At 64.1% G+C, this 54,668-nt stretch carries 57 protein-coding genes, 1 tRNA gene and 2 pseudogenes (1 of these 60 running past the window's edge); 22 read left to right on the forward strand and 38 right to left on the reverse strand.

The window, feature by feature from the left end:
- Positions 1-523 precede the first annotated feature (523 nt).
- The 3 genes from ACQR1H_RS16510 to ACQR1H_RS16520 all read right to left on the reverse strand — a co-directional run bounded on the left by ACQR1H_RS16510 (position 524) and on the right by ACQR1H_RS16520 (position 3,151).
- The gene (locus ACQR1H_RS16510; protein WP_434873953.1) at positions 524-949 is read right to left on the reverse strand and encodes a c-type cytochrome; all 426 of its coding nucleotides are present in this window, start codon (positions 947-949) and stop codon (positions 524-526) included.
- 9 nt (positions 950-958) lie between these two features.
- A complete protein-coding gene (locus ACQR1H_RS16515; protein WP_434894260.1) occupies positions 959-2,584 on the reverse strand; it encodes a S1C family serine protease in 1,626 nt (541 codons plus the stop codon).
- A 129-nt stretch (positions 2,585-2,713) separates the two neighbouring features.
- On the reverse strand, positions 2,714-3,151 hold the full coding sequence (locus ACQR1H_RS16520; RefSeq protein WP_434873955.1) for a PaaI family thioesterase: 438 nt from the start codon (positions 3,149-3,151) through the stop codon (positions 2,714-2,716).
- 255 nt (positions 3,152-3,406) lie between these two features.
- Here ACQR1H_RS16520 and ACQR1H_RS16525 point away from each other — a divergent pair, with 255 nt between their 5' ends.
- Together ACQR1H_RS16525 and ACQR1H_RS16530 are read left to right on the forward strand one after the other, a co-directional pair.
- Complete coding sequence (locus tag ACQR1H_RS16525) at positions 3,407-4,033, forward strand: LysE family translocator (RefSeq protein WP_434873956.1); 627 nt, start codon at positions 3,407-3,409, stop codon at positions 4,031-4,033.
- A gap of 133 nt (positions 4,034-4,166) precedes the next feature.
- Positions 4,167-4,931: a serine O-acetyltransferase gene (locus ACQR1H_RS16530; RefSeq protein ID WP_316238290.1), complete on the forward strand. Its 765-nt coding sequence runs from the start codon at positions 4,167-4,169 to the stop codon at positions 4,929-4,931.
- 25 nt (positions 4,932-4,956) lie between these two features.
- On the opposite strand, the gene ACQR1H_RS16535 is transcribed toward ACQR1H_RS16530, so the two are convergent.
- From ACQR1H_RS16535 to ACQR1H_RS16570, 8 genes and pseudogenes are all read right to left on the reverse strand, one after another.
- Positions 4,957-5,175, reverse strand: a complete 219-nt coding sequence (locus ACQR1H_RS16535; protein WP_316238289.1) for a hypothetical protein — start codon at positions 5,173-5,175, stop codon at positions 4,957-4,959.
- A 171-nt stretch (positions 5,176-5,346) separates the two neighbouring features.
- Positions 5,347-6,969, reverse strand: coding sequence for a methyl-accepting chemotaxis protein (locus ACQR1H_RS16540; RefSeq protein WP_434873957.1), 1,623 nt, complete (start codon positions 6,967-6,969; stop codon positions 5,347-5,349).
- A gap of 577 nt (positions 6,970-7,546) precedes the next feature.
- The gene (locus tag ACQR1H_RS16545) at positions 7,547-7,930 is read right to left on the reverse strand and encodes a DUF302 domain-containing protein (protein WP_434873958.1); all 384 of its coding nucleotides are present in this window, start codon (positions 7,928-7,930) and stop codon (positions 7,547-7,549) included.
- A gap of 182 nt (positions 7,931-8,112) precedes the next feature.
- Positions 8,113-8,247, reverse strand: a pseudogene (locus tag ACQR1H_RS16550) (EF-hand domain-containing protein); the annotation flags it as partial.
- 50 nt (positions 8,248-8,297) lie between these two features.
- Positions 8,298-9,032 (reverse strand): DUF899 domain-containing protein, encoded by a 735-nt coding sequence (locus tag ACQR1H_RS16555; protein WP_315802257.1) that lies wholly within the window; start codon positions 9,030-9,032, stop codon positions 8,298-8,300.
- A gap of 701 nt (positions 9,033-9,733) precedes the next feature.
- The gene (locus tag ACQR1H_RS16560; RefSeq protein ID WP_434907867.1) at positions 9,734-11,434 is read right to left on the reverse strand and encodes a response regulator; all 1,701 of its coding nucleotides are present in this window, start codon (positions 11,432-11,434) and stop codon (positions 9,734-9,736) included.
- Positions 11,424-12,950, reverse strand: a complete 1,527-nt coding sequence (locus ACQR1H_RS16565) for an ATPase domain-containing protein (protein ID WP_434907868.1) — start codon at positions 12,948-12,950, stop codon at positions 11,424-11,426. The genes ACQR1H_RS16560 and ACQR1H_RS16565 overlap by 11 nt, the downstream gene beginning before the upstream one ends.
- A gap of 205 nt (positions 12,951-13,155) precedes the next feature.
- Positions 13,156-14,158, reverse strand: a pseudogene (locus tag ACQR1H_RS16570) (YihY/virulence factor BrkB family protein).
- 358 nt (positions 14,159-14,516) lie between these two features.
- On the opposite strand from ACQR1H_RS16570, the gene ACQR1H_RS16575 reads away from it, so the two are divergent.
- Together ACQR1H_RS16575 and ACQR1H_RS16580 are read left to right on the forward strand one after the other, a co-directional pair.
- A complete protein-coding gene (locus tag ACQR1H_RS16575) occupies positions 14,517-14,762 on the forward strand; it encodes a DUF3551 domain-containing protein (protein ID WP_315802253.1) in 246 nt (81 codons plus the stop codon).
- Positions 14,763-15,116: 354 nt separating this feature from the next.
- The gene (locus ACQR1H_RS16580) at positions 15,117-16,007 is read left to right on the forward strand and encodes a hypothetical protein (RefSeq protein ID WP_434907869.1); all 891 of its coding nucleotides are present in this window, start codon (positions 15,117-15,119) and stop codon (positions 16,005-16,007) included.
- A gap of 83 nt (positions 16,008-16,090) precedes the next feature.
- Here the strand turns inward: ACQR1H_RS16580 and ACQR1H_RS16585 are convergent, their stop codons facing one another.
- The 6 genes from ACQR1H_RS16585 to ACQR1H_RS16610 all read right to left on the reverse strand — a co-directional run bounded on the left by ACQR1H_RS16585 (position 16,091) and on the right by ACQR1H_RS16610 (position 21,445).
- Positions 16,091-16,582 carry a GNAT family N-acetyltransferase gene (locus ACQR1H_RS16585; protein WP_316178279.1) on the reverse strand — a complete coding sequence of 164 codons (492 nt, stop codon included), beginning with the start codon at positions 16,580-16,582 and terminating at the stop codon, positions 16,091-16,093.
- A 28-nt stretch (positions 16,583-16,610) separates the two neighbouring features.
- Positions 16,611-16,883 (reverse strand): hypothetical protein, encoded by a 273-nt coding sequence (locus ACQR1H_RS16590; protein ID WP_315802537.1) that lies wholly within the window; start codon positions 16,881-16,883, stop codon positions 16,611-16,613.
- A 286-nt stretch (positions 16,884-17,169) separates the two neighbouring features.
- Positions 17,170-17,700 (reverse strand): DUF4142 domain-containing protein, encoded by a 531-nt coding sequence (locus ACQR1H_RS16595; RefSeq protein WP_434907870.1) that lies wholly within the window; start codon positions 17,698-17,700, stop codon positions 17,170-17,172.
- 199 nt (positions 17,701-17,899) lie between these two features.
- The gene (locus ACQR1H_RS16600) at positions 17,900-19,516 is read right to left on the reverse strand and encodes an FAD-dependent oxidoreductase (protein ID WP_434883997.1); all 1,617 of its coding nucleotides are present in this window, start codon (positions 19,514-19,516) and stop codon (positions 17,900-17,902) included.
- 118 nt (positions 19,517-19,634) lie between these two features.
- A complete protein-coding gene (locus ACQR1H_RS16605) occupies positions 19,635-20,123 on the reverse strand; it encodes a MarR family winged helix-turn-helix transcriptional regulator (RefSeq protein ID WP_315802249.1) in 489 nt (162 codons plus the stop codon).
- 1,076 nt (positions 20,124-21,199) lie between these two features.
- Positions 21,200-21,445, reverse strand: a complete 246-nt coding sequence (locus ACQR1H_RS16610) for a HypC/HybG/HupF family hydrogenase formation chaperone (protein ID WP_315802248.1) — start codon at positions 21,443-21,445, stop codon at positions 21,200-21,202.
- Between the two features lie 131 nt (positions 21,446-21,576).
- On the opposite strand from ACQR1H_RS16610, the gene ACQR1H_RS16615 reads away from it, so the two are divergent.
- The 6 genes from ACQR1H_RS16615 to ACQR1H_RS16640 are packed head-to-tail and all read left to right on the forward strand — an operon-like array spanning position 21,577 to position 27,193.
- Positions 21,577-22,077, forward strand: coding sequence for a HyaD/HybD family hydrogenase maturation endopeptidase (locus ACQR1H_RS16615; RefSeq protein WP_315802247.1), 501 nt, complete (start codon positions 21,577-21,579; stop codon positions 22,075-22,077).
- Positions 22,067-22,486 (forward strand): hydrogenase expression/formation C-terminal domain-containing protein, encoded by a 420-nt coding sequence (locus tag ACQR1H_RS16620; protein WP_434907871.1) that lies wholly within the window; start codon positions 22,067-22,069, stop codon positions 22,484-22,486. The genes ACQR1H_RS16615 and ACQR1H_RS16620 overlap by 11 nt, the downstream gene beginning before the upstream one ends.
- Complete coding sequence (locus ACQR1H_RS16625) at positions 22,479-23,543, forward strand: hydrogenase small subunit (protein ID WP_434864087.1); 1,065 nt, start codon at positions 22,479-22,481, stop codon at positions 23,541-23,543. The genes ACQR1H_RS16620 and ACQR1H_RS16625 overlap by 8 nt, the downstream gene beginning before the upstream one ends.
- Complete coding sequence (locus ACQR1H_RS16630; RefSeq protein ID WP_434873968.1) at positions 23,492-24,199, forward strand: hypothetical protein; 708 nt, start codon at positions 23,492-23,494, stop codon at positions 24,197-24,199. Before ACQR1H_RS16625 ends, ACQR1H_RS16630 begins: the two co-directional genes overlap by 52 nt.
- On the forward strand, positions 24,196-25,923 hold the full coding sequence (locus tag ACQR1H_RS16635) for a nickel-dependent hydrogenase large subunit (RefSeq protein ID WP_434907872.1): 1,728 nt from the start codon (positions 24,196-24,198) through the stop codon (positions 25,921-25,923). Before ACQR1H_RS16630 ends, ACQR1H_RS16635 begins: the two co-directional genes overlap by 4 nt.
- A 4-nt stretch (positions 25,924-25,927) precedes the next feature.
- Positions 25,928-27,193: a (Fe-S)-binding protein gene (locus ACQR1H_RS16640; RefSeq protein ID WP_434907873.1), complete on the forward strand. Its 1,266-nt coding sequence runs from the start codon at positions 25,928-25,930 to the stop codon at positions 27,191-27,193.
- Positions 27,194-27,344: 151 nt separating this feature from the next.
- Here ACQR1H_RS16640 and ACQR1H_RS16645 read toward each other — a convergent pair whose 3' ends face one another.
- The 13 genes from ACQR1H_RS16645 to ACQR1H_RS16705 all read right to left on the reverse strand — a co-directional run bounded on the left by ACQR1H_RS16645 (position 27,345) and on the right by ACQR1H_RS16705 (position 37,268).
- Positions 27,345-27,572, reverse strand: a complete 228-nt coding sequence (locus ACQR1H_RS16645) for a sulfurtransferase TusA family protein (RefSeq protein WP_315715462.1) — start codon at positions 27,570-27,572, stop codon at positions 27,345-27,347.
- Between the two features lie 41 nt (positions 27,573-27,613).
- On the reverse strand, positions 27,614-28,108 hold the full coding sequence (dsrE2, locus tag ACQR1H_RS16650) for a sulfur carrier protein DsrE2 (RefSeq protein WP_315802241.1): 495 nt from the start codon (positions 28,106-28,108) through the stop codon (positions 27,614-27,616).
- A gap of 42 nt (positions 28,109-28,150) precedes the next feature.
- Complete coding sequence (locus ACQR1H_RS16655; protein ID WP_434907874.1) at positions 28,151-29,158, reverse strand: YeiH family protein; 1,008 nt, start codon at positions 29,156-29,158, stop codon at positions 28,151-28,153.
- Between the two features lie 45 nt (positions 29,159-29,203).
- Entirely contained in the window at positions 29,204-29,644 is a 441-nt protein-coding gene (locus ACQR1H_RS16660) for a glycine cleavage system protein H (RefSeq protein WP_434845325.1), read from the reverse strand.
- A 15-nt stretch (positions 29,645-29,659) separates the two neighbouring features.
- On the reverse strand, positions 29,660-30,136 hold the full coding sequence (locus ACQR1H_RS16665; protein WP_316238275.1) for a hypothetical protein: 477 nt from the start codon (positions 30,134-30,136) through the stop codon (positions 29,660-29,662).
- Positions 30,133-31,056, reverse strand: a complete 924-nt coding sequence (locus ACQR1H_RS16670) for a CoB--CoM heterodisulfide reductase iron-sulfur subunit B family protein (RefSeq protein ID WP_316178266.1) — start codon at positions 31,054-31,056, stop codon at positions 30,133-30,135. Before ACQR1H_RS16670 ends, ACQR1H_RS16665 begins: the two co-directional genes overlap by 4 nt.
- Complete coding sequence (locus ACQR1H_RS16675) at positions 31,056-31,802, reverse strand: 4Fe-4S dicluster domain-containing protein (protein WP_434907875.1); 747 nt, start codon at positions 31,800-31,802, stop codon at positions 31,056-31,058. Before ACQR1H_RS16675 ends, ACQR1H_RS16670 begins: the two co-directional genes overlap by 1 nt.
- A gap of 10 nt (positions 31,803-31,812) precedes the next feature.
- Positions 31,813-32,688: a hypothetical protein gene (locus tag ACQR1H_RS16680; protein ID WP_434907876.1), complete on the reverse strand. Its 876-nt coding sequence runs from the start codon at positions 32,686-32,688 to the stop codon at positions 31,813-31,815.
- Entirely contained in the window at positions 32,685-33,737 is a 1,053-nt protein-coding gene (locus ACQR1H_RS16685; protein ID WP_315802234.1) for an FAD-dependent oxidoreductase, read from the reverse strand. The genes ACQR1H_RS16680 and ACQR1H_RS16685 overlap by 4 nt, the downstream gene beginning before the upstream one ends.
- The gene (locus ACQR1H_RS16690) at positions 33,734-35,107 is read right to left on the reverse strand and encodes a heterodisulfide reductase-related iron-sulfur binding cluster (RefSeq protein ID WP_315802233.1); all 1,374 of its coding nucleotides are present in this window, start codon (positions 35,105-35,107) and stop codon (positions 33,734-33,736) included. The genes ACQR1H_RS16685 and ACQR1H_RS16690 overlap by 4 nt, the downstream gene beginning before the upstream one ends.
- A 62-nt stretch (positions 35,108-35,169) precedes the next feature.
- Complete coding sequence (locus ACQR1H_RS16695; RefSeq protein ID WP_316171964.1) at positions 35,170-35,895, reverse strand: 4Fe-4S dicluster domain-containing protein; 726 nt, start codon at positions 35,893-35,895, stop codon at positions 35,170-35,172.
- A gap of 31 nt (positions 35,896-35,926) precedes the next feature.
- Positions 35,927-36,307, reverse strand: coding sequence for a DsrE/DsrF/DrsH-like family protein (locus tag ACQR1H_RS16700; RefSeq protein WP_315802231.1), 381 nt, complete (start codon positions 36,305-36,307; stop codon positions 35,927-35,929).
- A 259-nt stretch (positions 36,308-36,566) separates the two neighbouring features.
- On the reverse strand, positions 36,567-37,268 hold the full coding sequence (locus ACQR1H_RS16705) for a type 1 glutamine amidotransferase (RefSeq protein WP_434845329.1): 702 nt from the start codon (positions 37,266-37,268) through the stop codon (positions 36,567-36,569).
- Positions 37,269-37,367: 99 nt separating this feature from the next.
- On the opposite strand from ACQR1H_RS16705, the gene ACQR1H_RS16710 reads away from it, so the two are divergent.
- Genes ACQR1H_RS16710 through ACQR1H_RS16725 form a run of 4 tightly spaced genes read left to right on the forward strand, consistent with a single transcriptional unit; the run spans position 37,368 to position 42,642 of the window.
- Positions 37,368-38,399 (forward strand): radical SAM protein, encoded by a 1,032-nt coding sequence (locus ACQR1H_RS16710; protein WP_434907877.1) that lies wholly within the window; start codon positions 37,368-37,370, stop codon positions 38,397-38,399.
- An 8-nt stretch (positions 38,400-38,407) separates the two neighbouring features.
- Positions 38,408-39,475, forward strand: a complete 1,068-nt coding sequence (locus ACQR1H_RS16715; protein ID WP_434907878.1) for a geranylgeranyl reductase family protein — start codon at positions 38,408-38,410, stop codon at positions 39,473-39,475.
- A gap of 25 nt (positions 39,476-39,500) precedes the next feature.
- The gene (locus ACQR1H_RS16720) at positions 39,501-40,754 is read left to right on the forward strand and encodes a radical SAM protein (RefSeq protein ID WP_434907879.1); all 1,254 of its coding nucleotides are present in this window, start codon (positions 39,501-39,503) and stop codon (positions 40,752-40,754) included.
- Positions 40,755-40,770: 16 nt separating this feature from the next.
- Positions 40,771-42,642, forward strand: coding sequence for an alpha/beta fold hydrolase (locus ACQR1H_RS16725; protein ID WP_434907880.1), 1,872 nt, complete (start codon positions 40,771-40,773; stop codon positions 42,640-42,642).
- 37 nt (positions 42,643-42,679) lie between these two features.
- Here ACQR1H_RS16725 and ACQR1H_RS16730 read toward each other — a convergent pair whose 3' ends face one another.
- Positions 42,680-43,003 carry an ArsR/SmtB family transcription factor gene (locus ACQR1H_RS16730; RefSeq protein WP_315715794.1) on the reverse strand — a complete coding sequence of 108 codons (324 nt, stop codon included), beginning with the start codon at positions 43,001-43,003 and terminating at the stop codon, positions 42,680-42,682.
- A gap of 196 nt (positions 43,004-43,199) precedes the next feature.
- On the opposite strand from ACQR1H_RS16730, the gene ACQR1H_RS16735 reads away from it, so the two are divergent.
- A complete protein-coding gene (locus ACQR1H_RS16735; RefSeq protein WP_316178247.1) occupies positions 43,200-43,979 on the forward strand; it encodes a class I SAM-dependent methyltransferase in 780 nt (259 codons plus the stop codon).
- 307 nt (positions 43,980-44,286) lie between these two features.
- Here the strand turns inward: ACQR1H_RS16735 and ACQR1H_RS16740 are convergent, their stop codons facing one another.
- The 5 genes from ACQR1H_RS16740 to cydP are packed head-to-tail and all read right to left on the reverse strand — an operon-like array spanning position 44,287 to position 47,631.
- On the reverse strand, positions 44,287-44,565 hold the full coding sequence (locus ACQR1H_RS16740) for a cyd operon YbgE family protein (protein ID WP_316178244.1): 279 nt from the start codon (positions 44,563-44,565) through the stop codon (positions 44,287-44,289).
- A 2-nt stretch (positions 44,566-44,567) separates the two neighbouring features.
- Complete coding sequence (gene cydX / locus ACQR1H_RS16745) at positions 44,568-44,684, reverse strand: cytochrome bd-I oxidase subunit CydX (protein WP_315802223.1); 117 nt, start codon at positions 44,682-44,684, stop codon at positions 44,568-44,570.
- A 51-nt stretch (positions 44,685-44,735) separates the two neighbouring features.
- The gene (gene cydB / locus ACQR1H_RS16750; protein WP_316178242.1) at positions 44,736-45,878 is read right to left on the reverse strand and encodes a cytochrome d ubiquinol oxidase subunit II; all 1,143 of its coding nucleotides are present in this window, start codon (positions 45,876-45,878) and stop codon (positions 44,736-44,738) included.
- A gap of 11 nt (positions 45,879-45,889) precedes the next feature.
- Positions 45,890-47,446 (reverse strand): cytochrome ubiquinol oxidase subunit I, encoded by a 1,557-nt coding sequence (locus tag ACQR1H_RS16755; RefSeq protein WP_316178240.1) that lies wholly within the window; start codon positions 47,444-47,446, stop codon positions 45,890-45,892.
- Complete coding sequence (gene cydP, locus ACQR1H_RS16760; RefSeq protein WP_315802220.1) at positions 47,443-47,631, reverse strand: cytochrome oxidase putative small subunit CydP; 189 nt, start codon at positions 47,629-47,631, stop codon at positions 47,443-47,445. Before cydP ends, ACQR1H_RS16755 begins: the two co-directional genes overlap by 4 nt.
- A 173-nt stretch (positions 47,632-47,804) precedes the next feature.
- Between cydP and ACQR1H_RS16765 the strand changes: the two genes are divergently transcribed.
- Positions 47,805-49,187, forward strand: coding sequence for a sigma-54 interaction domain-containing protein (locus ACQR1H_RS16765; protein WP_316178238.1), 1,383 nt, complete (start codon positions 47,805-47,807; stop codon positions 49,185-49,187).
- Between the two features lie 145 nt (positions 49,188-49,332).
- A complete protein-coding gene (locus ACQR1H_RS16770; RefSeq protein ID WP_434898234.1) occupies positions 49,333-49,767 on the forward strand; it encodes a hypothetical protein in 435 nt (144 codons plus the stop codon).
- 130 nt (positions 49,768-49,897) lie between these two features.
- Here the strand turns inward: ACQR1H_RS16770 and ACQR1H_RS16775 are convergent.
- Positions 49,898-49,974 (reverse strand) — tRNA-Pro (locus ACQR1H_RS16775).
- Positions 49,975-50,203: 229 nt separating this feature from the next.
- Here ACQR1H_RS16775 and ACQR1H_RS16780 point away from each other — a divergent pair.
- Genes ACQR1H_RS16780 through ACQR1H_RS16795 form a run of 4 tightly spaced genes read left to right on the forward strand, consistent with a single transcriptional unit; the run spans position 50,204 to position 53,710 of the window.
- Positions 50,204-51,202: an L-threonylcarbamoyladenylate synthase gene (locus ACQR1H_RS16780; RefSeq protein ID WP_434883801.1), complete on the forward strand. Its 999-nt coding sequence runs from the start codon at positions 50,204-50,206 to the stop codon at positions 51,200-51,202.
- An 18-nt stretch (positions 51,203-51,220) separates the two neighbouring features.
- A complete protein-coding gene (locus tag ACQR1H_RS16785) occupies positions 51,221-52,648 on the forward strand; it encodes an FAD-binding oxidoreductase (protein WP_316217275.1) in 1,428 nt (475 codons plus the stop codon).
- 15 nt (positions 52,649-52,663) lie between these two features.
- Complete coding sequence (locus ACQR1H_RS16790) at positions 52,664-53,119, forward strand: GNAT family acetyltransferase (protein WP_434864092.1); 456 nt, start codon at positions 52,664-52,666, stop codon at positions 53,117-53,119.
- A 9-nt stretch (positions 53,120-53,128) separates the two neighbouring features.
- Positions 53,129-53,710: an NUDIX domain-containing protein gene (locus ACQR1H_RS16795; protein WP_434840360.1), complete on the forward strand. Its 582-nt coding sequence runs from the start codon at positions 53,129-53,131 to the stop codon at positions 53,708-53,710.
- An 80-nt stretch (positions 53,711-53,790) separates the two neighbouring features.
- On the opposite strand, the gene ACQR1H_RS16800 is transcribed toward ACQR1H_RS16795, so the two are convergent.
- Positions 53,791-54,558 carry an SOS response-associated peptidase gene (locus tag ACQR1H_RS16800; protein WP_434845339.1) on the reverse strand — a complete coding sequence of 256 codons (768 nt, stop codon included), beginning with the start codon at positions 54,556-54,558 and terminating at the stop codon, positions 53,791-53,793.
- Between the two features lie 62 nt (positions 54,559-54,620).
- Here ACQR1H_RS16800 and ACQR1H_RS16805 point away from each other — a divergent pair, with 62 nt between their 5' ends.
- Positions 54,621-54,668 carry the beginning of a hypothetical protein gene (locus ACQR1H_RS16805; RefSeq protein ID WP_409997911.1) on the forward strand. Its footprint extends 507 nt past the window's final position, so 48 of the gene's 555 nt are visible here — the first part of the coding sequence; it begins with the start codon at positions 54,621-54,623; the stop codon falls past the right edge of the window.

A 54,668-nucleotide genomic window follows, 5' to 3' on the forward strand; every position in this document is an offset into this window, starting at 1 on the left:
GAAGGCGGTGGCGCGCCTTCGCGCCAGCCTTGAGGCCGGCCGATCACCGGTCTACAAAAAAGACAGTTGCTCCCCGGTGTACGGCTGTTTAGCCACCGTCGCCCTCGGGATCATCGCCCGACGGCTTGGCGCCAGCGTCGCGGCGCCAGGACCACACGACTTCACGTCCGCAAGCTGCCGTTCGTCCGCGTGCAAGCACGCTGCGGCAGGCAAGCGGCCATCGCCTCCCCGCCTCACGTGTCGTGACGATCGCGATACGCCCCTCGTGGCGAAGCAGGATGGACGCAGTAGAGCACATTTTCTGGTAAAGCGAAAGCCATTTCTTCTCGGCGGTCAGAGTTTGCTCCATACCGCCAGCTGCGCCATACCGCTGCCACATCCCATCCTGCGAAGGACATAGCCACTATCTGTGAAATCGGAAGCCTGCAGCGTTTCCTGAAGTCCACTTCCCTGCCGTCACAGATCGTGGCCCGCCCCACCCCGATCGACAAAGTGAGCGGCATAGTTGCCCAGTCGGCAACTTCTACTTTTCCTGAATCCGATTGAGATAGTCTATTATGGCAAGAATTCGCGCTCTCGCAATACTATCCGGATCAAATGACGATGCATCGGCTCCAGAGCTCAACTGCGTCGCTTGACTTGGCCGATACCGATACCCCCAAATGGGCATATCTCGCGTACCATGCGCCAGGATTGCCTGCCTGCCATCGATCACTTCGTAGGTACTACTAACCGGAAACACTCCATTATTCTTCTTGGCAATCGCCGTAAGATCGGACGGAACCGATTTCAGCTGCGTGCTCACCGGTCCGCCCCCCTTACCATCGGCTCCATGGCAAGGAGCACATGACATGGCAAAATCGGACTTGCCCGCATCTTGAGCCCAACAAGCGGCAACCATCGCAACCGTTGCAACTGCCACAGCGAAACACTGTCCTGTAGATCGCATGGTGCACCCCTATTTTTCCGAACCTGAGACATCCGTTCTACCTAAACAAAACACTTGAACGCTGATCTTCTGACCAATCTCTGCGACGTCTGCCGATGACAACTCCTGAGCACTTTTCGTCGCTGCCGAGATCTCCGGAGAGACTCCCCGACGATTGAGGAAATTGACGACAATCTGCGATACAATCGCGAAGTTTATTAGTTCTGGAATGTCCCTGCCAGCCTTCATCATGGCCAATGCATTCAATTTGCTATCCACGATTCCGACAACACGCCCCGACATGTCGAGCAACGGTCCACCGCTATTGCCACTTTGCACGGGAGCGGAGGTCTGCAAAAACCTCGTATCGTTCCCTAGGCCGGTCAACGCCGTAACGTCCCCAGTCGTGAAATTGCCAACGCTCGGGAGCAAGCCTGCAAGCGGAAATCCGAATGCAGCAACCCTGTCTCCAAGACGCGCCTGGAGGCTGAACGAAGCAACAGCGGCATTGCCCATATCGGTCCTCAGCAAAGCCAGATCATTCGCATCATCCTGACCATACACCGTAGCCGCATACTCTGCTCTGTCGGCATAGCGAACCTTGATCGGGCTCGTGCAGCCGCTCACAACGTGATTGGCCGTAACGATCACCCCGCGGGCGACAAAAAATCCCGTTCCCGTTATCACGGAAACTTCGCTTGGCTTGGCTCGCGACCGATGATCTTCTACGCACTGCTTGATCGACCTCACTATACTGATGGCGTCTTGCATGTTGAGCAGAGCAAGACTTTGCCCGGCATCAGTCCGAATCCCCAGAAAGCCCGCCGTAATCACACTTGCCATGAACTCGTCCTTGAGCGGACCGACGCTCAGGACACCATCTGAGACGTCAAAAGTCGCGTCGAACTCCCTCGTCGTGACAAGTTGAAGACGAATCTGGGTCTTGTTCGCGGTCAGATCCCTCCACTTTGGATTGATCACTAACAGCCCAAATCCTCTTTCATCCTCTCGAGCAGCTTGAACGAATCCCAGGCCAACGGCCGTTCCATCCGTGAACGTCGCCTTTGCAATACAGATACCTGCTTGTTGATCGTATCCTAGCGACCACCCACTGGTCGGGGCGCTCTTTCGTGGATGATCATGCACGCACCGCCGAATCGCATTGATCGCGTTGGCAGAGTCCTGCATACTTACGATTGCGATTGACTGCTTACTTTCGTTCTTTATTGAGATTGACCGCGCATCAGCAACACTCTGGACAAATTCCTCACTGAGTTGCTTAACCATTATGACTCTCTCGGAAACCTCGAAATTTCCCTCCCATTCACTCGTAGTCGTTATGAAAAGATGGATCTTGTTTCGCTTTCCCAGCGCCCCGTCCCATTTAGGATTCGCAAACGCCAGGGACCAAGCGGATTCTTTATCACTCACAGCCAACGTTACTAATAAGGTTGTACTGTCTGCAAAGGCGATTCCTGCGTAGCAGGCGTTTATCTCTTCGGTCTCGTCGTATCTGATTGACCACCCGCCAACGCGAGCATACTCGCCCGAATCTGCCCGAGCCGCAGGCTGCTGGAGGAACTGCAGCGCGACGAAGGCCAGGGTCGCTATTGCGAGCCGGCAGTGTTTGCTAAATGACTTGAGGGAAAAGTCCATGCAGGAGCCTCCCTGACAACTCAGGTCACTATTCAATTTTAGCGTGCACTAGTATTGCTACCCTATCTTTGATCCAGCTCAATGGTTAGAACGCAAAGGCGTTCCATATGATTGCGGGACTCCGCGGTCTCAGTTGTCATCCCAACACTCCATGCACGACGGTTTGGCGCTTGATCTCGTCATACTCCTCGGGCCAGGAGATTGCCGGCACCATCGCGCGCTACTGATCTTGCGAGCACAGTTCTCGTCTCGCCCCTCAATAGCCATGAGGGTTGCCGTCAGGAGAGCAACGAGCCGCCGTTCGCCGCCGCTCTCGGCGAAAACCTCGCTCTGGGCGAGCGTCAGCGTCCGGCCTGATTTGACAACCCTGCCCTCGGCGACGATGCGCTGGCCCACGGCTGGAGCCACCAGATCGATCTTGAACTCGGTGGTTAGAACTGCGCGGTCCGCGGGCATCATGCTGAGCGCCGCATAGCCTGCAGCCGTGTCCGCGATGGCGCTGACGGTTCCGGCGTGAACGAACCCGCGCTGCTGCGATATCTCCGGCCTGGGCGTGAGTAGGACCATCGCCTCCCCGCCTCACGTGTCGTGACGATCGCGATACGCCCTTGTGGCGAAGCAGGATGGACGCAGTAGAGTAAAATTTCTTATAAAGCGAACGAATTATTGGAGCGCCGCAGCGACCGAAGGTCGTGCATGACACGTCTTGCGTTCGTGATCGTCGAGGAGAACTGTTGAAGCGGGTCTCGCAACAAAGATCATTGCGGCCCTTTCCGCCTCGATATACCAACGTCGCATGTGTCCTCGCGAGAGACAATCAGCATGACGATCGAGACCTGGCTCGCATTTGCCGGAACGTCCATCATCCTCCTGGTGATCCCGGGGCCGACGGTTCTGCTGGTGGTCTCCTATGCGCTGGGCCAGGGATGGCGAACCGCGCTGCCGACGGCCGTCGGCGTCGCGCTGGGCGACTTCACCGCCATGACCTTGTCCATGCTGGGCGTCGGCGCGCTGCTGGCGACCTCGGCGCTGCTGTTCACCGTGCTGAAATGGATCGGCGCGGCCTATCTCGTCTGGCTCGGGATCAAGCTGTGGCAGGCCGGCGGCGCGCTCAACGCCGTGCCGCGGACCGACCGAACCTCGGCGCTGAAGATGCTCGGTCACGCCTGGATCGTCACGGCGCTGAACCCGAAGAGCATCACCTTCTTCGTCGCGTTTCTGCCGCAGTTTCTCAGTCCGAACGGCAGCTTCCTCACGCAGATGGTCGTGTTCGAATCGACCTTCGTCGTGCTCGCCTTCGCCAACGCCGTCGGCTATGCGCTGATCGCCTCGCGCGCCCGCGCGCTCGTACGGAGCGAGAAGGTGATCAGCATCTTCAACAAGGCGGGCGGCACCCTTCTGATCGGTGCGGGCGTCGCCGCCGCGGCGGCGCGGACGGCGCAGAACTGAACGGGCCGCGAGCTTTCGGCGGAATGTCGCCGGCCACATCGGCTGACAACGCCCGCGAGGCATCGTCCAGGTTTCAGCAGCGCGCAGGTCAGGCTATATTGCCGCCGTCACCTGTCATCGAGCAGGCTCTGCCATGGCCGACACGCCCCCATCCAGTCCCGAGCTCTGGCCGTCGCTCCAGCACGAGGCCCGGCGCATCGCTGCGGCCGATCCCGTGTTCAGCCGCATCCTGTCGGCTGCAATCCTCGACCATTCTGATCTCGGCAGTGCCGTCGCGCAGCAGATTGGCGTCCGCATCGGCAGCGGCGATGCCGCGCGCGCCCGGTTTGCCGCGGTCGCGCGCGAGGCGTATGCCGCCGCGCCTGAGCTCGTCGAGGCGGCGGGTCACGACCTCGGTGCGATCGCGACGCAGGATCCAGCGACGACGGCGCTGCTGCCGCCCCTGCTGAACTACAAAGGCTACGTCGCACTGCAGGCGCATCGCGTCGCGCACTGGCTCTGGAGCAACGGGCAGCCCGACCTGGCGCTACTGCTGCAGGCGGACACGTCAACGTCGCTGCAGGTGAGCATCCATCCCTCGGCGCGGCTCGGCACCGGGATGTTTCTCGATCATGCCACCGGCATCGTCATCGGCGCCCACAGCAGCATCGGCGACGACGTCACCATCCTGCAGAACGTCACGATCGGACGACACGACGCGCTGCCCGGCCGCGCCCCGCGGATCGGCCGCGGCGTGCTGCTCTCCTCGGGCGCGACCGTGCTGGGCGACGTCGCGATCGGTGATTTTGCCAAGATCGGCGCCGGAGCACTCGTTACGTCCGATGTGCCGGCTGGCTGCACGGCCGTGGGCACGCCGGCCCGGCTGACGAACTGCCCGGAGCAGCCGATCCCGGCCTGACCACGACTGCTCGGCCGGCAAGGCTCTACGGCAATGTTTCGAGCTTGGCCGCGGTGACGGAGATCAGGTCGCGGATCTTGTCGCACTCGGCCGCAAGCGATGCGAGGGCCGGATCCGACCTGATGCACCGGTCCAGATTGTCGACCGCGCTTCGCCAAGCCTCCAATTCGCGCCGCAGCCGTCCGATCTCGCTGGTGACCACCGCATCGCTCAGCCGTTCTGCTTTCGCGCCGATGATCCGCAACGAGGCCCGGGCGGGAAATGCGAGGATATCAGCCACGGATCGCCCCGATGAGAAAGGTGGAATTCGGCGAAGACGACAGGCGCACGACGCGCGGGGCGGCGGCATTGCCTGCAACCGCGCGGCGGCCTGGATTGACAAGCCACCGCGCGCTCGGCGCTTTCCGGTCCGGCCTCAAGCCGCCGCGCGTTCGGCCAGGGCCTGAGCCTCGGCCGCGGCACGCGCCATGCTCGACGACATCTCGCTCGTCACCGTGCTCTGCTCCTCGACGGCGGCCGCCGTCGACGTCACATACTCGCTGACGTTCTGGATCGCCTGCTTGATCGAACTCAGGGACGTGACGACGCCCCCGGAGATGTTGTTGAGGCTGTCGATCTCGGTCGCGATCTTGTCGGTGGCGGTCTTCGCCTGGGTGGCCAGGTTCTTGACCTCGGATGCGACGACGGCGAAGCCCCTGCCCGCTTCGCCGGCCCTGGCGGACTCGATGGTGGCATTCAGCGCCAGCAGATTGATCTGGCCGGTGATGTTGTGGATCATCTCGACGATGCCGCTCATCGACTGGGCGGCATCGGAGAGCCGCTGCGCCTGCGCGTCGGCCGAGGTGACACGGTCCACCGCGCCCATGGCGGTCTCGCGCGACTTCGTCATGGCTTCGGAAATCTCGCGCACGGACGCGTTGAGCTCCTCCGCGCCCGCCGCCACCGATTCCATCATGGCGCGCACGCGCTCGTTGCCCATGCGAACGAAGACCTGCCGGGTGACGTCGGTGGCGTATTTGACCACCTTGAACGGCTTGCCGTTGAGGTCGAGGATCGGATTGTAGGAGGCCTGGATATAGACCTCCCGGCCGCCCTTGCCGATGCGCTTGTACTCGGCCGACTGATACTGGCCGCGGTTCAGGCTCGCCCAGAAATCGCGGTAGGCGCCGCTCTCCCGCTCGGACGGTTCGACGAACATGCTGTGATGCTTGCCCTGGATCTCGGCCAGGGTGTAGCCGAGCGCGCGCAGGAAGTTGTCGTTCGCGGTGATGACCGTGCCGTCCATGTTGAACTCGATCACCGCCTGCGACTTGCCGATGGCCTCGATCTGCCCGGCGAGGTCGGCGTTCTTCAGCTTCTGCGCGGTGACGTCGGTCGCGAACTTCACGACCCCGATCGGCCTGCCCGCCGCATCGAGCACCGGATTGTAGGTGGCGAGGATCCATACCTCCTTGCCGCCCTTGCCGATGCGCTTGTACTCGCCGCCCTGGTATTCGCCGCGATTGAGCGCAGCCCAGAACTCGCGATAGGCTTGGCTGTCGCGCAGCGCGGGTTCGACGAACATGCTGTGATGCTTGCCCTGGATCTCGTCGAGGCGATAGCCCAGCGCATCCAGGAAATTCTTGTTGGCACCGACGATGGTGCCGTCGAGCTTGAACTCGATCATGGCCTGCGCGCGGTCGATGGCGGCAAGCTTGGAGCCATCGGCCATGCTGCGCAGCTTCTTCTCGGTGATGTCGGTCGCGAACTTGACGACCTTCACCGGTTTGCCGGCGCTGTCGAGGACGGGATTATAGGACGCCTCGATCCAGATTTCGCGACCGCCCTTGCCGATGCGCTTGAACTCGGCGGCCTTGAGCTCGCCGCGGCTCAGCGCCGCCCAGAACTCGCGGTAGGCGGCGCTGTCGCGTTCGGAAGGCTCCACGAACATGCTGTGATGCTTGCCCTGGATTTCGTCCAGCTGATAGCCGAGTGCGTTCAGGAAATTCTTGTTCGCGGTGATGATGGTGCCGTCGAGCTGGAATTCGATCACCGCCATCGCGCGACTGATTGCTGCAAGCTGTGCTTCCGCGTCCGAGCGGCTGTTCGATCGAAACAACAAGGTAACCTCCAGATGAATAGTTCGTTTGCAGATAGCCGGCGGCGATGACGATCGTCCCGCGCGCCCGGCGACATGTCTGCGCAAAAATTGATGCAACTTGTTCCAGTCTCGTTAAAGCGCGTTGATAAACTCCGGCTTTTCCGTAATTCTACCGCTGTGACATGACGCCCGACATACAAGGACGGCGCGCGGAAGCTGCGCTGCGGCCCCCGAAGCGTCGGCAATCGGCCGTGCGGCGCGAAGATCGCGGGGCGTCAAGTCGGTCGATCGCATGTCTGCCGCAGCTGCTGCGGCAGACAGCGGCTGCGGGACCAGGCGGCCGAGCGTCGCCTGGTTGGCGCGCAGCTCCTCTCCGAGCAACCGCACCAGCTCGCAACACTTCGGCACCGGGAGTAACCGCCACTGCAAGAATGCCTGATGCGCGCGGGCGATCACCGCGCTCCATCCGCGCCGGTGTCGTCATGCACCTGGGCCGGCGAGCCTCGATCGGCGGCGGTCCCGTTGGACAGCAGCGCTAGACCGCCTCGACCACCGCCTTCAAGGCGTCAGAGACCTTTGTGGCGAGCGTCGCAAGCGCCGCGTTCTCGATGGCCTGCATCGAGGCGACGGGATTCACGGCAGCGACCTCGACCTTCCCGCCGATCTCCTGGACGATGACGTTGCAGGGAAGCATGGTGCCGATCCGGCTCTCCGCCTGCAATGCCTCATGCGCCAGCTTCGGATTGCAGGCGCCCAGAATGATGTAGGGCCGAAAGTCGGCGCCGATCTTCTCGCGCAGCGTCGCCTGCACATCGATGCGGGTCAGAACGCCAAAGCCGCGTGCCTTCAGCTCCGCGGTCACCCGCTCGATCGCTGCGTCGAACGATAGATTCACCGCTTTGGCAAAATAGTAGCTCATGTTCGCCTCTTTCCGGCTGGTCTGCCGCCGCGTCAACACGGTTCGTCGCGCGCGGCCATGGGATCTCCCGGCGGCACTGTTGCGCGTCCGTGCGGCGTGCACTTGATCGAGATCAGCGAAATGGCCGCACGTGCCGGACTCGCGGCGGCGCAGGCCAGGCCATCACGCTGTTTTGACGCCGGTCATTGCGGCCCGCGCATGAACGCCTGCATCTCTTCCGGGGTCAACTTGCCGTCCTTGTTGCTGTCCATGGCCCTGAAGATGCGCTCATGCGTCGCCTGGAATTCCCGCAGCGAGATCTTGCCGTCGCCGTCGGCGTGACGGCGGGGCGGATCACGCTGCGCCGATCCGCCCCGCCCGTTTCGATCTACCGGCCGCAATGACAGTCTCGCGCGCCGGTTTCCTCATATTCATCGTGCAGGCGCACCCAATCGGAGAGATTGCCGCGGCCGGTCTCGTTGCGGCCCTTGGGCGTGAGATCGAGATAGTGATAGGCGCCGATCAGCGGATCGCCGCCGCGGGAGCGGACCTGGAAGGTGCAGAAGATGTTGCCGGCGTCGTCCTTGGTGAACACGGTCAGGCCCGGGAGCTCGGGCGACCTGCGCGTCAAGGGTGCGAAATTGTAGACGGCCTTGCCCGTCACGATCTGCTCGTCCGAGAACGAGACCTGAAAGTCGAAGTTGAAATCACCGCCCTCGGATGACACCCAGTCGAACGTCCAGCCCATGCGCGCCTTGAACGGCGCGATCTCGGCGAGCGGCGCACGCGAGACGACGACCAGGCTGACGTCGTGATGGCGAAGGTGCTGGTTGGCGCCGTCGATGTGGTCGCACAGAAACGAGCAGCCGGGACAGCGGTGCGGATCGCCCGGCGCCATCATGAAATGATAGACGATCAGCTGGCTCCGTCCCTGAAACAGGTCAGCCAGGCTCACGGGTCCATCCGCCGCCTGGAAGACATAGTCCTTCTCGACCCGGACCCACGGCAGCGCCCGGCGGGCGGCAGCCAGCGCATCGCGCTGCCTGATGAAGGCCTTCTCCTGGGTGAGGTGGGCGCGATGAGCTTCGGTCCATTCGTCCGCGGTGACTATTCTGGGGGTCATGTCTGGAGTCCTCCGTATCCTTCGCAGAGGACGATGCAAGGCTCGGCGGCCCGACACCGACGCCATCTATTTTGTCGGCAGGTCATCGCAGCGCGGCCGGGTGCAGCGAACCGCGGATCGACTGGACAAGGCCAGCTTCGGGCGCCCCCGCTCCCGTCTCAGACCGGCGTGCGCGCTCGACCTGATCCACCGTCTGCTCCCGTCCGTTTCGGGGCGGCCATGACAGACGTGTCGGATCAGAGCAGTGACTCCCGCAGCGGCCGGACCGAGCCGGCGCGCTGCCGCAGCTGCGGCCAACCGGCGCGCGCGGTTCAGAGCATCCTGAACCCGCGAACCGGCGAAGCGGCGCGGCTGTTCAACTGTACCGCCTGCGGATCCGTCAATTGGATGGACGACCGGCGGTGAGCAACCGGTTCGGTCGCGACTGGCTGCCGGCAAAAAAAATCTGATCCGCGAGGAACAAACCCGCATTCAGCCGTTTTCGATGATCGCGGGCTTCCCCGCTTCGAGCCGGCGGCAGAGGGATGATCGTGCTCCCACTGTGCAATCGCGCGCGAGCGACTCCATCCCTCCTCGACGAACGTCTGCCTCGAGGTCAGCTCCGATGACGGCCAGATCGGGCATGTCACAGTTTCGGTGCTGATCGAGCGCGGTTGACGGCTGTGAACGGTCCAAGGCCGCAGCTCGCTATCAGCAGCTCCCTATGAGGAAATGCGGGCCTGCGTCCAAACGTGGCCCATCTTTACCGCGTCGAGCGCGGCGGCCAGCTCATCGATGCGATACGGCTTCGACAGGATGCGGACGCCGGCCTCCTTGGCGGCGTGAACGGCAGCGCCGGAATAGCCGCTGGTCAGCAGGATCGGCATGTCGCCGCGCCGCTTCTGAATCTCGCGTGCCAGCTCGACACCATTCATGCCCCCCGGCATCATCACGTCGGAGAACACGAGGTCGACCGTGCGTCCGTCTGCGAGCGCGCCGAGCGCGGCCGCGGCGCTGGAGGCGCGGGTCACCTCGTAGCCGAGCTGGCGCAGCATCTCGCCGACCAGGGCCGCGACCTCGTCGTCGTCCTCGACCAGGAGAACGCGGCCCTCATCATGCGCCCGCGCCCGCGGCCGCTGCAGGTCGAGGAGATGGTGCTGCTGCCTGGATGCCGCCTGCGCGGATCGCGGAAGGTACAGCGCAATCGTCGTGCCCTTGCCCACCTCCGAGTCGATGCGGACGGTACCGCGCGACTGGGTGACGAAGCCGTAGACCTGGGCGAGGCCAAGGCCCGAGCCCTTGCCGACATCCTTGGTGGTGAAGAACGGCTCGAACACCCGCATCCGAACGTCGTCCGTCATGCCGGTACCGGTGTCGATCACGGAGAGGCGGACATAGTCGCCGGCCAATTCGTCGTCCTGCAGATGTCGCAGGTTCTCGGCCCGAACCAGGATCGTGCCGCCGGCCGGCATCGCATCGCGGGCGTTGACGGCGAGATTGAGCACCACGAGCTCGAGCTCGCCCGGATCGACCTCGACGGGCCAGAGCGCGTCGGGAAAATCGAACTCGACGTGCACGTCGCCGCGCAGGCTGCGGTCGAGCAGCTCGCGCATGCCGCCGATCTGGCGGGCGATGTCGACCGGCTCGGGCCGCAGCTCCTGCCGGCGCGAAAACGCCAGCAACTGCCGGGTCAGGCTCGCGCCGCGCTGCGCCGCCTGGATCATGCCGTCCATCAGGCGGCGGCGCCGCGCCGGATCGCCCTGGCGGTCGAGCATGTCGAGGCCGCCGGAGATCACCATCAGCAGATTGTTGAAGTCGTGCGCCACGCCGCCGGTCAGCCGGCCGATGGCCTCGATCTTCTGCGCCTGGCGCAGCGTCTCCTCGACCCGTGCGCGCTCGGCCATCTCGATGCGAAGATGCTCGTTCGACTCCGCGAGCGCCCGGGTCCGCTCGACGACGAGCTGCTCGAGCTGCTGCGCCGCCTGCTCGCGCGCCTGGATCAGTGCGCGGATCTGGTATTGGCGGCGCCGCGCCCGCAGCGCCGATTGAACAGCGCTTGTGAGCGTGATCGGCTGGATCGGCCGTTCGAGCAGCGAGACGTTGCGCAGCGCACTCACGAGGTTTCGCCGCCAGGTGACGACGGCGCGCTGTTCGCGGTGGCTGGTGAGCACGATGAAGGGCAGGTCGGACCAGGCCGGCTGGCGTTCGACCCACTGCGTGAGGGGAGCGGTGTCCTGGGCAAACAGCCCTTCCTCGGCAACAAAGACCGCGCCGACGCCTGCGCTCATCTCACGGAGCAGATGCGCCAGGTCCGAGCAGACCGCCGCCTCGATCCTTGCGCTGCGGAGCAGCTCCGCCGATGCCGGTCCGTCCCGCCCGATCGGCGCGAAGACGAGGACACGGTGATCTTGCTCAATGCTCATCCCGCATGTCCATGTCGGGGAAATCCGTCCCGGTGAAGCGTGGATTGCCGGAGAAGATACCGCTGAAATTCTTGAGCGGCGGACCGAGGCTGATACCCGCGCTGCTCAGGCGAAATTCGCGAATGCTGTGCTCGTGGTGGCCGCTGCGCTTCTTGACCACCGACAAGGCGCGCCGAACCGCGCCGCCGACCTCGAAATAGCGCAGCATCAGGACGGCATCGCTGAGATAGCTGATGTCCAGCGGCGTATCCATCGGCCCGACCATGCCGTGCTGCGCGAGCACCAGGATCGTCAGCACGCCCTGCTGGGCCAGATAGGTCAAGAGCTCGTGCATCTGCAGGATCAGAAACCGCTCGTCCGGCATCGCGTTGAGATAGCCGTTGAGGCTGTCGATGATGATGACGCGGGCATTGTCCTGCTCGACGCTCTGCCGGACGATGGCGCCGAACTCGCCCGGCGACAACTCGGCCGGGTCGACCTGCTGAAAGCGGATGCGCCCGGAGTCGATGTGTTCATCGAGCGGCAGGCCGAGCGTCCGCGCGCGGGCTTCGACGGTGCCGCGGCCCTCGTCAAAGGCAAAGAATACCGCATGCTCGCCGCGCTGGGCCGCCGCGATCGCATAGATCAGCGCAACCGACGATTTGCCGACGCCGGCGGCACCGATGAGCAGCGCGTTGGTGCCGCGCTCCAGGCCGCCGCCGAGGAGCTGGTCGAGTTCGGCATTGCCGCTCGGCGTGACATCGCCCGCGAACGTCCGGTGATGCTCCGCGGCGACGAGGCGCGGAAAGATCTTGAGCCCGCCGGACGCAATGGTGAAGTCATGGTAGCCGCCGCGGAATGCGATGCCGCGCATCTTGATCACGCGCAGCCGGCGGCGCTCGGCGCCGTAGTCGATCGCAAGCTGCTCCAGCATCACCACGCCATGTGCGACCGAGTGCAGCTGCAGGTCGTCCTGGGCCGACGACAGATCGTCGAGCAGGACGACGGTACAGTTGCGCTTGGCGAAGAAGTGCTTCAGCGCCAGCACCTGGCGGCGGTAGCGCAGCGGGCTCTGGGCCAGCAGGCGAAGCTCCGACAGGCTGTCGATCACGACGCGGCTCGGATCAATCCGCTCGACCTCGTTGAACATCAGGCCGGTGGTCTCGCTCAGCTCGACCTCGGCCGGATGAAACACGGTGAGCTCGCGCTCGGGGTCGAGCGTCGTTTCCGGCGGCACCAGCTCGAAGATGTCGACGCCGGCCAGCGACCAGCCGTGGCGCCGCGCCACCAGCTCGAGCTCGCGCCGGGTCTCCGACAAGGTGATGTAGAGCACGCGCTCGCCGCAGCTCACGCCCTTGAGCAGGAACTGCAGCGCGATGGTGGTCTTCCCGGTGCCGGGCCGGCCTTCATACAGATACAGGCGATTGGGATCGAAGCCGCCGCCGAGAATGTCGTCGAGGCCTTCGCTTCCGGTCGAAATGCGCGGCAGATCCGTGGGCCCGCCCTCGTCGCTTCCGCGAACAGGCTGCTCCGTCATGCAAAAGCTCCATACCAATCAAGACGACGCGGCAGCGAAACCGATCACGCGGGGCTTCGCGACGACCGGATAGGAACACAGTCGATCCGCCTCGGGTTCCCCAGTTCCATAGTTCCATCGCACGTCCGCCGGCGCGCAGGACGGACGTCCGACAGGCGTTCGCACGCCGATCGCACCCCGCCTTCTCTGCTCAGCCGACGGCCGATCAGCTCGCCCGGCCCACCGTGTCAGCCATCGTGGCGCCGCGTGTCGCGCAGGGTCTGATGCTCCAATTCGGCATCGAGCTCGGCACCGATCAGGATCACGATGGCGGAGATCCAGATCCAGGTCATGAAGCCGATGGCGGCGCCGAGCGAGCCGTAGGTCGCGTTGAAGCTGCCGAAATTGGCCGCATACCAGGAAAACAGCGCCGAGCCCGCGAGCCACAGCGCCGCCGCCAGCGCGCTGCCCCAACTGATCCAGCGCCATTTGGGCTCCTCGCGGTCCGGCCCGTAGCGGTAGATCAGGGCCAGTCCGAGCGCGACGCAGATGAAGATCGCGGGCCAGCGGCCGATCCGCAGCACCAGATCGCCGGCCCCGGACATGCCGAGATAGTTCAGCAGCACCGGGAGCACGACGACGGCACCGATGGCGAGCAGCGCGAACAGGATCGCGCCGCCGGTGAACAGCAGCGAAATCGCGTTCAGCTTGATGAAGCCACGCCTCTCGGGTTCGCGATAAACGATGTTGAGCGTGTCGAAGAGCGACTTCATCGCCGCATTGGCGCTCCACAGCGAGATCGCGAGGCTGACGAGGAAGGTGATGCCGAGCGCCTGACGGCCGTTGGCAGAAACACGCGTCAACTGGTCGCGCGCGATGTCGATGGCGCCGCCGGGCATCAAGCCCTGCAACTGTTCCAGATGTCCGGTGATCTTGGCCGGATCGGAGAACAGGCCGTAGATTGCCACCAGCGCGGCCAGCGCCGGAAAGATCGCCAGCAGGGTGTAGAAGGTCATGCCTGCGGCGAGCGCAACGATCCTGTGCTCGGTGACATTCTCATAGACCCGGAGCAGGACGTCCTTCCAGCCGCGCTCGGGAATCTCCGCGGGCGAACGCGCCAGCCGGCCGTGTCCAGCGCCGGCCCGGCTCGCGCCTCGCGAGCGCTCCGCCTGTTCGGGCCGCTGATCGAAATAGTGGATCAGGAACGCGAACCCGAGCAGAGCCAGCATCCCGCCGGTGCCAGGTGTGCGCGGGCGGCTCGCGAAAACGCTCGAAGAGTCGCGATGGGCGGCGTCTGACGTCTTGGATCGGCGAAACATGGGATCGGTCCATCACCAGCGGCCAAAAAGCAACCGGTGCGGTGGACGAATGTTCCGGCATCACGTCATGACGCGCGTTGCCAGGCTCCGCAACGGTGGGGCTGCCTCAGACCTTCAAGAGGCCAACTCGGGCGCCAACATCCAGACAATTTCGCGGGCCTGTGAACGCATCGCTGCGGCGCCGACACAAAACAGTTATGTTGCGCGCGAGGAACGGGCCTGCGCACCCTCGCGTTGCAACGGGACTTTTCAACGCAAGGATAAACGCATGCGCCGCCTGTTATTTGCCTCGCTGTCCGCCACCGCCGTCCTCGCGAGCTTTGCCGCGATCTCGCCCGCATCCGCCGCCCAGGACCGCTACTGCCTGCAAGGCAGGATCTGGGGCTATCCGGGCAACTGCCAATTCTCCACCTATCGCCAGTGCCTGGCTTCCGCCTCCGGCACCGATGCCGGCTGCGGCATCAACCCCGCCTACGCCTATGCCCGGCAGCGCGGCTACGACCGACGCTATTGAGCGTGGACTGTTGCGTCAGCCTCTTGCGCGGTGCACGATCAGCGCCATCGATTGAGAGATGGCTAGCGGCGGGATGTCAGGCCCCCGTGCTCCCCCGGCCCTGTTCTATTACGTCGCGCAACGGCACGATGATCCGTTAGCTGTTGTGGCAAGCCTTACTCCGGCGCCGGCAGCCGCGCGTGCTCTCCTCCTCCGCCGCTCGGCGCACGGAACATTGCGGCTCGCCGTCGCTTATACGGCGACCAATGTCCAACCGGAGGAGGATCATCATGGACGGACTGATTTATCTCGTGGGGCTGATCGTGGTCATCATGGCCGTTCTATCGTTCTTCGGCCTGCGTTGAGACGACGATCATGGCCATGGAAACTGCGCCGGTCGTCGCCTCACCCGTTTCAAGCGCGACGGCCGATAGCTGGACCCTGCAATGGACGCCGGTCGTTGCGGGAGCTTTGACCGCGGCGGCGGTCTCTTCGATCCTGATCAGCTTTGCCATGTCGGTCGGTCTCGGTGTCAGCTCCACCGCCCCGACATGGCGCGACGCCTCGGTGGCGCTCTGGCTCCTGTCCGGACTCTATCTGGTGCTGCAGGCGCTGATCAGCTTCGGCTGCGGCGGCTACATGGCGGGCCGCTTGCGCGCACCGCACGGGTTCGCCGAAAGCGAGGAGACCGAGAAGCGGGACGGCCTGCACGGCGTCACAGCCTGGGCGCTGGCGGTCGTGCTCGGCGCCACCCTGGCCGTACTCGGCGCGTCCGCGGCGACACGGACCCATCCGCTGACTACGCCGGCGACGGCCAATGAACCGTCGATCCTGAGCTATGAGCTCGACCATCTGTTCCGCGCGCCCCGGCGGGTACCCAGCCCGGATCTCGCCCCCGCGCGCAGCGAGGCCGGCCGCATCCTGCTCACGGCGTCGAGCCACAATGGCGTCAGCCCGGACGATCGCAGCTATCTCGTGCAGCTCGTCAGCGGCACGACGGGTCTTGCTGCGCCCGATGCCGAGCGGCGGGTGGACAGCGTGATCGCAGAAGCCAAGAGCGCCATCTCGCATACCCGCGCCGGCACCGTCATCCTGGCGTTCTCGGTTGCCACCGCGCTGCTGCTCGGCGCCGTCGCCGCCTGGGCGGCTGCGGAGAGCGGTGGCCGTCACCGCGACGGCAAGCCTGTCACCGGATGGATGCTGCACGCCAACCGCTTCAGCCGGCGGCGCGACATGTGGCGGCGGCCAATGTCGATGCCGGAATAGAGCACATCAAGACCAGCGAGCGGCCCGGCCCATCGCCGGGCCGCTTCGCGTTGGACCGCCGCCGCGAACGAAGCGCGTGCAATTCAGGCGAGCCGCAGGATCATCAGGTTCGCGTCGCTGCCATAGCTGCCGGTCGGATCGGCAGCGGCTGTCTTGTCGACCGCAAATCCTTGCCTCTCCCAGAATGGCGTCGAGCCGTTGACGGCGATCAAGGACAGCGACGTCAGGCCGAGCGCACGCGCGTGTCGGATCAGCTCCTCGACGATCACGGTCGCCGAGCCGCTGCCGCGGGCCTCGGGCAGCAAGGCGAGATCGTGGATGTAGTAGGTCGACGCAGCCGGCGGAATGCTGCCGATCAGCAGGTTCAAGGCCGGGGGCCGGCCGAGATGCCAGGGATGGCTGAGCACATAGCCGGCGATGCCCGCGCCCGTCCCACGCAGCACGCGGCAGCCATCAGGATGGAGACGCAGGCGCTCCGCGAAAACACTCTTGTCCTCGGGATAGTTCGGGTGCACGCGGGCCGCGATCTCATCGACATCAGCAAGATCGCCCGGCGCCATTGCGCGCCACCTCATGGTCTGGTTCTTTCTCACTCGCCCTTTCTCACTTGGCGAGGGCCAGCCAGCGCTCGCTGGCCGACAGCGCCGTCGGCCACAGCGCCTCCGTCGGCTGCCCCCGATGCAGTGCCTTGCCGACCTCGCAGATCGACATGAAGGCCGCCGAGCGCGCCTCCTCCACCTCGAGCGGCTGCTCCGCGCTCGGGCTGCGGACGAGGCCCATCAGGCCGTTCAACGTCTGCAGTGCCGCTTCCGGCGGGCTCACTTCCGCCGCCCTCAGCGCAGCCACGATCTGCTGCGCCTTTTCCGATTCGGTCATCACGTCAGTCATCGTCTTTTCGTTTGCCCGTGCCTCACGGGAGAACGCTAGCAGCCGGACGAAGGTCGGGCAATGCTCGGGCAGACGGCACTCCAATGCCGAACGCGCGATGCCGACGTGCGATTTCCCGCCGATCCTGGCTCGGCCCTCTTGCGATGCTGCTTTGCCAGCGTCTCGGCCGGCGTGCATTGGCGTCGTGATCTGCAACGCGTTCTTCAGATAGCGCGTTCATTGGCGATCACGCCCCCTCGACAAGGCTGAGGCATTGTGATCGCTCTGGCGCATGTCATTTCGCCAAGGATTTCGCCATGTCGAGGTGTTTCTGCAGCACCGGCACGGTCTGCTGGGCGAAGTCCGACAGCGGTGAGTTTGCCGCCGCCTGCTTCTGATACTTCTTGATATCCTCCTGGTGATCGCGAACCATCGCCTGCGCAAACGCCTGGTCGAACCGACCGCCGGACATGCCTTCCAACCGGTTGTAGATGGCCTTCTGCTTCCTGCTCGGCTCGGACGGCACCTTCATCCCGTTCTGGCTCGCAAGCTGCTGCGCCTTCTGCAGATGCTCGCTATCGTCCTGCTGCAAGGCCTGCCCGAACTGCTTGACCTGATCGCTCTGCCCCTTCTGCTGCGCCAGCTTGCCCATGTTCACCTCGGACATGTCGCCCTCGATCGCCTCGGTCATGAAATGCTGATCCTTGGCGGGCGACCGGCCCTTCGGAGCGGCGACCGCGCCGCCGGCCACCAACACGGTCACGGCAGAGGCGGCCAGGGCAATTCGGATTGCTCTCGTCTGATGGTTGTGGATCATCCTGCTCATCGTTGATCTCCGAGGGGTTCGACTCCTGATCGTCGCGACGGCAAGAGCCTTACCCGACGATCGTTCCTAAGCCCCGCGCGGCAACCCTGCAGAATGCTTCCGCGCGCAACGACGCGGCGGGTTCCAAATGCTGCGGCACAACCGTCCCTGCAGCACAACGTCCGCGACTTCTCGGTTTCGGACCCGCGCCATGCAGCGCTCAGTGAGTGCGTGCATCCCCGCCGAGCGCCCGAGCCAGCACGCCTCGAAGCAGGCCGGCCTGCGCTGCGCTCCCGCGCCAGGCCACGATCTGATCGGGACGGATCAAAGCGAGGTCGGCCTCGTAGAGATCGCGCAGGGCCCGCGGCAAGGTGACGATCTCGACGTCGACACGCAGCGGCCCCATGGCCTCACGTAGTTGATCCTCATCGAGGTCGCTGCCCTCACACCGCAACAGCGTCCATTCGAAGCCGAAGCGGTCGTACAGCGAGATACCTTGCTCCAGCCAGGCGTGCGGCGCGCGGCCGCCGGGACAGGCGCTCGGCACGTAGGCGTTGGCCGCATCCGGCGGCGGCCGGGTGCCATCGGGGATGATGATCGGTGAGCCATCATAGCGGCCGCCAAAGGTGACGCCGGGGATGTTGAACTCGGCGCGCGCATGCTGATCGAGATAGGCGCTGGCGATGCGCCGTGCCTCGTCGCCGGCCGCGGTCGCGTCCTCGATCTCGGGCACCGCGGCAAACAGGCCGAGCGAATCCGCAAAGCCGCGCGCGTAGTCGGTGTTGCGCAGCGCCACCGGACGGCGCTCGGCCTCGTAGCTGTCGAGCAGCGAGACGGGGCTCGTTTCCTTGACGACGCTCGCGATCTTCCAGCCGAGATTGACCGCGTCCTCGATCGCGGTGTTGTAGCCGAGCCCGCCGGTCGGAGTGAACAGATGCGCCGCATCGCCGCCAAGGAAGACCCGGCCGCGCTGCATGCTCTCGGCGACCAGCGCATGCCCCGCGGTCCAGGTGAGATGCGAAAGCACCTCGCAGGGAATGGGCGCACCGCAGGCGCGCTGGAACGCTGCCCGCGCATCGTCGGCGGTAACAGCGCTTTCGTTCTCGCCGGGCCGAAGCTGGGTATGGAAAGCGAACTCGTCGCGTCCGTTCACCGCGGCCATGAAGGCGCGGCGGTCGCGGTTGAAGCAGACATACATCCAGGCCCGCGCATGCGGGACGCTGGCGTAGAACTCCGGCGAGCGCAGATAGACCGCGAGCATGCGGCCGCCCATGAAATCGCGCTGCACGCCCGTCGTTCCGCCATAGGTGATCCCGAGCGACTGTCGCACTTGGGAGCGCGGACCGTCGGCCCCGATCAGGAAATCAGCCGCGATCTCGAGGCGCGCGCCGTCGCTGACACGCTCGACCTCGGCGGCAATGCCGCCGTCGGTAACGGCATGGCCGATCAACCGGTGCCCGTAGTGCAACTGAATGCCCGCAAGGCGCGCGGCATGCCGGCGCAGGATTTCTTCGACGAATTTCTGCGACACCCGGTGCGGCAGCTCGGCCGCGCTCCATGAGCCGGACAGGCCCTTCACCAGTTCCGTCGCGCGCGCCGCGGACGGCAATTGAAAACGTGCCAGCTCATGCGCCGTGTAGCGCGTGAAATAAGCGACGTCGGTCGGGTAGTCCGCGGGCAGGCCGGCGCGCCGGACCTCGTCGGCGAATCCGAGCCGGCGGAAATGCTCCATCGTCCGCGCCTGCGTCGCGTTGGCCTGCGGGTTGAACGCCGTTCCCGGCTTCTCGTCGACCAGGATTGCGGACACGCCGCGGCGGCCAAGCTCGTTGGCCAGCATCAGCCCGCACGGACCGCCGCCCACGATCAGCACCGAGGCGCTCAGACGTTCGATCACGGCGCTCCTCCTCGCAATGGAGGAATGCTAGCGCGCCCCGCGAATTAGTCAAGCAGCCTGACTATCTGGTGTCGTCGAGCGTGTCGAAGCGGGCGCCATAGGCCGACAATCCCTGCAGAATCGCGTCCATCGCGGCCTTGCCGAGCTCCTTGCGCATCTCGGCTTCCGCCACATCCACGGCATCGCCAAACGCCTCCAGCCATGTCAGTCCGGCCGGCGTGAAGCGGACGAGGCGCGCGCGCCGGTCGCTCGGATCGGCCTCGCGCGACACCAGCCCCAGCTCGGCGCATTGATCGACCAGTTCGCCCATCGCCTGCTTGCTCATCGAGGCCCGCCGCGCGAGCTCGGTCAGCCGGGTGCCCTCGACGTCGAGGTTGCGGGTGAGGCTGACATGGGCAATCCGCGTCTCGCCGTGACCGCTCTCCGCCATCAATTGGAGAACCCGGGATTCGAACCGGCGCACCGCATTGTTGAGCAGCCGGCCGACATTGGCGTGACGCCATGCCGTCTGCCCGGTGGGCCGCGCCTTGCGTTGATCTCGCGCTGTCATATCGGGACTACCTCGCCATATCGAACCACGCCGGGTCAACGTCGCAGACGCAAGGTGAAATCGGGAAACGCGTGAGATGTCACGCGAAGAATGGCCGGAACGGCAGGATTCGAGCCTGCGCCCCCAGCGTCCCGAACGCAAATAGCGAACGAAAAGGCCAATAGGGAAAATGAAGTTTGCTCGTGATTGATGACCATTTTCGCCGTCTGTTCACAGGGGTTCGGTGGTCAACCGGTGGCCGGCCTGCTCACGCGCCAGGCGAGCCCGCTCTACCGTCGCCGATGCAAATCGCTTGACCGCCGCCGCGTCCCGTCGCCAGCTTCAGCAAATGTTCGCAATAGCCGCGAAGCTGGCCGTCAGCTCGTAGCAGCGCACGGCGCACGCAATGATGCCACGCTTCGCCAGATCGGTAATCGTGCGGACGGTGACGCCGAACAGGTCCCAAGCGCGGCGCCGCCGATGGTCTCAGCCATGATCCAAATTGCATTAGGCCGAAACGAGATCGCGAATGAAATAGTGAGGCCACCAACTAAAACGGTTGCCCTATAGCATGACATGGCTCGACGTTCACCAAGCAATCCGCAAAATTGATTATTAGATCTACTATCTATTATGTCTTGATGTCGCGAGGCAACAATTGCTGCAACGGCAAGCGCCATGTGTGGGGCAAAATCTGCAACCCGTGCCACAAATCGAAGTATACTCGCATCTACCAATAGGCTCCGCCTTTATCGGCTTATGTGGAGCCCCTTTGGCATGTGCCACAGATAGGCCCAGTGGTATCAACACCGCGAGGAAGACAACCAATCGCATTGACCCTCCTTCTTGCTTGTCTTGCATCACATTCAAGAATTGAACTATAAAGCAAACGCAACCCATAGAAACGGCATTTATCAGCCGCCGGTCAAATCAGGCCTCCGTTAGGGAACATCGGGTGTGCGGGTCAGATCGATCTCGGGACGTCGAAAATTTTCTTTTTTTGGTAAGCGATATGCCGGAAGGTGGCATCCCCAGCCCGAAGCGGATGCGCTGAACCGCGCCACCAGCGCCGTAGAGATATTCCACAGCCGGCGAGCTCATGTATTGCCGTGCATTGCGTCTTCCGCCGCAAGCATTTCGTCGAGGAGATCCCATGCACCCGACGCTTCGGCTTCCGACATCTTCCGGATGGCGTAACCGACATGAACCACGACGTGATCGCCGGGCTCGATAGCTTCATGCTGTAGCAAAAACAGACTCACCGTGCGCTCGATGCCTTTAGCCTCGCATCGCGCCATGACTCCGTCACTCTCCACGACCCGCATCGGGATGCCAAGGCACATCTCGGTTCCACCCGCAAATACTTGAGTCCGAAATCATAGCCCGATCGATGAACTCGATTTGACGTGGATCAAGATAAGGGAATCATATTCGCTGCATAGAATATGTGGCGTCTGATCTCGCGGGGATTTCCATGCGGACCAATGTCGCGGCGACCACCACGCTGGTGCTCGGACTCGGCAATATCCTGCTGAGCGATGACGGCATTGGTGTGCACGTCATTCGGGCCCTCGATGCGCTTGAATGTGCGGGCGAGATACCGCCTTGTGTTGCTCTGCGGGATGGCGGGACGCTCGGGCTGTCCCTGTTTTCGGAGATCGAAGATTTCGGCTCGCTGATCGCCGTCGACGCCGTGGAACTGGGCGCGAAGCCCGGCACCGTCAAGATCTTTCAAGGTCCGGAGATGGACCGGCAGCTCACGGGCAAGAAGCGGACGGCTCATGAGGTCGCGCTTGCCGACCTGATGTCGGCGGCGCGGCTGGCCGGCTGCGAGCCGGCGCGCCGGGCGCTGGTCGCAATTCAACCTGAATCCACCCAATGGGGCCTGTCGCTGACGCCCGCGGTTGGCGCGGCCATTCCCTCCGCGTGTCAGCAGATCAAAACACTGCTCAGCAGGTGGCACCATGACAGTTGAAGCGGATGCCGCGGCAGGGTTCCGCACGGGGATGATCGACAGCCTGCTCCGCGAGATCGCCCATCACCTCGGTGTGCTTGCCAAAACCGGCACATGCGCGGCGATCGATCTGTGCAGCCTGCCTCTCACGGCTGCGGACCGCAGCGAGTTGGAAGAGCGGTTGGGCCATGGTGACCTGGAGGCCGTTTTGACCGCAGCCGGCACCAGTGAAATCTGGGAGACGCGCTATGCCGGCGTGTGGTGGGTTCGCCATTTCGGCGCCGGGGACAAGCTCGCCGCCGAACGCATTGAAATCACGGCGTCCCCGGAGATCCTGACGAGCCATGCGGCCGACATCGCTGCGGCCAGCAACAGACTGGCTGAAGACCTGATCGACCGCGTCTCTTCAGAGGATACCGAAGATGCATGAAACCGAGACGATCGGCGAGCTCTTGACGCGCAGCGGCGTCTCCCGCCGCGCCCTGCTGAAATATACGAGCTATCTTGCCAGCCTTCTGGCGTTGCCCCCGATGGCCGCGAAGGGCATGGCGGAGGCGTTGGCGAATACGCGCCGCCAATCCGTGATCTGGCTCTCGTTTCAGGAATGCACGGGCTGCACGGAGTCGCTGACGCGTTCTTTCGGTCCAACCATCGAGGACATGATCTTCAATCTCATCTCGCTCGACTATCACGAAACGCTCATGGCAGTGTCGGGTACTGCCGCGGAAGCGGCCCGCCTCGCTGCCATGAAGGAGAACAAGGGCAAATATGTCGTCGTGGTCGACGGCTCCGTTTCGACGAGGGATGGCGGGGTCTACTCCACCAACGCCGGCAAGACCAACCTCGAGGTGCTGAAGGAGACGGCCGCAGATGCAGCCGCGGTGATCTCCGTCGGGACCTGCGCGGCCTTCGGTGGCATTCCCCACGCAAATCCCAACCCCACCGGCGCGGTTGCCGTCAGCGACATCATCACCGACAAACCGGTGATCAATGTCTCCGGTTGCCCGCCCATTCCGGAAGCCATCGCCGGCACGGTTGCCTATCTCGTGACGTTCAACAAGCTTCCCGATCTCGACGACAAGGGCAGACCGAAAGCGTTTTTCGGCGATACGATCCATGACCGCTGCTATCGCCGGCCGTTCTACGACAAGGGGCAGTTCGCCAAGCAGTTCGACGATGAGGGAGCGCGCAAGGGCTGGTGCCTCTATGAAGTCGGTTGCAAGGGGCCCGTGACTTACAATGCGTGCGCGACCATGAAATGGAATGGTGGCGTCTCTTTCCCGATCCAGTCGGGACACGGCTGTCTGGGCTGTTCCGAACCGAATTTCTGGGATCGTGGCAGCTTCTACCAGCCACTTTCTTCAAACACGTTGAATGATCCGGAGATCATCGGCGGCGCCGCGGCTGCGGGCGCGGCGGTCGGGATTGCCAGCGCATGGCTGGCGCGGCGACGCAAACAACGAGCAGAGAGGGAGGCCCAGCCATGAGCCTGCTGGATTTCGTGCGCGGACCCGCGATCGAGATCGCAATCGCGATATTCGTGGGCGGCGTGTTGTGGCGGCTCGCGTCGCTGCTGCTCCTGCCCTGGACCAGCGACAGATCGGCGAGGCGAGCTGATGCACCGCATGCCGTGGTTGGCGCGTTCCGTGGCTTCGTGCGTCACCTATGGCCCGCGAACACCTATCTGCGCGCCTCGTTGTTCAGCACGGTGAACGGCTATGTTTTTCACGTCGGCCTTGCCATCATCGTGTTCGGACTGGCGCAGCACATTCTCTTCCTGCGTGGATTGTTCGGCTTTTCATGGCCGAATCTGCCCACCGGCGTGATCTCGGCCGCCTCGGTGGTCACGCTGGCGTCGCTCCTGGCTGCGCTGGCGCGACGGATGACGAATCCGGTCTTAAGACTGCTTTCGACGCTTGACGACTACTTCAGCTGGCTGGTGACGTTCCTTCCGGTCGTGACGGGGCTGATCGCGGTGAGCCACCTATGGGCGCCGTACGAGACGCTCTTGTCCGTGCACATCCTGACCGTGTGCCTGTTCCTGATCTGGTTCCCGTTCGGAAAACTCATGCATGCCTTCCTCGTCTTCCTGACCAGGAGCGAGACCGGGATCTTCTACAGCCGCCGGGGAGTCGAGATATGAACCAGCGCATCGTCGTCGATCCCATCACGCGCATTGAAGGGCATCTGCGGATCGAGGCGGAAACAGATCCCCATGGCGGCATCACCGGTGCGTACAGTTCCGGCACGATGGTGCGCGGCATCGAACTGATCCTGAAAGGACGCGATCCGCGCGAGGCCTGGGCTTTCGCTCAGCGCATATGCGGCGTGTGCACGCTGGTCCACGGCATCGCCAGCGTCCGCGCCGTGGAGAATGCGCTGGGATACACCATTCCGCCGAACGCGCAACTCATCCGCAACCTGATGATTGCCGCACAATATGTGCATGACCATGTCATGCACTTCTATCATCTGCATGCGCTCGACTGGGTCGACGTGGTGTCGGCGTTGAAGGCCGATCCGGCGGCAACGTCGCAACTGGCGCAATCGATCTCGAGCTTCCCGAAGTCGAGCCCGGGCTATTTCGCGGACACGCAGAAGAGACTGAAAGCCTTCGTCGAAGGCGGCCAGCTCGGTATCTTTGCAGGTGGATTCTGGGGACATCCCGGATTCAAGCTGCCGGCCGAAGCAAACCTGATGGCGGTCGCGCACTATTTGGAAGCGCTCGCCTGGCAGCGCGAGGTGGTGCAGCTCCACACCGTCTTCGGCGGCAAGAATCCGCATCCCAATTTCCTGGTCGGCGGCGCTCCGTCAGCGATCAGCCTGAACACCGGCGGCACCGCCATCGGCATCGACGGCCTGCAGACGGTGAAGACCGTGATCGGCCGAATGAAGGATTTTGTCGAGCAGGTCTATCTGCCGGACACGCTGGCCATCGCCTCCTTCTACAAGGACTGGTTCGCGCGCGGCGAAGGCGTGGGCAACTTCCTGACCTACGGCGACTTCCCCGAAAAGGGCATGGACGACCCGGCCAGTTGGCTGATCCCGGCGGGCGCGATCCTCAATCGCGACCTGACCACGATCCATCCCGTCGACATGAACAATTCGGAGGAAATCCAGGAGTTCGTCTCCCATTCCTGGTACGACTATGCAAGCGGCAAGGACAAGGGCCTGCATCCCTACGAGGGTGAGACCAATCTGCATTACACCGGTCCCAAGCCCCCCTTCGAGCAGCTCGATGTCGGCGCGAGCTATTCCTGGCTCAAGGCGCCGCGCTGGAAGGGCCATGTCATGGAGGTCGGTCCGCTCGCGCGCGTGCTGATGCTCCATGCCAAAGGTCACGAGCCGACGCGCGAACTGGCCGGTTACGCGCTGGGCAAGCTCGACCTGCCGCTGACGGCGATGTTCTCGACCATGGGACGCACAGCGGCGCGCGCCCTGGAAAGCAAGATCGTCGTCGACCAGATGTCGACCTGGTACGACCGTCTTCTTTCCAACATCCGCGCGGGTGATCTGAACGTTCACAATTCGAACAAGTGGGATCCCTCGACCTGGCCGACCGAAGCCAAGGGCGTCGGCTTCATGGAAGCGCCGCGCGGGGCGCTGGCGCATTGGGTGGTGATCAAGAACAAGCGCATCGATAATTATCAGGCCGTGGTGCCCTCGACCTGGAACGCGGGGCCGCGCGATTCCAAGGGCCAGCCCGGACCTTACGAAGCGGCATTGATGGATCGCCACACGCTCCACGATCCTCGGCAGCCGCTCGAGATCCAGCGCACGATCCACAGCTTCGATCCGTGCATCGCCTGCGCGGTGCATGTGATCGATCCCGACGGCGAAGAGCTGATACAATTGCGGGTGAGGTAAGGCGATGGGCGGCGAAATCGACGTCGAAGCAGCCAGCAGAACGTTCCTGGCGCGGACCGAGGAACATCTGGTCAGCTATCTCGAGGCCTGCGTCCATTGCGGGAACTGCGCCGAAGCCTGCCACTTTTATCAGGCCTCCGGAGATCCACGGCATACGCCCGCCTACAAGCTGTTTCCGATGGCCAAGGCCTATCGCCGGCAGAAATTCCCGCTCTCCCTCTTCGCTCCCCGCATCACGGAAGAGGACCTCAAGGAATGGGAGGAACTGCTGTTCGATACCTGCACCATGTGCGGTCGATGCACCACGATCTGTCCGATGGGGGTCGACATCGCTTCCATCGTGGGCGGCGCGCGGCAGGCCTTCGTCAAGGCAGGACTTGGGCCGAAGGACCTTCTGCAGGCCGCCGACAATTCGCGCGACCATGGAAGCCCGCTGGGCGTGACAGCCGACAAGCTGCGCGATCGCATCGAATGGCTCGAAGATGAGCACGACGTGCCCATCGCGCTCGACAAGGACAAGGCCGACATTCTGCTGACGCTCTCGTCCGTCGAAACGATGAAATACCCCGATTCCGTGGTGGCCATGGCCAAGCTGCTCAACCACGCGGGCGTCGACTGGACGCTGAGCACCAAGGGCTATGAAGCCACGAATTTTGGCTATCTGGCCGGCAAGGCAGACGTCGCCCGGATCATGGTTCAGCGGATCACCGAAGCCGCCGAGGCGGTCGGAGCCAAGACGGTCGTGATTCCGGAGTGCGGCCACGCCTTCGGTGTGCTGCGCTGGTCGGGCGCCAATGTGCTCGGCCGCCCCCTTCCCTTCGCAGTCGTGCACATTTCGGAATTCATGGCGCAGCTCAAGCGCGACGGCAGGCTGAAGCTGAAACCGATCGAGGAGTCGATCACCTATCACGATCCTTGCCAGATCTCCCGTCGCGGCGGCGCGACCGAGGATGCGCGATTCCTCCTGCAGGATTTCGCGAAGGACTTCCGCGAGATGACCCCGACCGGAGATCTCAACTGGTGCTGCGGTGGCGGCGGCGGCGTGCAGGCGATCGCGCGCGCAGCCGATCTTCGCCACAAGGTCTTCAAGATCAAAATGGATCAGGTGGAGAAGACCGGCGCGAAGACGATGGTCTCGGCATGCTCAAACTGCCGGCTGACCATGGACGAGAGCAAGGCCCACTGGAAATGGGAAGGTGGCCTCGCGAGCTTGGTGGAGATCATTGCGGATCACCTGATCGAGGACGCCCCGGCAAAGACGCAAGGGTGACGGCTCACAGTCGTGCGCCTTGCGTCGTGGGCAAACGGCGGCGCAACGCGGGCCGCGGGGCAACGTAGACTGCGTCGGCGCCCCCGCCTTGTTGCGGCCCCGGTCTCGATCATGACGACAGGCACTTCGGCGTGGCAGAGATTGCGCAGCGTCAGGACGTTCGCCTGATCAGGAACTCGAACTGCTTGCCTTCCGACTTGGATTCCAAGAGATCATTTCCGGTCGTGCGACAAAACGCCTCGAAGTCTTTCACAGCGCCGGGATCGGTGGCGAGCACTTGGAGCGTGCCACCGATCGGCACGTCCTTGAGCGCCTTCTTCGCGCGCAAGATCGGCAGCGGGCAGTTCAATCCCTTGGCATCGAGAACCTGGTCAGCCATCCTGTCTCTCCGTCATTTCTGGTGCTGGGTCCGTGACACGTTCAAATGAACAGGTTGATGTCGCTCTTGGTCGCCGTCTCGATGTAGGTCGCAGCGCCCCCGAGCACCGGCCCCTCGATCATGTCGTCCTTGGTGTACTCGAACAGATCCATGGTCATCTGGCAGGCGATCATCTTGACGTCGGCTTCGATGGCCATCGTGCGCAACTCCTCTATCGATGCGACCCCCTTCTTCTTGATCAGGTTTTTCATCATCGTCGTCGCCGCCGCGTCGACGCCGGGGATGGCCGATACGAGATTCGGCATACCGATGTGCATTCCAAACATCGGCATCTCCATGGCCGGATTGCCGAGCGTAGAGATTTTCAGGTCGAGATTCTTCTTGAGCAGCGTCAAGCCGTAGAAGGTGAAGAACATGGTCACGTCGAGGCCCATGGCCGCCGCTGTCGTGGCCAGGATGAAGGGCGGATAGGCCCAATCCAGCGTCCCCTTGGTGACAATCATCGACATGCGCTTGGTATTGTTGTCTTCGGCCATTGCATCTCTCCGTTTGGTCTCTCGCAGGCGCAACCGCGCGCGTCATTGGATTCCTGCTTTCCAACGCACGACCATCAGCACGAGGACTGCGAGGAACAGCGTCTCGGCGACGATCAGCGCGATCGCCCGGCCGCCGACATCGGCCATCGCCTTGAGCGACGTCTTCATCCCGAGCGCTGCGATCGCCGTCACGAGGCACCACCTTGAAATGTCCTTGATGACGGCAAGCAGGAATGCGGGAATGACGCCGGCGCTGTTGAGCATCACCAGAACGGCGAACACCACCAGGAACCCCGGCAGTTGGCGCCCGGCCTTGCCGACGCGATGGGCGCGGAACACGTAGGACAGCATCACGACGACGGGCAGCAGCATGGCAACCCGGAGCAGCTTGGTGAAGGTCGCGACGTTTCCGGTCTCCTCCGACACGCTGAAGCCGGCGCCAACCACCTGCGCCACGTCGTGAATGGTACCGCCAAGAAACATGCCGACGGCAGCGTGATCGAGATGGAATCCTGCGATCACCAGCGGATAGACGATCATCGCGATCGTGCTGAGCGCCGTCACGCCGATCACGGTAAAGACCGTGTCGCGTTCGTGGTGCTCCCCCTTGGGCAACACCGACGAGATCGCCAGCGCCGCCGACGCTCCGCAAATCGCCACGGCCCCGGAGGTGAGGATTCCGAACGGCCGGCTCAACCCCATGGCGCGGGAGGCCAGCGCGCCGAACAGGATGGTCAGGATCACCGCGCCGACGACCGTGATCACGGGCGTCGGGCCGAGCTTCATGATCTCGGCAATCGTGATCTGCGCCCCGAGCAGGCCGACGGCGACGCGCAGGATGCGCTTTGAGGCGAGTTCGATGCCGGCAACGCAGCGCCCCTCCTGCGACAGGAAATAGAAGGCCATCCCAAGCAGCAAGGCGAACAGCATGACCGGCCCGCCATAGTGCTCGGACAGGAAGGTTGCCGCGATCGCGATGATCAAACTGGCCAGGACGCCCGGGAAGTAGGTCGGCAGCGACATGACGGCCGCGAGGCCGCGACTTATCATCGATGTCCTGATTGCGGCGGTCTCAGTCACAGCCTGTCCACTTCCTTACGCGCAGCCAGCGAAATTCTCGGCAGCCATCTTCGCTTCGTAAGGGGCGGCGGCCGCCGTGCCCGGCACGAGGCCGGCCTTGGCAGCAGCCCAGTCCTTCGGGCGCACCTTGACCATCCATCCGTCGCCATATGGGTCGGTGTTGGCCAGCTTGGGCGCTGCGCTCATTGCATCGTTGACCTCGACGATTTCCGCATTGAAGGCGACCTTTGCCGGGCCGACCCACTTGCCGGATTCGATCGTGGCGCAGGACTTGCCCGCATCGACCGACCGGCCGGCCTTCTTTGGTGTGAAGGCGACAAGCTGACCGGCCATGGCCGCTGCCACAGCGGTCATCCCGAGCGTCACGGTGCCGTCGGCGTTCTCGCGATACCAGATGTTGTTTTCGACGTCATAGAGGAGGTCGTCGGGAAGGTTGCAGCCGCGGACGATGGGCATCGTCTTCTCCTTGTCTCAAATGGTTTCGTTGGCTTGCGTCGATGCATCGGGTTGACGTAGCGGCCGGGACGCGCAGCAGAACTCGCCGAGCCCGGCCACCTCCAGCTTGCCTCCGATGAACAGCATAAGATGCCGCGCGACCATGGCGCCCAGCCGCAGCCGCCGGGCGACCTGCGCGTGGCCTGGCTCGAGGCGCACCAGATTGTAGTGATAGACGAGCTCGCGGCAGGTTTCGCGGCAGGCGTTGAAGCTTGCATCGCCGCGCGCGCCCTGCCGATGCAGCGCCAGCAGGCGAAACGTCTCGACCTGGCGATCGGTCGGGATCTCGCCGTGCGCAGCGAGCCATGTTTCGAGAATCGTTTCGCCGAGCTGCAGCAACTCCTCGGCGAGCGGCGCGGCGGCCGCCCCGAGTGCAGCATCGGACGCGGCCAACATGCCGTCCAGCCGCTCCGCGACGTCGTCGAGGCTCGTGATACCGATATCCGCCATCACCCGAGCCCCCGCGCATGCAACAGACCGGTCGAATCCGAGAAATTCTCCTGCACGCCGACCTTGCGCGCCGACAGCCCGAGCGCCATGCCAAGGAGCTGGGTGAAGTACAGGATCTTGACGCTGGTCTTGCGGCCGAAGACCTTTTCCGCGCGCACCTGATGCATTTCGAGCCCGGTGTGGCAGGTCGGGCATTCGGTGGCGATCACGTCCGCGCCGCAGGCCTCGGCCGTCGTGAGCAGGTTGAGAACGAGCTTGGTCGAGGTGTCGCTGTCGGACAGCGTGTGAGCGCCGCCACAGCATGCCGTCTTGAGCGGGTACTCGACGTTCTCGGCCCCCGCCGCAGCCAGCAGGTCGTCCATGAAATGGGGCTTCGAGGTCGATTCCGAGCCGGGCCCCTTATCCTTTTCCGGAAAGATGTGACGCGGCCGCGTGTACATGCAACCGTAGTAGTTGGCGACCTTCAGGCCCTTGAGCGAGTTCTTCACGCGTGTCTTGAGGCCCTGTTCGCCGACGGATTCCTTGATCCAGTCGAGCGCGTGAATGGTCGTGACCTTGCCCGCTTCGTAGGTCGCGTGGCCGGCCTTGCGCGACAATCGGTCCGTCACTTCACGCGACGCGGGATCCTTGGCGAGGTCGTATTCGGCCTTCTTGAGATTGTGATAGCAGCCGTTGCAAGGCGCCATCACCGTATCGAACCCCATCGCATCCGCGATCGAGAGGTTGCGGGCCGACAGATAGGTCTGCAGCTTGGGATCGATGTTCTTGACCTCCATGGCGCCGCAGCAGTTCCAGTTCCTGAGCTCGACCAGATCGAGGCCGAGTGCCTTGCCGACCTCCCGGGTGGAGCGGTTGTAGGCGTGCCCGGTTCCTTCGAGCGCGCACCCCGGATAGTAGGCGACCCGCTTGTGTTTGTCGCTCATCACTCAGCTCCCTGAACGTCCAACCGAAGCGCCTTGCGGGCCGCTGCTTCACACTCACGGACATACTCGTCGATCGCGAGGCTGGCGCCCCCCCATCCGCGCGTGCGAGGACGGACCACGCTGGCAAGTCCCAACTTCACCAGGAGGCCCACCGGCAATCGGCTGGCGAGTCTGCGTATCAGTTCGACGAGCCACCCCTGCGACAGGGACTGCCCGGTCCGCGCGAAGAACCGGCGCAGCACGCGGCCCTCCTCGATCTTGCCGGTGGCGAAGACCTGCTCGGAGAAGACCTCATCGAACGCGGTGGACGGCTTCTTCTCGGTATGGCCCTTCAGCTCCAGCCAATGTGCCGTGGCCTTCATCACGCCTTCGGGACTGACGTCGCGAGGACAGGCATAGGTGCATTTGTTGCAGGAGACGCACTGCCAGATGATGTCCTTGTCGCGCAGTAGCTCGCTTTCGAAGCCCATTCGGATCAGGTAGATCCAATAGCGCGGGTTGAAGTCGGGATTCACGGCGTTGATCGTGCAGGCATTGGTGCATGAGCCGCATTGCCAGCAGCGGTGGATGAACTCGCCTCCCGGGAGCGCCGCGATCTCCTCCTGCATCTGCTCGTTGTAGTCGGTGATGGCGCGTGAGGTGATGAACGTGCTCCAGTGCCCGGAGACATCGACGCCATCAATTTCCAGGTGCTCATGCGTGACGAGATTCTCGGGCCGGATCAGCGATTTTTCGTGAATCGGCATGGATGTTCCCTCATTCGCTCAGCAGGCGAGGCTGCCCGAGCACATGGGCCCTGCCATCGATCAGCTTCAGGCGGGTGCGCCCCGACTCGGTATCGACCGCATCGAGTCCCAGGAGACGGCGCGTATGCGCCATCGCGTCCGCCTTGAAGCTGCCGCAGAAGTCCGCGTTCAGGAACTGGCCGCCCTTGTCGTTGATATAGCTTGCATAGGTGTGGGCGCAGAGCAGATCGACGTAGAAGGCCAGATCGCGGAAGACACCGTTCGCCTGCAGGAAACCTTCGAGCTCCTTGCGTAGCATCGTGAAAGTGGCGAAGCCGTCGCCGACGGCGATCGCGCCGGTCTCGGCAGCCTCGTCGTACCATATCTCGCGCAATACGCCGGTATTGACCCTGGCGTCCCACATCCAGCGCGTCATCAGCGGATAGTGGTCCGGCGCGGTGAAATGAAGGACCTCGGCGGCAAGATCGCGCGACCAGCGGTGCTCGCGATCGGCCGGAAAGCTCGTGACGAACGCGGCGACGCGCTGGTCGGTTGTGCCGAGGTCGGACCATCCGTGCAGCAGCGCCTCGAGCCTGCTGCGCAGCGCCGCAAACCCGTTGCGGCCGAGCCACGCCCCCACACGCCGGCGCACCGGCGTGATGAACGTGGCAAGGTCGCAGAATTCGGCCTCCGTCAGCTCGCTGACCCCCCCCTTGCCCAACACCTCCTCGAACAGCGAGGCCTTGAGCGCGAGCGCTCCGACATAGCGCTCGACGCCACCGCTGTCGTCGGCGGATTCCACGAGGCTCTCGAACGCCCGCCGCAGCCTGGGGCCGGACAGATCGAGCACCGGCCGCGTCGGCTCGACCACCGCCTTGCCTCTATGGTTGGTGATCGGCCACATCACTCGGCCGCTTCCATCATGGCGCCGCGGACCAGGGCCAGCGCGGCCATCGCTGCCGATTGGCCCTGTGCGATGGAATCGTCGATGGTCTCGGGCCCGGTGGCCGCGCCGGCGACGAAGACGCCGGGCCGCGAGGTGGCCGATGTGTTGGAATAGACCGACGCCTTCTCGATATGGCCGTGCTTCTGCAGTTTGACGTCGAACACCGCCGACAACGTCATGTTGTCGACATTGGGATCCATGCCGATGGCGTGCACCACCATGTCGAACGGGATCGAGATCGGCCGTTTCACCAGCGTGTCCTCGCCCTTCACGATCAACCGCCTGCCGTCTGACGTCACTTCGGCGATCCGCGCCTTGATGTATTTGACGCGGTGCTTCTCCTGGCTTTCCCAGTAGTAGAGATCCTCGTAGAGGCCGAAGGTGCGGATATCCATGTAGTAGACATACACGTTGCACCGTGGCATCGCCTCGCGGATCTCCATGGCGATGTTGGCGGAGACCGTGCAGCAGATCTTCGAACACCACTCGCGACCGATCTGGCGGTCGCGCGAGCCGACGCATAGCAGGATCGCAACCCGTTCCGGCTCGCGCCCGTCGGACGGACAGCGCACGCCCCTGCCGGAGGAGAGCATCTGCTCGACCTGTGTCGTCGTAACCACATCAGGGTAGGTGCCGAAACCCCATTCCGGCTTATTGACGGAATCGAAATGCGTGAAGCCGGTGCACAGGATCGCCGCCCCCGCCTCCAGCACCGCGCCATCCGACAGCGTCACGCGGAAGTCGCCTGGGCTGCCCGAAAAGGCTTTCACCGTGACGCGCCTTCGGATCTCGACACGGCTGTCGGTTTCGACCCGGCGCACCATGCCACCGATGGCGTCCTTGGCCCATTCGCCGGACGGCACCAGCCTGGCGTAGCCTGACTGGATCGGCGCACCGCCGAGCTGCTCCGCCTTTTCGACGAGAACGACGCGCTGGCCGGCCGCGGCCAGCGCATGTGCGGCGGAAAGCCCCGACGGCCCGCCGCCAACGATGAGAACGGGACGGGTCATGATGCGGCTCCTGGCAGGGTCGCCGTCGGCTTGACATAGCCTGGGCCCGACGTAATCGCGCGTTTGGGGTCGTAAAGCGTCTCGATGCGGCCGGCCTTGACCTCACCGAGATAGGCCTCGAACTCGGCTTTGGCTTTCTGCCAGTCGATCCCGAGCTTCTCGAGCAGCCCCTCGAACGGCGAGGCGTGCCAGTGAAGCTGTGCGAGCTTGTAGGGATGCGCGCCGAGGGCGAGCGCCGCGAACTGGCAATCGGCCATGATCGGCAGCGCATAGACCTTGTCGACGGCCTTGCCGATCCACTGGTTCTTGTCGAGTGTGGTGATGCAACCCGTGTCGTGGCCGATCATGACGTCCGCCCGCGCCTCCTCGACCGCGACCCGGATCTTGCGATCGATGGCGAAGGAGCGCGTGAACTCACGTTCGCCGATGATATGACGAAAGCCGAAGCCGCAGCAGTCGTACCAGGTCGAGTAGTCGACGACCTGTGCACCCAGCGCCTGCATCAGGCCGGTCGATACCGCCACGCGGTTGCCGTCCATGACGGTGTCGTCATAGATCACGTCTTCCGGAACCATCTTGTAGACGTGACAGGCCGGATGAACGGTGGCACGAAGGCTGCTCACGTCGATGACCTGCCGCTCCCGGATGCGGTGGCGCATGACGTGCAGCCACTCGGAATAGTGCACGATCTCTTCGGGGATCAGCAGCTTGCCGTCGACCAGACGACCCAGCTTGCCGAGAATCTTCTTCACCTGCTCGCGCAGTTCAGCCGAATGCATCAAGAAGATGCGCATCTCCTTGTAATTGCCGAACGACGTGCCGCAGTGGATCAGCGGGAAGTAGGTTCCGACCGGCAGGCCCTGCGCCTTGGCCGACATGTATGCCTGGTGGAAGTTGCGCAGGAAGACGGCGGCCAGACTGACGACATTGCCGACCCCGGAGCCGTGATAATTCCAGGCGGTGCAAGAGGTCTGATCGGTCTCGTCGAGATAGCGCACGCCGAGCTGGTTCATCAGCCACATCACGCTCGACGGATAGCCGGGGATATTGCCGCACTGTCCGCAGGATTTGTGCTGCCAGAGGTTGGTGGTGGGAATGCGCTTGTCCCAGCCGTACAGTGTGCGCGCCACCACCGGCTCGTGGCGCTCGTCGATCCGATGAACGACGATTTCGCCGTCCTTCTCCAACTCCCACATCGCGTCGCGGATGTCGTGGACACGCTCCTTGTTGGTCAGCATGGAGCGACGGTCGATCCGGGTTTCCACCCAGGCCGTCGCCGTCTGCGCCTCGCTCGGCGTCAGGTTGGAAGGGCGCCACTCCGCGCCAAAGCCGGCGTAAGCCGACTGACTGTCACTGCGCTTTTCGTCCATCGCTTCCTCCGTCGTCCACCGCGGCGATTGATCTCGCCGTCTATTGTGGTCGTCTCAGCGGCCTATTCTTCCTGCTGCTCTTCAAGCCACTCGTTGTATTCCTCGCGCTTCTCATCCATCACGTCGCTGACGACGTCGAACAGATTCTCGTCGATCGTCTCGAGCTGATCGAGCACGCCGGTCGCCTCCCAAATGGTGTAGAGTTCGACGGACGTCTTCAGGTTGACCTCCCAGGCCGTGTCCATGGTGTGCATGGTTGGGACTGGAATGGCCTTGCGCAGGATATTGAGCGGAGCATCGACCTTGGCGACGTTCGGGCCCCAGTCGGGAAACGCATCGCGCGTGATCATGTTGGGCGCGAGCTGATTTCCCGTGGAAATGACCTTCAGAAGCACCCGCGAGAACGGTCGCAGAACATCTTTCGCCGACTGCATGCCATGCTTGATCGCGACCTCGCGCATGATCATGACGAGCCCGCCCGGTGAATTCTCGAACGGACAGCGGGCGGCACAGGTGTAGCACTGCGCGCAGGACCAGATTTTCTCCTGCATCGCGTCGTAGATGCCCTCGAGATTTTCGGTCCACAGCAGCTGGACGATCTCGCGGGGCGAATAATCGTAGTAGTGCGCCGAGGGACAGGTCGCGGTGCAGATGCCGCAATTGAGACAGCCGTGCAGCTCATGATCGTAGAGGACGTGCGAGCGAATGTCGTCGAACACCTCTTCCAGCTTCTCATAGGGAACGACCGGCGCCTCGGAGACCGGGTCGCCGATAGAGGTCAGCTCCATTGAAGCTCCGCTCGTCATCTGGCGGCTCTCCTCAGTAGGTCAGCACCTTGGCATTATCGTTTTCCATCACCTCTTCGATGACCTTCGCACCCCCGACGATACCCTCGCATTCAGGGATCAGATCCTGCTCGGTCATGTCGAACAGATCGAGGTTCGGAGAGCAGCAATAGAACTTCACCCCCGCTCCGTGCGCGTCCTTGATGAAGTCATAGACGGTTTTCGGAGATCCGGGCTTGACCACGAGTTTCTCGGCCACGCCCTTTTTCATGAGCTGTCCCGCCGTCGCGGTACAGACGACATCGACCTCGTAGTCCATCGCCGCGGCAACGGTGGCCTGGAAGAACGGCGCGCCGAGTTCCTCGCCGTTGCGAGGATCGGTATTGACCATGATGATGATGAGCTTTTTCGCCATTCCTACGATGTCCTCCCCGATCGTCTGCTATTGAGCGCGCGTAGCGCACATCGACACAGGAGCGTGCACGACAAGTTATCTCGAGGCGCATCGCCTTGGAGTTGATGAAGATCAACAAGCCCAGGAACCGAAGTCCCAGGTGGACAACAAGCTGACATCGATTTCATCCAATCCATCGGACGAACGCACAAAACATATTCCATTTTTTGAATGACATCTATAGGGTGAAGAAAATAATTCGTTGCTCGGGAGAACGGTCCTACGGGAGCGGCCGCATCAGATGCGTCGACTCGATCAAACCAATCATCAGCGGCCCGAGCGCCGCAGCGATCTCGCGCTGCACCACGCGCAGGTCGGCGAGCGTTTCCGCCGTGCGATCAGGACATTCTTCGAATGCCATGATCAGATCCTCGATCATGGCCGATTTGATTCCGGGATGGCCGAGGAACCCGAAGCAGTTATCACGAAGCTGAAACACCGCCGGCTCCCCCGCAGAGTCGATCGCGAGAACACTTGCATCGGCCGGCAGCACCGGGCGATCGCGCATGTAGATCGCCACGGGAAAGGATTGCGGCAGATGACCGCCGAGCGCAGCGGGATCGACCCGTCGGGCCGTCTCCACGACGAAGCGGAGCGGAGCTTCCTGAGTGCCGCCGCCGCACGCGGTTGCAAGTATGCAGCTGCCGGCTCCGATGCCGATGACGGGCAGGCCGCGCGCCAGGAAATCCCGTACCAACCGCAACTCCGGCCCGAGGCTCGGAAGCAGGTTGCCGCTGACGACTCCGAGCGGTCCGGCGCCAAGAACAATGAGGCCGTCAAAGTCCCCCGCCGTAGCAGGTATCGATCCTCCGGCCGTAAACGGCCGGCAATAGCGAAAGCCGACGTTGCGTCCTTCGAACTGATCTTCCATCAAGCCGAGATAGTCCGCCTCGAAATGCTGCAGGACGCAGAGTGTCTTCATGGCGAACCGCGACAACTGAATGAAGCATCAATGACGGCCGAAGCCGACGGCAGACCTGAAATATATATGTTTTTTCGCATATGAAAAGCGAGGAACGCAATGGCATGGTATGAGAAGCTGCAGGAGATCGAACCGCTCGACGACCTGCGTTTTGACCGTGGGCTCGTCGATGCACTCGAGGCGACGGCGCGCGAGCGCGCACTCGGGCCGATGCGGTTCTACACGCCGACGTTCCGCGCCTATGCCAGCGAGGAACTCAAGGGCTGCGGCAAGGCGAGTTTTCCTGCCTTTTCCATCACCGGCGGCGCTTGCGCGCTGAATTGCGATCACTGTCAGGCGAAGATCCTCGAACCGATGATCGCGGCAACGACCCCGGACGAACTCGACCGCAAGGTGCGCGATCTCGTTCTGCTCAAGGATCTGCGCGGGTTCCTGCTCTCGGGCGGATCCAACCGCCGCAACGAGGTTCCGTACGACCGCTTCTATCCGACCATCGAAAGGCTCAAGCGCGACTTTCCCCATCTGCGCATCGCCGTCCACTCCGCGTTGCTCGACGAACGGCGCGCCCGATCCATGGAAGCGGCCGGGGTCGACGTCGCGATGCTCGACTTGATCGGCTCGCAGCAGACGATCCGCGACGTCTATCACCTCGACCGTCCCGTCGCGGATTTCGAGGCGACGCTCGCCGCGCTCTCGGGCACCAAGATGCAGGTCGTGCCACACATCGTCATCGGTCTGCACTATGGCCGGCTGCTCGGCGAGGAGACCGCGCTGGACATCGTTTCGCGCCATCCGGTCGCCGCGCTGATCCTGGTGGTGGTGACGCCGATCTATGCGCCGCCGGATCGGCCCTTCGCCACGATATCCACCGACGACGTGGCGAAGGTCCTGGTCGCCGCGCGGCAACGGATCAATCACGCGCCGGTTCAACTTGGCTGTATCCGCCCCGCAGGCCGCCATAAGCTGATGACCGATGCATACGCCGTCATGGCCGGATTTGACGGCATCGCCTATCCCGCGGACGGCATCGTAGCTCTTGCCCGCGCCATCGGTCGCCCGGTCGAGCAGGAGCATGCCTGCTGCTCGATCGCGCTTGACGGCCTCGCCGGACGGCGGGCTTGCGCAGCCTGAGGTGCACGATGAACGCCGAGGCAACGGATATCGTCGTCGTCGGGCTTGGACCGGCTGGGAGTCGTGCGGCCGCAGTTGCCGCGAAGGCCGGCTACCGCGTCGTCGCCGTGGATCGCCGGCTCGAGGCGGGTCGCCCGGTCCAGTGTGCCGAGTTCGTGCCCGCCATGATCGAGCGGGACGTTCCGAACATCACGGCCGTCGCCCAACAGAAGATCACGCGCATGCTGACCTTCACCGAGGCGACAGATTGCGAGGAAACGCCGGATTTCCGCGGCTGGATGATCGATCGCGCCGCCTTCGATCGAATGCTCGCTGATGAGGCGGCGAATGCGGGAGCCGCGTGCCGATACGGCACCTCCGTGGTTGCCATCGACATCGACGGCACAACTCATACGTCCGATGGTCTTGCCCTGAAGCCGCGCGTGCTCATCGGGTGCGACGGCCCTCGCTCGCGGGTCGGCGCGGCGATCGGCCAGACCAATCGCGCGCTCGTCGATACGAGGCAACTGACCGCGCCGCTGATCGTGCCGCACGATGCCACGGATATCTTCCTGAGCGCCGACTATCGCGGCGGCTATGGCTGGCTGTTTCCCAAGGGCGCCGTGGCCAATATCGGCGTTGGCGTCATGATGGAGGACCGGCGGCGGCTGAAACCGATGCTCGCCGCGCTCTTTGGCGCGCTGTCGGCATCGCGCCGCATCGGAACGCGCCCGTTCGCGTTGACGGGCGGGGCGATACCCGTGGGCGGCAGGGTGGGTTCGACAGGCCGGCTTGGCGCAACCCAGGTGTTGCTGGCCGGCGATGCGGCGGGCCTGACCAACCCCGTGACCGGCGCCGGCATCGCCTCCGCCGTGCAATCGGGCGCACTCGCCGGGCAAGCCGCGGCAGACATGCTGTCCGGCCGCAGCGGCGCCCTCAATGATTATGACGAAGAGCTCAGCGACATTTTCGATGCGGCCTTGAGCCGGGCATCACGGCGACGACGGCAAGTTCTGGCGCAATACGGCGACGGCCGTCGCCCCGACGCGGCTGCGCTCGCCGAGGGGTGGATCAGTTCGCCGAACTATTGGGCGTGAAAATGCAGGATCAGGAGAGGAAGTCATGAGCTGTCTCGAAGGACCGACGCATCCGGTGCCGGATTTCCTCACCGGGGAGACGCGCGCCTTCAACGCGGCCGAAGCCATGCGGCCGCGCGCGCCCGGCGACGTGCCGGCGGAAGCACGCAACGGCGGGCGCGTGAAAGCACAGGACGCGCGGCCGGAAGGCGTCTACCTGCCGAACGACAACGTTCTGACGCCGAACATGCGATCACCCGACTACGTGCAAATGTCGACGGCAGCGGCGATCACCCTCGGCATCATGAACGGCTACATGCATCGCACCAGTTGCACCCGTTGCCTGAACCTGCTGCTGACCTACCCGGAGGGCTGCCGCGCCAACTGCGCTTATTGCGGGCTTGCGCGCCATCGCGAAGCGGAGCGCGACTATGCCGACCGCAACTTTATTCGTGTCGACTGGCCTGCGGTGCCTTACGACCAGGTGATCGACATCGTCGCATCGGGCGGCGACGGCGGGCGCTTTCATCGCATGTGTATCAGCATGATCACGCATCCGCGGTCGGACCAGGACACCCGCATCGTCCTGCGGAAATGGGTTGAACGCATCAGGCACGTGCCCGTGTCCATCCTGTCCAACCCGACGACGATGACCCGACTGGATGTGCAGGAGCTGAAGGATCTCGGCGCCGAGATATTTACGGTCGCGCTCGATGCCGCCAACCCGGCCATCTTTGACCGCACCCGCGGCCACGGCGTTCAATCGCCGCACAGCTGGGACAAATATTGGGAGATCCTGCTGGCCGCCGCCGAGATATTCGGCCCGGAACGTTTCGGCGCCCATCTCATCGTTGGGATGGGCGAGAGCGACCACGACGTTCTCTCGCAGGTGCAGAGAATTCGCGACCTCGGCGGCCACAGCCACCTGTTCGCATTCTTTCCCGAACAAGGCTCTTTGATGGATCATCTCCCGCCGGCGCCGCGCCCGCAATGGCGACGCATACAGCTCGCCCGCTATCTCATCGACTATCGAAGCCATTCCCTGCAGCGCATGCGTTTCGACGAACGCGGTCAACTCGTCGATTTTGGTCTGCCGCAGGACGAAGTCGACGCGATCATCGACGCGGGCGTGGCCTTCCGTACGTCCGGCTGCCCTGGCAAGGAGGCCGCTGACGTGTCCGCCTGCGACCGCCCCTACGGCGACTCGCCGCCGCGCGACATTGCTTCATACCCTTTCAAGCTCGATCGCCGCGACATTCGCCACGTGCGCAGCCAACTCCGGCGCGGACTACCCAAATAACCGGAAGGAAGATGCGATGGTCAGCAGCGCCAGGTCATTTCGGGTCATCGACACCGGGATTCGAAGCGGACGCGCCAATATCGCCTTCGACCAGGCGCTCATCGACGCTCACAAGGCGCAGCAGATTCCCGATACCATCCGCTTCCTGCGGTTTCGTCCGTCAGCGCTCGTCGGACTCCATCAGATCCTGAGCCATGAGGTCCGGCTCGACTATTGCCGGAGCAAGGGAATCGAGATCGGCCGGCGGATCACGGGAGGCGGCGGCCTCTATCTCGACGAGGGTCAGATCGGATGGGAGCTCGTGTTCGGCCGCTCCAGCCTCGGCGCCATGGATCTCACCGAAACGACACGCCGGATCTGCGAAAGCGTCGCACTCGGGCTCAACAAGCTCGGCGTCCCCGCGCGCTACCGCCCGCGCAACGACATCGATGTCGACGGCCGCAAGATCAGCGGCACCGGCGGCTTCTTTGACGGCGATACGCTGTTCTACCAGGGAACTCTGCTGATCGACTTCGATCCCGAGCAGATGATTGCCGCACTCAAAGTGCCGGTGGAAAAGCTCGCCAAGCGTGACCTCGCCTCGGCCCGCCAGCGCGTCGTCAGCATGCGCGAGATCCTCGGCGACCACCTTCCTGATCTGGCCACCATCCAGCAAGCCCTGCTCGACGGCTTGGCCGAAGGCCTCGGCATCGTTCCGCAATGGGGCGAGGTGTCAATGCACGAAGAAGAACTCGCCGACCAATTGTATCGCGACGAGATCGGCCGCGACGACTTCGTCGAGATGGTCGACGCTCCCGAGGTGGACGGCTCGCTGGTCAGTGCCACTCTGACGCGGCGTGGCGGCAGCCTGCGCGCCGATATCCGCCTCGAGGGGCCGGACCGCGGACGGATTCGCGAAGCTCTGATCACCGGCGATTTCTTCGTCACGCCGCCACGCGTCATCTTTGATCTCGAGGCGGCGCTGCGCGGCGCCGAACTGGCCAATGCCGGATCGATCGTCGAGAACTTCTTCTCGCGCACGTCGGCCGACTTCGTCAATCTCGGCCCGCCGGACATTCGCGATGTTGTCGTCGCGGCAGCGCGGCAGCTCAGCTTCGTTGCGGCCGGCCGTAGGCTTCGCGGCCATTGGCTCGCGGCGACGCGACCGGAACGTCCGCCGCTCGTCCTGCTGCATGACGCCTTGGGCTGCGCCCGGCTGTGGCGCGATTTCCCCGAGCGGCTTGCGGCTGCGACCGGCTCCTCCGTCCTGGTGTTCGACCGCTGGGGCTCCGGTGACTCGGAGCCGCTCGAGCTGCCCCATTCGCGGCAATATCTGCTCGCCGAGGCTCTGGATGCCCTGCCCGAAGTACTACGGACGACCGGAGCGCGGCGTCCGATCCTGGTCGGACACTCCGACGGTGCTGCGATCGCGTTGACGTTTGCCGGCGCGTTTCCCGATGAGGTCAGCGGGGTCGTCGCGATCGCCCCTCACCTCTTCCGCGAACAGCGGACCGTTGACGGCATCGCCGCCCAGATCAGGGACTTCGAGCACGGTGACCTGAGGGCACGGCTCGCACGGTATCATGGCAGCAGAACCGATCATCTTTTTGGCCGGCTGGTCGATGCCTGGACTGGAGAAGAAGCGCGCGACTGGGGTATCAAGCCCTACGTCGGACGGGTTCGCGCCCCGGTGCTGGCTGTTCAGGGCAGCGAAGACGAGTTCTTCACGCATGCGCAGCTTGAGACGCTCCGCGCCCTCCTGCCGACCCGGATCGAGACCTGCGTGCTGGAAGGCTGCGGGCACGCGCCCCACCAGCAGGCGACCTCGGCAGTGATAGCTGCGGCGGCCGGGTTCGTCGATCGAGTCACCGCAGGAAACACACTCGCCGCCGTCCCCGGCTCCGCCTGACGGACGATCTCCGCGGGCGAGACTCCATCAGTGCCACCTAGCAGAAAGCGCGATAGAGAGCGGACATGACCTCGATCACTTCCGGCCGCGAGACCGAATAATACACGTTCCTGCCATCCCGGCGCACCTTGACGAGATCGTCCGCGCGCAGCCGGGCAAGTTGCTGCGACACCGTCGGCTGGCGGAGCTGCAGCGAATCCTCAATGCTGCTGACGGACTTCTCTCCGTCGAGCAGCAGACACAGAATGGCAAGCCGCGCTTCATGCGACAGCGCCTTGAGGAATTCGCTTGCCTTGTGAGCCTTCTCGAGCAACGCGTCAGGCTCGAGCGAAGACCTGCTGCGTGCACGCTTGGTTGCCATGTTCGTCCGCATATTCCCCAATCGCCCGATTTGGTCGGTTACATCCAGGCGGCCACTGCGTCGTGTCGATGGCCGCCCCGTGTTGCTATCACTTTGGCGAGGCGATAACAAACAGGCGGTCGCGCCTGTCCCGGCGCGGTTCGTGCGAGACGGTATCGAGACGCCGGAGCGAGCGTGTCCTGCTCACGCGCCCGCCATGTCTGACGAGCTGATGGAGAACTACAATCCGGCTTTCAGTTCGCCTAGCTTGCGATCAAGGGTTCGCAAGCTGATACCGAGGGAGTTCGCAAGCTCCCTGCGTCTGCCAACAAACACGCTTGTCATCTTCAAAGTGGGATTGCCGATGGTAACGAACGTACCGCCAGACGCCGACGCCGGCCGCTGGAACCGACGGTTCGAAAGCGATGATTTCGTTTTCGGAACCGACCCCAATCAATGGCTGCGCCGCCATGCCGGCGCGTTCCCGCACCGCGGTCGTATTCTCTGCGTCGCCGACGGAGAAGGCCGCAACAGCGTCTGGCTCGCCCGGCGGGGATTCCAGGTCGACGCCTTCGACATCTCGGAAGTGGGTCTGGCGAAAGCGAGCAAGCTTGCCGCATCAGCCGGAGTGAGCGTGAATTACCAGCTTGCCGATTGCGATGGCTTCGCGTGGCCAAGTGCGGCGTATGACGGCATCGCGGCGATTTTCGTGCAGTTCGCCGCCCCGGATTTGAGGAAGCGGCTGTTCGCGCGCATGATCGCAAGCCTGAAGCCGGGCGGGACTCTGATCCTGCAGGGCTATACGCCCAGGCAGTTGGAATACAAGACGGGCGGCCCTTCCGCCGTCTCGCACCTCTATACGGAAGCCATGCTCCGAGAGGCGTTCCATGAGCTGGAGATCATCGAACTGCGCGAATACGAGACCGAGCTCAGCGAAGGCAGCGGCCATCATGGCCGCTCTGCGCTGATCGGAATGGTCGCGCACCGGCCTTCCTGATCGCGCTCTCCTGGTCCACGGAATCGATCGCACGCATGCGTCTCATCTTTGACTCCAGTCAAGGATGAGACGCACTCCCTTTTCTAGGCAAGGCTAGTCGCAATGGACATCCAAATGACGAAATCCATCATGCCTGGCCGTAGAGGACGAGAATGCCAAGATGCTGAGCTGATCCTCGGAGAGCAAAATGGCCTATTCCATAGTCGAAGTCAGTCTCGTGACAGACTGAGATTTGCCCGGCTATCGGCTTCGCTGCGACGCTGGAGCCGATGGTTTTTGCGAAAGCGTGCACTCAGCCTTTGCGTGATCACGTGAGGACTTTCAGTCCCGTCAAGGCCAGCAGAGTCAGCAGACATACGGATCCGGAGAACAGCCATCGCGGCAAGATCGCGTGCGGCACGAAGCCGACGCCGCGGACGAAGCCTGCGCTCATGGCCCAGAATGCCAGACCGGCCGACAGGTGGTCGGCGCGCCCTGCGGCGTTCGCCAGGAACGGCGGATAGAGCGTGCTCGCCAGCATGATCACCAGCGCGGCCACGAGGCACGGCAGATGGATGCGCGCCTGAGACGTGGCTACTGGCGCCATGTTCATTCCCCCGTCCGGTTGCTGGCCTTGCGCGCCTCCTCGGTCTCGCCCCACATCGCGTTCATGATAGCAAGCAAGACAGCGAAGCCGACGCCGAGAGTCCAGGCGAAATACCACATGACTAAGCTCTTCGAGTTGGCCGCTCCGGCGGCGTGGGGATCGGACCGCCGTCAGTATGCGGAATGTTCGTTGGCGTGGATCTGGGCTTCCGTGACCTTGCCGTGCATGACGCGATAGGCCCAGCCGGTGTAGACGATGATCAAGGGCATGAAGACCATCGTGGCCCAGAACATCAGCCCCAATGTGAGGTGGCTGGAGACGCTGTCCCACACCGTGAGGCTGGCATCCGGAACCGCGGAGGACGGCATGACGAAGGGAAACATGCTGGCCCCGGCCGTGCCGATGACGCCCGCAATGGCAAGTGATGACGACACGAAGGCTGCGAGGGTGCGATCTGCGGCGGCGAGTGCGCCCGCCAGCAGCGCGCCCGCGATACCGAGCAGCGGCAGCGCCCACAGCACGGGCCATCGGTCATAGTTGCCCCACCACGCGTCGGCGCTGCGGACCACGGTCTTGGCGAGCGGATCTGGAAGCGCGGCCGGATCGAGCACCGAGGTGATGGCGTAGCCCTGGAAGCCGCCGAAGCGCAGCCAGAGCCCGGCACCGATGAAGGCGATCACCATGATCGACGCGGCTCCGAGCGCACCACGGACGGCGCGGGCCTGGATGGCGCCTTCGGTGCGATGCGCCAGGTAGACGCCACCGTGCAGCGTGATCATGGCGCTCGAGACCACGCCCGCAAGCAGCGCGAACGGATTGAGGAGCTGCCAGAAACTGCCGCTATAGGTCGAGACCAGGTAGCGATCGAAGTGAAACGGAACGCCCTGGAGCAGATTGCCGAACGCGACGCCGAAGATCAAAGGCGGTACCGCCCCGCCGATGAACAGGCCCCAGTCCCAGGTCCGCCGCCAGGTGACGTTGTGGATCTTGCTACGGTAGTCGAATCCAACGGGGCGAAAGAACAAGGCCCAGAGCACGGCGAGCATCGCCCAGTAGAATCCGCTGAACGCCGTTGCATACACCACGGGCCACGCGGCGAAGATCGCGCCGCCGGCGGTGATGAACCAGACCTGGTTTCCGTCCCAATGCGGGCCGACCGTATTGATGACGACGCGGCGCTCAGTGTCGGTGCGGCCGACGAATGGCAGCAAAGTGCCGACGCCCATGTCATGACCATCCATGATGGCGAAGCCGATCAGCAGCACCCCGACGAGCAGCCACCAGAGGACCTTCAATGTGGGATAATCGAGCATGACGGCGTCCTTCAGACGGGCTTGGGTTCGAATTGATAGCGGCCGGTGCCGAGGCTGCCCGGGCCGATCCGGGCGAACTTCACCATCAGATACATCTCGACCACCAGCAGCAGCGTGTAGAAGCCAACGAAGCCGGCGAGCGAGCCGTAGAGACTGGCGACGCTCAGCGTCGACACCGACAGATGGGTCGGCAGCACGCCGTAGATGGTCCAAGGCTGGCGGCCATATTCCGCGACGAACCAGCCGAGCTCGCTCGCGATCCAGGGCGCAGGCAGCAGCATCACGGCGGCACGCATGATCCATGGCCGCGCCGCACATTGCAGCCGCAGCGTGCTGAGAAAGGCCATCGCAAACAGGACAAGCATCGCAAAGCCGAGCCCGACCATCACGCGGAAGCTCCAGAACATCGGCGACACCGGCGGCACGGTATCGTCGACCGCACGATCGATCATCGCTGGCGTCGCCTCGGCCACGTCGGCGGTGTATCGCTTCAACAACAGGCCAAAGCCGAGATCGCCCTTGGTCTGCTCGAGCGTGGCCAGTGCAGCCTGGTCATGACGGTCCTTGCGCAGCGCTTCCAGCGCCTGGACCGCCGTGATGCCATCGACGATCCGCCGCCGGTTGTGTTCCTTGATCTCATGGATGCCGGGGATCGTCTTGCTGACGGAGCGTGTGCCGATCAGGCCCATCACCCAGGGAATCTCGATCTCCCAATCGTTCCGGCCCGCCTTCTCGTTGATGCCAGCCAGGAGCTTCAGCCCGGCCGGCGCCGGCTCGGTCTCCCACATCGCCTCCAGCGCGGCCATCTTGGTCTGCTGCGCCTCACCGACCGTGTAGCCGGACTCATCGCCCAGCACGATGACGCTCGCGACGCTGGCCAGCCCGAACGCGGCGGCGACCCGGAAGCTGCGCTTGGCAAATTCGATGTCGCGGCCCTTCAGGAGGTACCAGCTCGAGATCGACAGCACGAACATCGCGCCGGTGACGTAGCCCGCCGAGACGGTATGGACGAACTTGGCCTGCGCGTCGGGATTGAAGACGACGGCCCAGAAATCGACCATCTCCATGCGCATGGTCTGCCAGCTGAACGCGGCCCCCACGGGATTCTGCATCCAGCCATTGGCAATGAGAATCCATAGCGCGCTGAGATTGGTGCCGATCGCCATCAGCGAGGTCACCATCAGATGCTGGGTCTTTGGCAGGCGATCCCAGCCGAAGAAGAACAGGCCGATGAAGGTGCTTTCGAGGAAGAAGGCCATCAGGCCCTCGATCGCCAGCGGCGCTCCGAAGATATCGCCGACATAGTGCGAATAGTAGGCCCAGTTGGTGCCGAACTGGAATTCGAGCGTGATGCCGGTGGTGACGCCGAGCGCGAAGTTGATCCCGAACAGCTTGCCCCAGAAACGGGTCATGTCTTTCCAGACCACGGCGCCGGTCATCACGTACACGGCTTCCATGATCACGAGCAGCCACACCATGCCGAGCGTGAGCGGCACGAACAGGAAGTGATACATGGCGGTCGCGGCAAACTGCAGCCGCGATAGATCGACGAGTTGGTCGGGAATCATGGGAGAGCTCCTGGCAAGCCCAGCGGCTGCCGCGCGGAATTGACGCCGGCAAGATGAGCAGCAGTGGTCGGCGCATCGACGTCGATGCGGGCGTCGCGAACAAACGCCCACCACAGCGCCAGGAGCAGCACGAGTTTGGCGACGATCGCGACGCCCAGATGTCGGAAGAGGCGCCTGTCATTCATGGCCATTGCTTAACAAGACCCGTGCCAGCGGGCGGCGTGATGAATTATTGTGTTATTTCAATCTGTTGCCGAAACGGCCGTCATCGCGTCCCGTGCCATGATGCCAATTCTGGCATTATTTGGCAGTCCATGGCACAGTGCAGCGAAGGAACGACACGGAGCGGCGGAGCAGGATGACGTCGAAAGCGCGAGTGCCGGGCCGGCTGCCAGAGGCCACGCGCCGGAAGCCCGAACTTGCATCCTATCTCGAAGCCCTTCCGGAGCCGCATATTCTCGTCGACGAGCAGTACCGGATCATCGCTTCAAACGCGGCCTATCGCGCCCACTTCAGCCCCAACGAATCGGTCGTCGGCCGCACCTGTTATGAAGTGTCTCACCATTTCACCGTGCCTTGCGATCAGGCCGGAGAAAGCTGTCCGCGTGCGCGCCTGCAGAAAACCGGTCAGCGCGAGCGCGTGCTGCATCTGCATCACACGCCGATTGGCGAAGCCTACGTGAACATCGAGTTGACGCCCGTCCGCGACACGTTGGGACACGACGCCTGGTTTGTCGAGAAGATGGAGCCACTTCGGATTGCCAAGGGAGAGCCGGCGGCGCGAGGGTTGATCGGGCGTTCTGCGCCGTTTCGGCAGATGCTCGAACTGGTCGCGAGGGTTGGTCCATCGAACGCGAGCGTTTTGCTGCTTGGCGAGTCCGGCGTCGGCAAGGAGCTCGTCGCTGCGGCCGTTCACGAAGCGAGCACGCGCGCCTCGCACCCGCTGGTCGTCGTCGATTGCGCCAGCATGCCGGAGACCTTGTTCGAGAGCGAATTGTTCGGTCACGAAAAGGGCGCCTATACCGGCGCGCATACGGCAAAGAGCGGGCTGGTCGAAGCCGCCAGCGGCGGCACTCTGTTTCTCGACGAGGTCGGCGACATCCCCCTTGCGATGCAGGTGAAGCTGCTCCGGCTGCTCGAAAGCGGCACCTATCGCCGGGTCGGCAGCACGGAGCTGCGTCGCGCCGACGTGCGACTGGTCTCGGCAACGCATCGGGACCTCGAGCGCATGGTGGCAGACGGGCGCTTTCGCAACGATCTCTACTACCGATTGTCGACCTTTCCGATCCTTCTGCCGGCATTGCGCGACCGCCCCGGCGATCTACCGCTTCTCGCCGCAGCGCTGCTTGCCCGCGTGGCACCGGAGCGAAAGCTCACCTTGTCCCCCCCGGCACTCGAACGGCTCGAGGGCTACGCTTTTCCGGGCAATGTTCGCGAGTTGCGCAACGTGTTGGAGCGCGCGGCCCTGCTCTGCGATGACGATGTCATCTCAGCCGCAACGATCGAGCGTGCTCTGGCGTTGCGAGCGCCGGGCATCACGGGTCGCGACAATGCGCAGCGAACGGCAGCAAGGCTGCTGCATGCCGAGGATGAGAGCTCGCTGTCATTGAAGGAACGGGAAGCGCGAGCGCTTCGGACCGCCCTGTCGACGCATCGCGGCAATCGGGAAGCGCTTGCAAAATCCCTCGGCATCAGCCTGCGCACGCTTTACCGGAAGCTGAAGGAATTGGACGCTGGATAGGCGCTGTCGTCTACCAAGGAACTACGTCAAGTCCTCGCACACGAAAGAACAGGTCGTTGATGGGTGCGAGCACGCCGGCCGGCGGCCCGCTTCATCCTGATTGGGCTCTAAGCCCCCGGCGCGAGGAGACGATCCGCCGGACGCAATGGGTGCCGACGACGACGCATCCATGGATGGACCTCCATGCGATGGCCGCAGAACAAAGAAGGGCGGACCGCCGGCCAAGATCGCCAATCGGCTGCGGCCGCATCTGGTGCGCTGGCGTAAGATCGACGGATGCCGATCTGCAGAGCCGCGCGCAGCGGCCTTTTCGATACCGGCAAGGAGATCCGCTTCGATCAACCGCATGCACGATCGCCAGCCGCTCGCCGGCAAGATCCGCTCGGCATGGGGCATTCTGGAAGACGCAGGGCTTGGCGATGACGTCGTGCGTCACTCCCTGCGCCACACGGCCGCGACGTCGCTGACGCAGCAAGGCACCGACCATTGGCAAGCGGCCGGTTGGCTCGGCACGACCGTCGAGCAGTTAGAGCAAACCTACGGCTCCCCACCATCCGGATTTCCAGGGCGAGGCGGCTGAGGCGTTTGGAGGAAGGCGGCAAATGCACACGAACAGCCGATATGCCGGATGGTGCAGGGCGGCGCCGCGTGATTTCATTGTACGTTTCGTTGCGCTTCTCGGGAGATAAAAAGCTGAGCGCCTCAAAAAATGGTCGGAGCGGCAGGATTCGAACCTGCGACCCCTGCGTCCCGAACGCAGTGCTCTACCGGGCTGAGCCACGCTCCGACTTGGGAAGCCGGCTTATAGCGTCGGGTTTCCGTCTTCGCAAGGACACAAGGCAGGAAATCGCATCGAAATCGTCGATCGTCGGCGGAGGGGTTAACTGCTTGAGGCCGTGAGGCTTTGTCGGGCGGCCATGGCGCGGGCGCAATGCGACAGGCGAATTGTGCGCTTCATTCGAACGTCCCCGCCCGCTATAGCCGAGCGCGTAAGCCACCACCGTCTTGTACCATCGATGCCCACCGCACACACACCAGCGATCGAGACCAGGATCCTGCCCGCCGACGCGGCTGGAATCACACAGGCCGCGGCGACGTTCGCGCGCGGCGGACTGGTCGCGTTCCCGACCGAGACGGTCTATGGCCTCGGCGCCGACGCGGCCAACGCCGCAGCCATCGCCCGCCTCTACCAGGCCAAGGGCCGGCCTGCCTTCAATCCGTTGATCGTCCATGTCGCCGACATCGCGGCGGCACGGCGCATCGGCCGCTTCAATGCCACCGCCGAGCGTCTGGCCACCGCGTTCTGGCCGGGACCGCTGACCCTCGTGCTGCCGCAGAGCGACGGCTGCGCAGTGGCCGACCTCGCCACCGCCGGCCTCGATACGGTGGCAATCCGTGTGCCGGCGCATCCGATCGCGCAGGCGTTGCTCGCGGCGTTCGGCGGCGCCGTCGTGGCGCCCTCCGCCAACATCTCCGGCCACGTGTCGCCGACCACGGCGGCGCATGTCGCGGCCGATCTCACCGGGCGAATCGACCTCATCCTGGACGGTGGGCCGGTCGCGGTCGGCGTCGAATCGACCATCGTCGGCTGCTTCGATGCGCCGACGCTGCTGCGCCCGGGCGGAGTTCCAAGCGAGGCGATCGAGGCCGTGCTCGGCCGTGCGCTGGCGCGGCCCGCCGCAGCGACTGAGACGTCCGAGCAACCACTGGCACCCGGCATGCTGGCCTCGCACTATGCTCCGCATGCTCACGTGCGCCTCGACGCCAGCGATGTCGCGCCTGGCGAGGCCCTGCTCGCCTTCGGCCCCGTCACCTTGCCCGGCGCCAGCGAAGCTGCCGCGATCCTCAACCTCTCCCCCGCCGGCGATCCGGCAGAGGCGGCGACGCATCTTTTCGGCTATCTTCGCAGCCTCGATGCCAAGGGCGCGCGCAGCATCGCCGTGATGCCGATCCCGAATGACGGCCTGGGCGAGGCCATCAACGACCGGCTGCGCCGCGCCGCCGCGCCGAGATAACATTGGAAGCGACCAACGATGAACATCAGCCAGCCTGCCGTGCCGCCGCTGCCACCCGACCTGATCGCGCAGTTCGCCGCCATCGTCGGCGAGCGCCAGGCGCTGACGGCGGAGACCGACGTCGCGCCTTACGTCACCGAGGAGCGCAACCTGTTCCACGGCCGCTCGCCGCTGGTGCTGCGCCCCGGCTCGACCGCCGAGGTCGCCGCGATCTGCAAGCTCGCCAGCCAGCATCGCATCGCGCTGGTGCCGCAGGGCGGCAACACCGGCCTCGTCGGCGGCCAGACGCCGCACAATGGCGAGGTGGTGGTGTCGCTCAGGCGCATGGACAAGATTCGGGACGTCGACACCGCCTCCAACACGATGATCGCCGAGGCCGGCGTCGTGCTGCAGGTGGCGCAGCAGAAGGCAGCCGAGGTCGACCGGCTGTTTCCGCTGTCGCTGGGCGCCGAGGGCAGCTGCACCATCGGCGGCAATCTCTCGACCAACGCCGGCGGCACCGCCGCGCTCGCCTATGGCGTCGCGCGCGAGATGGCGCTCGGGGTCGAGGTCGTGCTGGCCGACGGGCGGGTGCTGAATGCGCTGTCCAAGCTCAAGAAAGACAACACCGGCTACGACCTGCGCAATCTGTTCATCGGCGCCGAAGGCACGCTCGGCATCATCACCGCGGCGAGCCTGAAGCTGTTCCCGAAGCCGCGCGCGATCGAGACCGCGTTCGTCGGGCTCAAATCGCCGGAGGACGCGCTGAAGCTGCTTGCGATCGCCCAACGCGAGGCTGCGGGCAGCCTCACCAGCTTCGAGCTGATCGCCGCGATCGCGCTCGACTTCTCGATCCGCCACGCCGCCGGCAACCGCGCGCCGCTCGCGGGCGCCCATCCCTGGTTCGTACTGATGGAGCTGTCGTCGTCGCGCGACGATGCCCGGGCCACGCTCGAGACCATTCTGGAGCAAGGCCTCGAAGACGGCATCGTCGACGACGCTGCGATCGCCGACAGCCTCGCCCAGCGCATGGCGTTCTGGAAGCTGCGCGAGGACATCTCCGCGGCGCAGAAGCCGGAGGGCGGCTCGATCAAGCACGACATCTCGGTGCCGGTCGCGGCAGTCCCGGCCTTCATTGCGGAGGCCAACGCCGCCGTCGTGAAGCTGATGCCCGGCGCGCGTCCGGTGCCGTTCGGCCATCTCGGCGACGGCAACATCCACTACAATGTCAGCCAGCCGATCGGCGCCGACACCGCCGACTATCTCGCGCGCTGGCACGAGGTCAACGCGGTCGTGTTCGAGATCGTGCTGCGGATGGGCGGGTCGATCTCGGCCGAGCACGGCATCGGCGTGCTCAAGCGCGACGAGCTGCCCGACGTCAAGGACCCGACCGCGATCGCGCTGATGCGCGCGATCAAGGCGCAGTTCGATCCGCTCGGGATCATGAATCCCGGCAAGGTGCTCTAGGCTCTCGACGCTCCCATGAACACTGCCCCTGCTCTCGCGATCTCCGACATCACCGATGCCGACGTGCCCGCCATCATCGCGCTGTGGCAGCGCTGCGGCCTGACGCGGCCGTGGAACGATCCGGCCGCCGACATCGCGCTTGCCCGCCGCGGTGACAACGCCACCGTGCTCGTCGGCCGCAGCGGCGGCGCGATCGCAGCGTCGGCGATGGTCGGCCATGACGGCCATCGCGGCTGGGTCTACTACGTCAGCGTCGATCCCGATCATCGCGGCCACAGCCATGGCCGCGCCATCATGGCGGCGGCCGAGGACTGGCTGCGCGCGCGCGACGTCGCCAAGCTGATGCTGATGGTGCGCGGCGACAACACCAAGGTGCAGGAATTCTACCAGGCACTCGACTACGCCGTGCAGGACAGCGTGGTGTTCTCGAAATGGCTCGACGGCCGCCCGCCGACGCCGGGAATGAAGTAGAGGCCCAGCATGAGCATCTCCGACCGCATCCGCGTCCACGAGACGCGCGTGCTCTCCGACCATTACGGCACGCTGACCTCGACCAGGTTCGAGTGGCGGCGCGACGACGGCACCTGGCAGATGCAGAGCCGCGACGTGTTCGACCGCGGCAACGCGGCGGCGATCCTGCCCTACAATCTCGCGCAGCGCAGCGTCATCCTGGTCAAGCAGTTCCGCTATCCCGCCTTCGTCAACGGCCATGACGATCTCCTGATCGAGGCCGCGGCCGGTCTGCTCGACGACGCCTCGCCGGAGGAGCGCATCCGGCTCGAGGCCGAGGAGGAGACCGGCTTCCGCCTGCACGACGTCAGGTTCGTGTTCGAGGCGTTCATGAGCCCCGGCGTCGTGACCGAGAAGATCCACTTCTTTGTCGCCGCCTACGAACCGGAGATGCGCGTCAGCGCCGGCGGCGGGCTCGCGCATGAGGGCGAGGAGATCGAGGTGCTGGAACTCGGGGTCGACGACGCGCTGGCGATGATCGCCGACGGCCGCATCCAGGATGCCAAGACCATCATGCTGCTGCAGCACGCCGCGTTGCGGATCTTTGGCTGAGCGCGGCCAACGCTCGGTCGCGGGTCTTGAGGCGACGGCATACGCGGCGATGACGACCTTCTCTGTCGATACATCCCGCCTCAGAACAAACTCCCCTGCCCGTCATCGGCCACAGTTGAAACCTTGCGGGATGCAACCTTCTTCGCCGGCTTGCGCTGCGCGTCCTCGGCGGCGCGCATCTCCGCGGTCATCGGCAGCAGCAGTTGCTCGTCGTCGTTGGCCACCGTGTTGACGCGCGTCGACACCTCGTACCACGTGAACTCGCCCTCGCGAGGCGCGATCAGCAGCCTCATGGCCTCATCGGGATCGTCGGAACGGCAGTCGAGCCACAGCGAAAAATCATCCGGCCTGATCGTCACGGGAACACGATGATGCAGCGTGGCGAGATCGCGGCTCGCAGCCGCGGTGACGATCGCCACCGTATCGACCTCCTCGCCATTCGGACCCATCCAGGTCTCGGCGAGAGCCGCGAAGCCGAGCGGCGCGCGGTCGCTGCGATGGATGAAGAACGGCCGCTTGCGACCGTCGATCATCTGCCACTCGTAATACCCATCAGCGGGCACAAGCACGCGGCGCCGCCGAATCGCGTTCTTGAACGCGGGCTTCTCGCGTACGGACTCCGAACGCGCGTTGATCAGCAGCGTGAAACTACGGGGATCCTTGACCCAGGCCGGAATGAAACCCCAGCGCATCAGGCGAAAATGCCTGACGTCCTGATCCAGCAGAACTACGGGAATCGGCTGCGTCGGAGCAATATTGTGCCGCGGCGGAAAGTTCGGCTGTTCCTGGTAGCCGAAAATCTGCCTGAGAGCCGCGGGTGGTGAAGTGATCACGAAGCGTCCACACATAATCTCACTCAAATCGTCGTGTGTTCAGCACCTTTTAACTTGGGTTGCCAACACTGCAGCGGATGACCGCAGCGGCGACCCATTCCGTGCCTACCGATCGCACGACCCAA

The organism is Bradyrhizobium sp. HKCCYLRH2015 (genome assembly GCF_051168215.1).
Lineage (GTDB): Bacteria > Pseudomonadota > Alphaproteobacteria > Rhizobiales > Xanthobacteraceae > Bradyrhizobium.

Coding starts and splice junctions, on each gene's coding strand:
- ACQR1H_RS16510 (WP_434873953.1), bottom strand. CDS start 949: ATGCGATCTACAGGACAGTGTTTCGCTGTGGCAGTTGCAACGGTTGCG.
- ACQR1H_RS16515 (WP_434894260.1), bottom strand. CDS start 2,584: ATGGACTTTTCCCTCAAGTCATTTAGCAAACACTGCCGGCTCGCAATA.
- ACQR1H_RS16520 (WP_434873955.1), bottom strand. CDS start 3,151: ATGGTCCTACTCACGCCCAGGCCGGAGATATCGCAGCAGCGCGGGTTC.
- ACQR1H_RS16525 (WP_434873956.1), top strand. CDS start 3,407: ATGACGATCGAGACCTGGCTCGCATTTGCCGGAACGTCCATCATCCTC.
- ACQR1H_RS16530 (WP_316238290.1), top strand. CDS start 4,167: ATGGCCGACACGCCCCCATCCAGTCCCGAGCTCTGGCCGTCGCTCCAG.
- ACQR1H_RS16540 (WP_434873957.1), bottom strand. CDS start 6,969: ATGGCGGTGATCGAATTCCAGCTCGACGGCACCATCATCACCGCGAAC.
- ACQR1H_RS16545 (WP_434873958.1), bottom strand. CDS start 7,930: ATGAGCTACTATTTTGCCAAAGCGGTGAATCTATCGTTCGACGCAGCG.
- ACQR1H_RS16555 (WP_315802257.1), bottom strand. CDS start 9,032: ATGACCCCCAGAATAGTCACCGCGGACGAATGGACCGAAGCTCATCGC.
- ACQR1H_RS16560 (WP_434907867.1), bottom strand. CDS start 11,434: ATGAGCATTGAGCAAGATCACCGTGTCCTCGTCTTCGCGCCGATCGGG.
- ACQR1H_RS16565 (WP_434907868.1), bottom strand. CDS start 12,950: ATGACGGAGCAGCCTGTTCGCGGAAGCGACGAGGGCGGGCCCACGGAT.
- ACQR1H_RS16575 (WP_315802253.1), top strand. CDS start 14,517: ATGCGCCGCCTGTTATTTGCCTCGCTGTCCGCCACCGCCGTCCTCGCG.
- ACQR1H_RS16580 (WP_434907869.1), top strand. CDS start 15,117: ATGGCCATGGAAACTGCGCCGGTCGTCGCCTCACCCGTTTCAAGCGCG.
- ACQR1H_RS16585 (WP_316178279.1), bottom strand. CDS start 16,582: ATGAGGTGGCGCGCAATGGCGCCGGGCGATCTTGCTGATGTCGATGAG.
- ACQR1H_RS16590 (WP_315802537.1), bottom strand. CDS start 16,883: ATGACCGAATCGGAAAAGGCGCAGCAGATCGTGGCTGCGCTGAGGGCG.
- ACQR1H_RS16595 (WP_434907870.1), bottom strand. CDS start 17,700: ATGAGCAGGATGATCCACAACCATCAGACGAGAGCAATCCGAATTGCC.
- ACQR1H_RS16600 (WP_434883997.1), bottom strand. CDS start 19,516: ATGCTGGCCAACGAGCTTGGCCGCCGCGGCGTGTCCGCAATCCTGGTC.
- ACQR1H_RS16605 (WP_315802249.1), bottom strand. CDS start 20,123: ATGACAGCGCGAGATCAACGCAAGGCGCGGCCCACCGGGCAGACGGCA.
- ACQR1H_RS16610 (WP_315802248.1), bottom strand. CDS start 21,445: ATGTGCCTTGGCATCCCGATGCGGGTCGTGGAGAGTGACGGAGTCATG.
- ACQR1H_RS16615 (WP_315802247.1), top strand. CDS start 21,577: ATGCGGACCAATGTCGCGGCGACCACCACGCTGGTGCTCGGACTCGGC.
- ACQR1H_RS16620 (WP_434907871.1), top strand. CDS start 22,067: ATGACAGTTGAAGCGGATGCCGCGGCAGGGTTCCGCACGGGGATGATC.
- ACQR1H_RS16625 (WP_434864087.1), top strand. CDS start 22,479: ATGCATGAAACCGAGACGATCGGCGAGCTCTTGACGCGCAGCGGCGTC.
- ACQR1H_RS16630 (WP_434873968.1), top strand. CDS start 23,492: ATGGCTGGCGCGGCGACGCAAACAACGAGCAGAGAGGGAGGCCCAGCC.
- ACQR1H_RS16635 (WP_434907872.1), top strand. CDS start 24,196: ATGAACCAGCGCATCGTCGTCGATCCCATCACGCGCATTGAAGGGCAT.
- ACQR1H_RS16640 (WP_434907873.1), top strand. CDS start 25,928: ATGGGCGGCGAAATCGACGTCGAAGCAGCCAGCAGAACGTTCCTGGCG.
- ACQR1H_RS16645 (WP_315715462.1), bottom strand. CDS start 27,572: ATGGCTGACCAGGTTCTCGATGCCAAGGGATTGAACTGCCCGCTGCCG.
- dsrE2 (WP_315802241.1), bottom strand. CDS start 28,108: ATGGCCGAAGACAACAATACCAAGCGCATGTCGATGATTGTCACCAAG.
- ACQR1H_RS16655 (WP_434907874.1), bottom strand. CDS start 29,158: ATGATAAGTCGCGGCCTCGCGGCCGTCATGTCGCTGCCGACCTACTTC.
- ACQR1H_RS16660 (WP_434845325.1), bottom strand. CDS start 29,644: ATGCCCATCGTCCGCGGCTGCAACCTTCCCGACGACCTCCTCTATGAC.
- ACQR1H_RS16670 (WP_316178266.1), bottom strand. CDS start 31,056: ATGAGCGACAAACACAAGCGGGTCGCCTACTATCCGGGGTGCGCGCTC.
- ACQR1H_RS16675 (WP_434907875.1), bottom strand. CDS start 31,802: ATGCCGATTCACGAAAAATCGCTGATCCGGCCCGAGAATCTCGTCACG.
- ACQR1H_RS16685 (WP_315802234.1), bottom strand. CDS start 33,737: ATGACCCGTCCCGTTCTCATCGTTGGCGGCGGGCCGTCGGGGCTTTCC.
- ACQR1H_RS16690 (WP_315802233.1), bottom strand. CDS start 35,107: ATGGACGAAAAGCGCAGTGACAGTCAGTCGGCTTACGCCGGCTTTGGC.
- ACQR1H_RS16695 (WP_316171964.1), bottom strand. CDS start 35,895: ATGGAGCTGACCTCTATCGGCGACCCGGTCTCCGAGGCGCCGGTCGTT.
- ACQR1H_RS16700 (WP_315802231.1), bottom strand. CDS start 36,307: ATGGCGAAAAAGCTCATCATCATCATGGTCAATACCGATCCTCGCAAC.
- ACQR1H_RS16705 (WP_434845329.1), bottom strand. CDS start 37,268: ATGAAGACACTCTGCGTCCTGCAGCATTTCGAGGCGGACTATCTCGGC.
- ACQR1H_RS16710 (WP_434907877.1), top strand. CDS start 37,368: ATGGCATGGTATGAGAAGCTGCAGGAGATCGAACCGCTCGACGACCTG.
- ACQR1H_RS16715 (WP_434907878.1), top strand. CDS start 38,408: ATGAACGCCGAGGCAACGGATATCGTCGTCGTCGGGCTTGGACCGGCT.
- ACQR1H_RS16720 (WP_434907879.1), top strand. CDS start 39,501: ATGAGCTGTCTCGAAGGACCGACGCATCCGGTGCCGGATTTCCTCACC.
- ACQR1H_RS16725 (WP_434907880.1), top strand. CDS start 40,771: ATGGTCAGCAGCGCCAGGTCATTTCGGGTCATCGACACCGGGATTCGA.
- ACQR1H_RS16730 (WP_315715794.1), bottom strand. CDS start 43,003: ATGGCAACCAAGCGTGCACGCAGCAGGTCTTCGCTCGAGCCTGACGCG.
- ACQR1H_RS16735 (WP_316178247.1), top strand. CDS start 43,200: ATGTCTGACGAGCTGATGGAGAACTACAATCCGGCTTTCAGTTCGCCT.
- ACQR1H_RS16740 (WP_316178244.1), bottom strand. CDS start 44,565: ATGGCGCCAGTAGCCACGTCTCAGGCGCGCATCCATCTGCCGTGCCTC.
- cydX (WP_315802223.1), bottom strand. CDS start 44,684: ATGTGGTATTTCGCCTGGACTCTCGGCGTCGGCTTCGCTGTCTTGCTT.
- cydB (WP_316178242.1), bottom strand. CDS start 45,878: ATGCTCGATTATCCCACATTGAAGGTCCTCTGGTGGCTGCTCGTCGGG.
- ACQR1H_RS16755 (WP_316178240.1), bottom strand. CDS start 47,446: ATGATTCCCGACCAACTCGTCGATCTATCGCGGCTGCAGTTTGCCGCG.
- cydP (WP_315802220.1), bottom strand. CDS start 47,631: ATGAATGACAGGCGCCTCTTCCGACATCTGGGCGTCGCGATCGTCGCC.
- ACQR1H_RS16765 (WP_316178238.1), top strand. CDS start 47,805: ATGACGTCGAAAGCGCGAGTGCCGGGCCGGCTGCCAGAGGCCACGCGC.
- ACQR1H_RS16770 (WP_434898234.1), top strand. CDS start 49,333: ATGGGTGCCGACGACGACGCATCCATGGATGGACCTCCATGCGATGGC.
- ACQR1H_RS16780 (WP_434883801.1), top strand. CDS start 50,204: ATGCCCACCGCACACACACCAGCGATCGAGACCAGGATCCTGCCCGCC.
- ACQR1H_RS16785 (WP_316217275.1), top strand. CDS start 51,221: ATGAACATCAGCCAGCCTGCCGTGCCGCCGCTGCCACCCGACCTGATC.
- ACQR1H_RS16790 (WP_434864092.1), top strand. CDS start 52,664: ATGAACACTGCCCCTGCTCTCGCGATCTCCGACATCACCGATGCCGAC.
- ACQR1H_RS16795 (WP_434840360.1), top strand. CDS start 53,129: ATGAGCATCTCCGACCGCATCCGCGTCCACGAGACGCGCGTGCTCTCC.
- ACQR1H_RS16800 (WP_434845339.1), bottom strand. CDS start 54,558: ATGTGTGGACGCTTCGTGATCACTTCACCACCCGCGGCTCTCAGGCAG.